The organism is Nocardia sp. NPDC050435, from assembly GCF_040655395.1.
GTDB lineage: Bacteria > Actinomycetota > Actinomycetes > Mycobacteriales > Mycobacteriaceae > Nocardia.
Genome location: NZ_JBFAJW010000004.1, coordinates 736075 through 778119, shown reverse-complemented (window position 1 = coordinate 778119; position 42045 = coordinate 736075). Strand labels below are relative to the sequence as shown.

Here is a 42045-nt window from a genome sequence, read left to right as displayed (position 1 = left end):
ACGAAGTTCTCCGAGGCGATCATCTCGAGGGTGTCGCGTTCGCGGGCGAGCTCGCCGGCCATCGCGGCGGCCAGCTCCGGATCGAGCTCACCGAGAGATTGGGTATTGACAGAGGCGGTCGTCTGCGTCACGACGCCGAGTGTATTGGCCTGGTCCGCGTTGTCGGGCACGGGGCTCTACCTCCCTGATCCGGGCGCGGGGGTAGCCCTCGCCCATGGCCGGCACCCAGGCGCGCGGTGCGGGCGGTGTTGCTTCCCGGTGGTTACCTCCACCTCGAGAGCGCCAGTCGCGGTTTGCCCAGCTTATCGGGGGCGGTGCGGGCGGTGTCGGCTGGGCCCTCTGGGTCACCTCCACCTCGAGAGCGCCAGTCGCGGTTTGCTCAGCGCAGCAGAGGCCCGAGGGTGGCCCGCACATCGTCCAGCGGGCGCACCGATTTGGTGGCGCGGGATTGGACGATCGCGCCCTCCATGGCGCTGAGCACCAGGCTCGCGAGCGGTCGCGCTCGCTCCGCAGGCACGCCGTAGCCGGTCAGCGCGTCGGCCAGGCGGGTGTTCCATTCGCCGAAGACCACTCCGGCGGCGGCCTGCACGCCGGGCTCCGCTTCGGCGAGCGCGGCACTGACCACCGGGCAGCCGGCGGCGAAATCGCTGGTGCGCAGGGCCTTCTTCCACCAGCCGACCAATCCGGCGAGCCAGTCCTCGGGCGATCCGGTGGCGGTCACCCGGTCGAAGACCGCGGACATGCGCTCGCCGGCGACGCGGGTGGCCTCGGCCACGAGTTCGGCCTTGCCGGCAGGGAAGTGCTGGTACAGCGAGTTGCGGGAGGCGTTGCTGCGTTCGAGCAGTGCGGACAGGCCGGCCCCGGGCACGCCCTGCTCGCGCACCAGCTCGATGGCGCTCTCGATCAACCGGGTACGCGGGCCCGCGGTCATGGGCTCTCCTTGCCTTCGTGAACCGATCGGTCCATACTCCCATCATGTCATGTGGACCGATCGGTTCACAGAGAGGATGGAGCCCCGATGACCACCGCCGAGATCGATTACTCGAAGCTGTCCGGCCTCGAACTCCTGCGCACCGCCATGACCATGGAGAACCGCCCCCGCTTCATCGGCGACCTGCTCGGCATGCAGGTCGAGGAACTCGAACACGGGCGCGTGGTCTTCGCTCTGGAGACCCGCCCGGATTTCGCCAACCCGCTCGGCAGCACCCACGGCGGCATCTGCGCCACCCTGCTCGACTCGGTGATGGGCTGCGCCGTGCACACCACCCTGGAAGCGGGCGTGGGCTACACCACCCTCGAACTGAAGGTGAACTACATCCGCGGCGTGCCCACCGACGGCCGCCGGCTCACCGCCACCGGCAGCACCATCCACGTCGGCCGCACCACCGCCACGGCCGAGGGCCGCGTGCTCGACGACCAGGGCCGCCTGGTCGCGCACGCGACCACCACCTGCGTCATCTTCCGGTGAGCCATCGATCCTGCTGCCCCAGCTTTTGGGGGCGCGGACAGCGGTAACGAAACGGGGTGTGACCAGCGGTGCACCGGATGGAAGTCACTCCGTTCGACGAAGGAAAACCGATGCTGAATCTGGTCGCCGTGCCCACCAACCCGCTCGACGGACTGCTGCGCGTGCTCTCGCAGCTGGTGTGCACCATCTCCTCCGGCGGGAACTGCGCCGTCATCCAGTAGCGCAGGCGCAGTCGAAGGTCCGGCATCGCGACGGTGCCGGGCCTTCGCTCACTGCCGCCGGATCGCGCCCGGGGTGAGCGGCTCGTCGAGCAGGCGGCGGAACCGATCCGCGCGTTCGCCGGCGTCGCCCGCGCGATCCAGCCAGCCGCCGAGCAGCCGGTAGCCCTCCACGTAGGTGCTGATGTAGGCCCGCCACAGCGGCGAGGACAGGAAGCGCAGCGACTGCCGCGCCCGATCCGGCGTGGCCAGCGACCACCGCTGCAGGAACTCCGCCACCTCGGTCTCGTCGCGATGCCGATCGTGCAGCAGCAGCGCCGCGTCCTGCCGCACCCCGAGCAACTTGGCCGAGGCGGTGGACAGGCGCTCGGCGCGTTCGCCGTCGAACCGCAACCCCAGATCGGCGTAGATCTCCTGCGCCCATTTCCCCCAGCCCGGCCCGACGATCGAGCGCAGCGCCAGATCCGCGAGCCCCTCGGCCATCAGGCACTGCGGGGTGTTGACCAGGAACAGCGTCTGCTCGGCCTGGCCCGCCGCGACCAGGCCCGCCTCCTTGCGGCAGTGCTCGGTGTGGTGTCCGGGGTAGGACTCGTGCGCGATCAGGCTGGGCAACATCGCCATGTGCTGCTTGAGATCGGAGTTGATCGCGACCCGGGAGTGATAGTTGCCCAGGTAGTAGTTGAATCCGGACCACGGCTTGTCCCCGACGACCTCGTAGGTGACGTGCTCGTGGTCGGGCAGCGGGTAGCGTTCGCGGACCAGCTCGCGCAGCGCCGAGGAGAACGCCTCGACGCAGACCTGCAGGCGCGCGGGCGGGATCTCGTCCCGGAACCGATGGGCGGCCACCCGCTCGGCCAGCGGCCCGGGGCCGGGCAGTACCTCCTCCATCAGCCGGTGCGCTTCGCGGTAGTCCTCGGTGTCGCCCGGCGCGATCTCGACGTCGAAGTAGTCGCGCACCTCCTCGACGAAGCCGATGTCGTCGCCGGCGAACTTGCGGGCCGAGGTCGCCAGCGCGCGCAGGTGCACGTCCAGGAACTCGGTGCGCTCGGGCGCCAGGCCCGCGTCGGGTAGTTCGGCGCGCAGCGCGACGGCGCGACGCGCCAGGGCGCGTGGGTCGGGCGCGGGCGCGTTCTGGACCTCGCGGCGCAACTCCGGGGCACCGGTGTAGGCATCGACGAAGCCCTCTTCGAGCTGATCGAAAGCCAGGCCGAGCCGCAGATAATCGGTGACGAGGGGATGCGCTTCCATGGACGTCAACCCTAGTGGCTGACAGCCCGGACCACCTGCGGTTACCAATGGGTAGCGGTACCCCCCGTTTCACACACTCGTGCGGCAGAGGACAATTCGTCCATGCGGCGACAGCTAGACCGGAACTCACAGCGGTGTCCCGGCACCTGTGCGTGTTATTCGGAGCGGGCCCGGGGGATGGCAGCCGCCGCAGCGGGCGAGGCGGGTTAATACAGTGGCGAAGATGAGCGAGCCGAGTCCGTACGTGGAGTTCGATCGAAGCCAGTGGCGAACACTGCGCAAATCGACTCCCCTGGTGCTCACCGAGGAAGAACTGATCGGCCTGCGCGGTCTGGGCGAGCAGATCGACCTCGAGGAGGTCGCGGAGGTCTACCTGCCGCTCGCTCGTCTCATCCATCTCCAGGTGGCTGCCCGGCAGCGGCTGTTCGCCGCGACCGCCACCTTCCTCGGGGAGAAGCACCCGGACCAGCAGGTCCCGTTCGTGATCGGCGTCGCGGGCAGCGTGGCCGTCGGCAAGTCCACCACCGCGCGTGTGCTGCAGGCGCTGCTGGCCCGCTGGGAGCACCACCCCCGGGTCGACCTGGTCACCACCGACGGATTTCTCTACCCGACAGCGGAATTGACCCGGCGCGGGATCATGCATCGCAAGGGTTTCCCGGAGAGCTACGACCGCCGCAAGCTGCTGCGCTTCGTCACCGAGGTGAAATCCGGGGCGGCCGAGGTCTGTGCGCCGATGTACTCGCACATCTCCTACAACATCGTGCCGGACAAGTTCCACTGCGTGCACCAGCCCGACATCCTCATCGTCGAGGGCCTGAACGTGCTGCAGACGGGGCCGCGCCTGATGGTGTCGGACCTGTTCGATTTCTCCATCTACGTCGACGCCCGCATCGAGGACATCGAGAACTGGTACGTGCAGCGGTTTCTCGCGCTGCGCGAGACCGGCTTCGCCGATCCCAGGGCGCATTTCCACCACTACGCGAATTTCACCGACGAGCAGGCGACCGCCGCGGCGAAGGAGATCTGGAACTCCACCAACCGCCCCAACCTGGTGGAGAACATCCTGCCGACCCGCCCGCGCGCCACGTTGGTGCTGCGCAAGGACGCCGATCACAGCATCAATCGGATCCGGCTGCGCAAGCTCTGAACACGCAGAAGGCCCCGCACCCGAAGGTGCGGAGCCTTACCAAGCTGAGTTGAAATCAGATGGCGCGGACGTCCTGGGCCTGCGGCCCCTTCTGTCCCTGGCCGACCTCGAACTCCACGCGCTGGCCTTCTTCAAGGGACTTGAATCCCGAGCCGGACACCGCCGAGTAATGAACGAAGACGTCAGGACCGCCACCGTCTTGCGCGATGAAGCCGAAGCCCTTCTCGCTGTTGAACCACTTCACACTGCCTTGAGCCATTTGGTATTCATTCTTTTCTGTAGATGAGCCGGACAGATCACTTCAATGAGCCCGTACTCACTCGTCCACGATGTCACGGATCCGGCGGGAAAGCGAACGGTGTGAGCCAAAGCTCCCTTTTCATCCCACGATTCTCAGGAGGCTCACAGTTTCCAGGCCGCATCCAGGCGCGCGGCGACGTCGATGTCGCGCGCCGCGGCGATGTGCGGCTTGCGGATCTCCTGCGCGATGTAGCGCGCGACGAAGCGGCGGATCTCGTGATCGACGCTGGCCAGGATCCGAAGCAGCTGTGCGCGAACGGTTTCGGCTTCCACACTGATCCGGACATCGCTGGGCCGGGGTTCGGCGATATCGATGACGATCCGCAGCGGATCGGCGGTGCGGGCGGTCAGATGCAGGTGCAGGGTGCCCGCCACGTCGAAATTGTGGCGGTCGACGGTCAGGTCGATCAGCAGGTCGACGCCGAGCGGGATGACGAGCTCGAAAGTGATGATCTCGTCGAGATAGCGGGTGAGGCGGGGTTCGCCCAGCTGGACCTCGGCGCTGACCTTGGCCAGTCGGCCCGGCCCGACCCCGATCGGGCCGAAATCGAAGGCGGCGCCGGTCAATTGACCGAAGGCGGCGAGAATCCGGGCTTCGGAGACCGCGTACTCCAGGAAGCGGCGGCCGAAATCCTCGTAACTGATGTAAGGCACCGTTTCGTCCACGATTCGGAAGTTACGCGACTCCGGGACGGCGGAACGGAGAAACGATGGAACCCGGGGTACCGGTTAAACCCCGAACCGCCGATGCCGGGCCGCGTAGTCGCGTAGCGCCCGCAGGAAGTCGACCCGGCGGAACTCCGGCCAGTACGCCTCGGTGAACCAGATCTCGGAGTAGGCGCTCTGCCAGAGCAGGAATCCGGACAGGCGCTGCTCGCCCGAGGTCCGGATGACCAGATCCGGATCCGGCTGGCCGGAGGTGTAGAGGTGCTGGCCGATCGCGTTCACCGTGATCGACTGGACCAGATCCTCGCCGTGCTCGCCGGCCGCGATCTCCTGGCGCACCAGTTTTCGGACCGCGTCGGTGATCTCTTGCCGGCCGCCGTAGCCGACTGCCACGTTGACGTGCACGCCGTCGCGCCCGTCCGTGCGTTCGGCGGCGGTGCGCAGCCGCTTGGCGATCAGTTCCGGGAACCCGTCGAGCGTGCCGACGATGCGCACGCTCCAATTCTGTTCCGGCGCCGAGAGTTCCTCGACGACATCGGTGATGACCTCGAAGAGCGTCTCCAGCTCTTCGGGATCGCGCTGCAGGTTCTCGGTGGAAAGGAGGTAGACGGTGACCATCTCGATGCCGACCTCGGCACACCAGCCCACCAATTCGGCGATCTTCAGCGCGCCGACCCGGTGGCCGTGACTCACGTCGGTGAAACCGTTTTCCCGGGCCCAGCGGCGATTACCGTCGCACATGACGGCGACGTGTCTGGGATGTTGTTTGCCGGCCAGCTGTTTGGACAGCCGGGCCTCGTAGATGCGATAGGGCAGGCCACGCACCCGACTCGGAAACTCCACGGCGTCCAACCCTACGCCCCACCGGGCCGATCCCGGCAACGACGGCGTGCACTGGCCACCGCAATGAACCTACGGTACCGTAGGTTACTCACCAGTCCACTAGGAGATCGCTCGTGTCCGAAGCAGGCAACGCCACCGAACTCGCGCAATCCGGCGAAACTCTGGTGGACGCACTGGTCAAACCCCGCATGCGCGGGTGGATCCACACCTGGGCCGTCGGCATCGCGTTCATCGCGTGCGCGGTGCTGGTGAGCAAAGCCGCCACCATCTCGGCGACCGCGGGGTGGTCGACGCTGGTCTACGGCGTCACCGTCTGCCTGCTGTTCGGGGTCAGCGCGGTCTACCACCGGGTGACCTGGCCGACCGTCGAGAAGCGCATCCAGATGAAGCGCGCGGACCACTCGATGATCTTCCTCTTCATCGCCGGCAGCTACACGCCCTTCGCTCTACTCGGCCTGCCCGGCCGGACCGGGAAGATCCTGCTCGCGGTGGTGTGGGCGGGCGCGCTGGCCGGCGTCGCGCTCAAACTGCTCTGGCCGACGGCGCCGCGCTGGGTCGGGGTGCCGCTGTATCTCCTGCTGGGCTGGGCCATCGTTCCGGTCGCGGGCCAGCTGCACACCGAGATCGGCATCGCGCCGCTGATCCTGCTGCTGATCGGCGGCCTGATCTACAGCGCCGGCGCGATCCTCTACGCCACCAAGTGGCCGAACCCGTGGCCGGCGGTCTTCGGGCACCACGAGTTCTTCCACGCCGCGACGGTGCTCGCGGCGCTGACCCACTACATCGCGATCTGGATGGTCGTTCTGCGCTGAAAGTTCGGTGTCCGAGCACCTGACGTCGGTCCCGCGCAATAAAGTCGGCACGGAACTCCGACTAGCGGACGGCAGACGATGGCAGAGCGAGACGTGGACGGCGCGGACACCGATGACGGTGCGTCCGGCGAGGCCGTCGTGCACCTCGCTCCACCGGCCAACCGATTCCGGCGGGTGATCGCCTGGCTGGTGCTCTGGGCGCTGCGGGCGCGCTGGGGCCTGGCCGCGGTGGTGATCACCGCCAATCTCAGTGGCCTGGCCGTCATCGTCACCCAGCTCTGGCTCAGCAACTTCTTCGACAAGCTGGGCGAGAGCTGGCTGCGCACGATGGCCTGGGTCTCGATCTATCCCACGATCGGGTTCCTGCTGGGCGTCGGGCTGGCCATCCGGGACCGCAACGTCTATTTCGGCTGGTTCGACCAGGCCCGCAAGCCGACGCCGGAGGAGGCGCGGCGGCTGCTGCGGCTGCCGCTGGCCATCACGCTGCGCGCACTGGCGATCTGGATACCCGGCGTGATCGTGGCCGCGGCGGTGTTCACCCACGCCACCGCCTACGACGATCGCGGCGTGGTGGCGGCGCTGTTCATCATCGGCGCGCTGGAATCGGCGGGCATCACCTTCCTGGTGGTGGACCGGCTGATCCGGCCCACCATCCCGATCCTGGCGCGGGTGCTCGGCGCGACCATGCACTGGAGTTCGTCGGTGCTGGTGCGGGTGGTGCTCAGCTGGGCGGTCGCCGGGGCGCTGCCGCTGATGATGCTGATCGTGGTGCTGGCCGATCCGGCGTCCTCGGCGCAGGATCGCGTGCGCACCGCCATCTACCTGTCCTCGGTCGGCCTGGTCATCGGGGCGCTCGCGACCGCCCTGCTCGCGCTGGCGGTCGCCTCCCCGATCCGGATGCTGCGCCAGGCGCTGGACCGGATCACCAAGGGCGAGTTGAACGTCCGGGTGCCGATCGGCAGCACCAGCGAGATCGGCCGGCTGGAGCACTCGGTCAACGAGCTGGCCGCGAATCTGCGCGAACGGCAGCGGATGCGCGACCTGTTCGGCCGGCACGTCGGCGCCGAGGTGGCCGAGCGGGCGCTGGCCGAGCACAGCGTCGAACTCGCGGGCGACGTGCGCGAGGTGTCGGCGCTGTTCGTCGATGTGACCGGTTCCGTCGCGCTGGCCACCGGGCTGACCCCGCAGGAGTTCGTGGCCAAGCTGAACCGGCTGCTCGCCATCGTCGTGGCGGCGACCGAGGAGAACAGCGGGCTGGTCAACAAGTTCGAGGGCGACGCGGCGCTGTGCATCTTCGGCGCGCCGATCGCACTGGACGACAACGCCACTCCCGCTTTGCGCGCGGCCCGGCGGATCCGGGACGAGGTGCTCGCCGGCGGCGAACTCGACATCGGGATCGGGGTCGCGCGCGGGCAGGTCTTCGCCGGTGACATCGGGTCCGATACCCGCCTGGAGTACACCGTCATCGGCGACGCGGTGAACGAGGCGGCCCGCCTGACCACCGAGGCCAAACGGGCGCCGCGCCGAATCCTGGTGAGCAGCAACGTCGTCGACGCCGCCGCGGCGGCCGAGCAAGCCAAATGGCAGCACTACCAACGGATTCACCTGCGCGGGCGGACCGAGCCGACCTCCTCGTGGACCGACGTCGACTACTCGGACCGCATCGTCGAGACCGGGGACACGGCCGAGCTCCTGATCGTCGGCGAAACCGGCGCCACCGTCGAGATCTCCGGGAATCCGTAGGCTCAGCGCCAGGGCAGCCGCACCGGCTCGGCCGGAAGGTCGTCGCGCAGCAGGCGTTCCAGCAGTGTGGCCAAGCCCAGCGGGAAGACGCGGTCGGGTGTTTCGCGCAGCTCCGGCAGCGGCCACCAGCGGTGCCCGGACAGGGCGTCGCGCTCGACCTCCTGGTGACCGGAGATGTCGACTTCGAAGGCGGCGGCGCGCAGGAAGAAGTAGGAGTCGGTGGCGTCGTAGTCGGTGCCGTCGTCGGCGGTCCACGGCCCGGCGCTGACCGCGACGACCGGGCTCAGGCGAGCCGGGTCGGCGCGATAACCGGTCTCCTCGAACAGTTCTCGCACAGCACCGGCCGCCGGCGTCTCCCCCGGGTCCAGACCACCGCCGGGGGTCAGCCAGCCCGTCACCTCCTCGAACGGGAGCGGCGGCCGGAACCGGAAGAGCAGGACGCGATCCTCGGGGTCGACGAGAATGATCCGGGCCGTGGCGCGCGGGATACCCATGGGGTGATCCTATGGCCGGTGATCACCGCCCGGACAGCGCGCGCCGCAGGTCCTCGGGGTCGGTCACCGGCAGATCGCAGACGGTGCCGCGACAGACGTAGGCCGCGGGCTGTCCGCCGACTACCGGCCTTTCAGCGAGCAGCGGGACCGAATCGGCTGCGGCGGTGATGATCACCGTGCCGCCGGGGGCCGTGCTGCGTGCCGTCGCGGCCAATCGGCTTGCCGCGCCGGGGTTGTCGGGAGCGGCGGCGATCGCGACCTGGAGCGGGCCGTGCAGTGCGGCTTCGGCGACGGTCAGCCACTGCCCGGCCGAGCGCGGGGCGCGGGCCAGGACGACAGCGGCGCGACCGAGGGTCTGGTCGGCCAATTCCCGGTAGCGCACCGCCTGTTCCGGCGCACTGAGCGCCGACGCGGTGAGCAGCGCCTCCGCCAGGGTGGACGCGCCCGCGGGTGTCGCGCCGTCGATCGGGTCGCGCGGGCGGGTGACGAGGACCTCGGCGTCGTCGGCGGTGTCGAACCAGCTGCCGGGTGTGTCCGGATCGGCGAAATGCTGGATCGCCTTGTCCAGCACGGCTTGTGCGTGGTCGAGCCAGTCCGGCGCGCCGGTCACCTGGTGCAGGGCGAGCAGACCGGTGACCAGCCAGGCGTAGTCCTCCAGCACGCCCGGAGCGGAGCCGACCGCGCCACCGAGCGAGGCGCGGCGGACGCGGCCGTCCACCACGTGCTCGGCCAGCAGGAAGCGTGCGCAGTCCGCGGCGGTGGTGATCCAATCCTCTTGCCGCAGAATCGCTCCCGCCTCGGCGAGGGCGGTGATCGCGATGCCGTTCCAGGCGGTGACCACCTTATCGTCGCGGGCGGGCTGGGGCCGGCGATCGCGGGCGCGCACCAGGGCGGCCCGGATCCGATCGAAGCGCTCCCGATCGTCGGGATCGCGGTAGCGCGTGAGCACCGAGGTGCCCTGCTCGAAATTGCCCGCGGTGGTCACGCCCAGAAGTTCCGCGGCCCAGGCGCCGTCGATGGGTCCCAGTTCGCCGATCAACTCCGCGGGCGTCCACACGTAGGTCGCGCCTTCGACGCCGGGCCCGTCCGGTTCGAGGTGGGTGTCGGCGTCCAGCGCGGACGCGAAGCCGCCCTGCTCGGTGCCGAGATCGTCCAGCAGGAACTGCACGATCTCCCGGGTGACCCGCTCGGCCAGGTCGGCCTCTGCGGCGCGGCGCGCCAAATGCGCGTACCCGCGCAGCAATTGGGCGTTGTCGTAGAGCATCTTCTCGAAATGCGGCACCACCCAGGCAGCGTCGACCGAGTACCGCGCGAAACCGCCGCGCAGCTGGTCGTAGATGCCGCCGCGGGCCATCGCCTCGGCGGTCCGCGTCACCCCACCCAGCACCTCCGGATCGCCCGTGCGTTCCGCACTGCGCAGCAACCCGATCAGCAGCGCCGACGGCGGAAACTTCGGTGCCGCACCGAATCCGCCGTGCTCCCGGTCCTCGTCGCGCAGCACCGCCGCCACCGCGTGATCGAGCAGTTCGGCCGTCACCGCGAGATCGGCGTCCGGCAGCCCCGCCGCCTGCGCCCGCAACGCCTCCGCCACCTGCCCCGACGCCTTGTGCACCTCGTCCCGCCGATTCCGCCAGGTATCGGCCACCGCCTCCAGCAACTGCGTGAACGACGGCATCCCACCACGCGGCACCTTCGGGTAGTACGTCCCGCAATAGAACGGCTCCCCCGCCGGCGTGAGGAAACACGTCATCGGCCACCCACCCTGCCCGGTCATCGCCACGGTGGCATTCATATACACCGCGTCCAGATCCGGCCGCTCCTCCCGATCCACCTTGACGCACACGAAGTTCTCGTTCATCACCGCCGCGGTAGCCGCGTCCTCGAACGACTCGTGCGCCATCACATGGCACCAGTGACAACTCGCGTACCCGATCGACAGCAGGATCGGCACATCCCGCTCGGCCGCCTCGGCCAGCGCCGCGGCGTCCCACTCCCGCCAATCCACCGGGTTGTTCGCATGCTGACGCAGGTAAGGCGAGGTCGCACCGGCCAATCGGTTCATTGCTCCAGCCTCGCACATCTCGCCATTTCGAGGAGACGGACACTGTGAGTCCCAACCGCTATGGCGATGAACTCGATAGCCTGGCCGGATGGTCCCCGTACCGTATTGGGCCTGGCATATCGCCAGTTCGGAGTTGGAAACTGTGCTGCCCAGGCGCTGGGCACACACGCAGGGAGTAGCTAAGGCGGCCGTAGCCCTCGCTGCCCGGCTCCACTGTGAAACAGAACTGCTGACTGCAGCCGCCGTTCTGCATGACGTCGGGTATGCGCCGAGGCTGGCCGCAACCGGCTTTCACCCCTTGGACGGTGCCCGCTTCCTTCGTGATCAACATCAGATCGATGAACGAGTAGTGTGCTTGGTCGCGAATCACACATGTGCGCTGCTCGAGGCCCAGGAAAGAGGTCTACAAGAGCAACTGACCTCCGAATTTCCCGCGCTCGACCATCCGGTGCTGACCGACGCGCTTATCTACTGCGACATGACGACCACGCCGGACGGAATGCCGACCGGGCCCGATAGGCGTATTGGAGAGATCCTGAGTCGCTATGGCCCCGATTCCGTTGTCGGCAGGTTTATTCGACGCGCAGAGCCGGAAATCCTCGCCGCAGTCGGTCGGATCGAGGCTACGCTGTCAACCGCTCAGCCGAGGTAAGGATAGTTACCGGACAGGTAGTCGCCGATCTGCTGACGCATGCTCGGATGGATATCCAGGCCATCCAGTTCGGCGGGATTTGCGAATATGACGCCGTCCGCTTCGTCGTTGATGGTGGGTTCTCCGGCGACCGGGCGGCCGATATAGCAGTTCTCGTACTGCTGGCGGATCTCTCCGTCGGTGTAGGCGACGATATGGTTGGGGTTGCTGTACACACCGAGAAAGCCGGTGATCTCGGCCGTTATCCCTGTCTCCTCTTTACACTCTCGGATCGCGCACTCGGCGGCCGTTTCGCCCATGTCCATCGCCCCGCCTGGCAAGGCCCATTGTCCGGTGTCGCGTCGGCGCTGGAGCAGGATTGCTCCGGACTCGTCGGTGACCAACAGATTGCATGCCACCACAAGCGAGTTCGGTTTGGGTGCCTTCGGGTCGTTGTAGTACTCGATCCTGCCCATGATCGGCCTCTCGTTCGTCAGGGTGTCCAGGGCTGCGCGTCAGCCCAGATCGCGTCGAAGCTTTCGGTGTAGCTGTCGAACCAGCCGGCTTCATCAACACGCCTGAGCTGAAACACTGGATTCGCGCTCGCGGGCTGTCCCCATATGTGCGGGTTGACCAGAAGGTTCTCGTCGTAGCGGAACAGCGAGTTGTACAGGGTTGTGTCGTGTAATCGAATCTCGCATCTCTCCGTTGCCAACAGCGACCGGTAGTAGGTCAGCGAGGCGCGGACCTTTGCCGCAAGGGTGTCGCCAATGCCCTCTTCATGCCCTCTGGTCACCACGGCCTGCCCGCAAGGGTTCCCGAAGCAGAGACGCACCCGAGCACCGCAGGCTGCTCGTTCGGCGAGCATCCGCACCACCTGGGGATTCGTCTGAACGAAGAACGTTCCCGAGAAGATCAACACATCGATCTGCTCGGTAGCGTCGCGCAGCAGTGACAACCACACTTCCCGAGGTACTTCAGCGCGATTGGGGTAGGTAGCAACCAGTTCCGCGTTCCTCGGAACCGGCGGAGTCTCCGGCACCGGCGGCCACAGGAAGTCCTCCTCGACGCGGAGGTGATGAGCGACATGGTGACGATGCTTCGGGTGCGGCACTCGCCCACCGAGCCACCGACCGACCGTCTTCGGGTCAACCCCGCACACCTCAGCCAGCCGCTCGGGCCGGACGCCTCGTTGCAGCAACACGCTCTGAAGACGGTCGTTCACAACTCCATGGAAGCCGACGCACTCAGCATCGGCAAGGCGATCACGAAGGGACGCCGGAAACGTCCCAGGACGTCTATCCGGCCGCCTCAAACGCGGTTACGCGGTCCCGTCCTGCCCGGACACGATGGCTGTCCACCCACAGAACTCAAGGGGGACAGCGTGATTGAACAGACCATCGGCATCCGCAAGATCAGGATGCTGTACCTACAGTTGCTCTACCGCTGCAACTACACTTGCCGCCACTGCTTCCACGGCGAACGATTGAAGGCACCGGATGCCTTCACCGCCGAACAGGCCTGCAACCTCATGCGGCTGATGCAGCAGCAGCACGACACCGAAGCCGTGACCCTCCTCGGTGGTGAGCCCTTCCTCTACAAAGAACTGGGCCACGTCGTCCGGTACGCGAAGCACACGCTCGGCCTGGCGGTCGACATCTGCACCAACGGCTACCGCATCGGCCCCCGCCTGCGGGACATTGCTCCGTGCGTCGATCTGCTCCGGGTCTCTCTGGAAGGGATCGGCAATACCAACGACCTCATTCGTCGGGCGGGCAGCTACACCGCCGCGCTCGAAACACTCACCCTTGCCCGTGATTTGGGTGTTCGAACTGGGGCGACCCTGACCGTGAACCGGTACAACATCGGCGAAGTGGTCGACTTGGCTCACATACTGGAAGCTCATGGCGTCACACAGCTGAAGCTGCACCAGCTACGCCCAGTCGGCAACGCCGCCCATTACCCCGAGATGCAGGTGACCGACCCGGCCGCGTATTCGACCCTGCGTAAGCAGATTCGGACAGCGGATCTCGGAATCGAGGTGATCCTGGACGACGACCTGTCCGGGGGCGCCGCCCCGGCGTGCGCCACGCCCTCGAACCGGCACGAAATCGACCGCATCGAATCGGACCCCCGCGGGGCGCTGACGATGTCGTGCAAGGCCGTGGGCAAGGATTCGCATGCGTTCTGGTACGACAAGGAAGCAGACCGGATCATTCATCGACCAGCAGCAAATGACGAAGTAGCACTGGGTATTCCGGATGTGGTGTACCGCCATGCCTAGACACCTGTTCGAGGCAATCGAAGGCTTGCCCGGCACTGGCAAATCGACGATCGCGCCGATGCTCGCCCACGCCCGTCAAGCGGTCCTCGTCCCCACCGTCCCGCCATTCTTCCAACCACTGCGCCGCGAGCTGGACGGCTACGAGAACGTGAACGCACGGATGTGCTTCTACCTGTCGGCACTCTTCACTGCCGTCGACCAGATCCGCCGCTACCTCGATGCAGGTATCCCCGTCGTTGTCGAAAGCTACTTCGCCCGCTGCTTGACCACCCACCGGGTATTCGGAGCCGACGTCGACGTGATCCTCCCGCGCAACCTGCCCCAACCCGTCATCTACCAACTCGTGTGCGAACCGCACGAACGACGAAAGCGCATCGCCGCACGAGCCAAACCAACCACCCGCTGGGACACCCTCAGCGAGCAGAACGCCGATCGCCTAGCCGGCGCCTACCTCCAGTTCCCCGTCCACCAGATCGAGACCAGCGGCCGTAGACCCGACCACGTGGTGCAAGCGATCCTGGACCTGAACGTGATCGGAGTCGACCGTGCCTACCGCTAGCCTCTGGGAACGCACCCTGACGTTCTTTCCTCAGTTCCTGCGAGCGCTCGAGGAACACTGTGAACCTGGTGCAACTGTCACAGTCATCGGCGCCAGCGACGGCAAGTTCGTCCTGCCGCTGGCTAAGGCAGGCTACGACGTGATCGCAGTCGAGCAAGATCCGATCGCGCTGAATGGGGGCGAGGTACTGCTACCCGTTTCCGGCATCGGATACGCACCGGGCTTGGTAGAACGGCTGGAAGTAGCCAACCTCCGCAACCAAGTCCGTATCGTTTGCTCAGACTTCCTCGAAGTCGCTCCCCCATACGTTGCCGCCGACGCCGTCTGGACTAGCTGTTCATGGCACTACAGCGCCAACCACAGACGCCCGCTGAGCGAATTCGTCAGGCGCATGCAACAACTCGTGCGGCCGGGAGGCGTCTTTGGGGCAGAGTTCATGATGCCGGTCGAATTACGACACCAAGCCATCGAGCACTACACCACGCCCGACCGACTCACCCCGTTCTTCGGTCCTCCCTGGAACGTGCTAGTGACGTTGCAGACCAACACGTTCACCGAACAAGCCCACGTGGGCCAATTGCAGGACCACACACACCGCATGGGCTTGCTGATCGCCCATCGACTGCCGAACTGAGAGGCGGACACAACAGCGATGAAGCACGAGTATGAGGCCAAGTTCTTGGGAGTGGATGTCGAGGCCCTGCGGTCGAAACTAACCGATCTCGGTGCCATTCGGAACTTCCCGCAAACCTTGCTCACCCGCAAGATATTCGAGAACGACGCATTGGCACGCGGAGCATGGGTGCGGCTCCGCAACGAGGGCACCCACTCGACCCTCACCCTGAAGCAGGTCACCGACGCCACGTCCATCAACGGCACCACCGAGATCGAGACCACGGTGGGTGATCTGCAAGCCATGGCAGAAATCTTGCTCAAGCTCGGTCTGCACCAGGTCAGGTACCAAGAGAACTACCGCGAAGAGTGGCAGCTGGACGAGGTCGTATTCGACTTGGACACCTGGCCTGGCCTGCCGACCTTCCTCGAGATCGAAGGCCCGAGCGAGACCTCCGTACGCAACGCGGCATCGCGGGTGGGGCTCGATTACACGGACGCACGATTCGGCAGCGTCGATGAGGTATACAAGACCGAAGCCGGGCGTGACATCCTCAGCGAGCCCACTCTACTTTTTAACGATTCATTGGCGGATTGACCGGCCTCAGCACGGCATACGAAATGGGCGCTACGGCTGAGGCGCACACGCATTCATGTCGCCGTCAATGGGCGATCGACAAAGCCTCGATGTCAGCGCACAAGTCTACTGCTGACATCGAGGATTCTGCGGCGCGAACGTACTGCAATACGACCCACGGTGAGAGCATGACCCCAACCCACGCCGGTGCCGAGCATGCTGCGGTTTGGTGGTCCGGTGCGGAAGATGAGGACGGCGCCGCAGAGGTGTTCAGGCCGACCGTTGATGGCCGCGGTGGGCCGTTGGACCGCCGCAGCAACATTGATCTCAACGCCAGCCGTGTAGGCCCAGTAGCCGCAGCTGGCGACTAGTGGAGAGTGCACCGTTGTTCTGTGTGCGCCGCTGGACCTTGCACCACTGCCCGAGCCGATAGCCCGTCTGGTCGACGTATGACTGAGGCACGCGAGCATGACCGTTCTCTGCAACGAAAACCGTCAGTCGCGCGAAACCCTTCTCCCACTGATCAGCAATCGGGTCCCAGGACCACATCGGCAAAGCCCTGAGCCGCTCCACCCGTTCAGCGGCGAGAGCATCCTTGGCAAATGCCACTCGCTGCGTGCTTACCCAACGCCCGAGGCTATAGCCCGTCCGGTCGACATATGACTGAGGCACGCGAGCATGACCGTTCTCTGCAACGAAAACCGTCAGTCGCGCGAAACCCTCCTCCCACTGATCAGCAATCGGGTCCCAGGACCACATCGGCAAAGCCCTGAGCCGCTCCACCCGTTCAGCGGCGAGAGCATCCTTGGCAAATGCGATTCGTTGTACCCCAACCCACTGCCCCAATCGGTAACTGCCGACGTTGTGCGACTTTGGAACTCGGGCGTGCCCATGCTCTTGTACGTACGCTACGAGCAAGCGAAAACCTTCCTCCCACTGGTCGGCATAGGGATCGAAGGTCCAGCCAGGTAAGGCCTTCAGCCGCGAAATCTTATCCGCCGTAAGAGATCCTGATGCGAATTTGTCACGTTGTTTGGCAACCCAATTCCCTAGGCGGTGGCCGTCGACGATGTACGGCTTCGGGACACACGCATGCCCGAATTCGTCGACGTATGCCTTGACCCGATCAAACCACTCCTCCCACCGGTCCGCGGGATTCCAGCCAGGCAGGGCTTGAAGCCGTTCTGCCCTTTCATTGGCGAGGACTCCTTTGGTGAGGTTTTGGCGCTGATTGGTAACCCACATTCCGAGCCGATGGCCTTCGATCGTGAATGTCTGCGGAACGCGCGCATGCCCGTATTCGCGGGTAAATGTCGTGAGCAACTGGAAGAATCTTTCCCATTGGTCAGAATCTGGGTTCCAGGACCAACCAGGCAGGACCCGGAGTCGGTCGACTCGATCCTGGTCGAGTTCATCTCTTGCGTATTTGCTGCGCTGGGCTTGGACCCAGCCTCCAAGACGGCACCCTTCGACGCTGTAAGATGTTGGGACGCAAGCGTCCCCGTGTTCCTCGATGTATGCCAGGAGTCGCTCGAATTTCACTTCCCACTGCTCGGCGCGGGGATCCCAGGTCCAACCAGCGAGGGCAACTAGCCGTACCTCTCGCTCAGGCAGACCGCGGTTTTCGGCATGATTGACGCGTTGCATCGTTACCCACGCGCCAAGTCGGAATCCGTCAATAACGTATGACTGCGGCACGCTCGCGTGCCCGTGCTGGTCGACGAAGGACACCAGCCGGGTGAATCCTTCTTCCCACTGAGCCGTGAGAGCGTCCCATGTCCAGTTGGGCACGTCGTCCAGGCGTTGTTTGCGCACGACATCCAACTGCCCTTTGCCGTGCTTGTGTCGCTGGGTAGCGACCCAAGAGCCGATGGCATGGCCATCGATCTTGTGGGTTGCTGGTATGAGCGCGTGCCCCTCCTGCTTGATGAACTGCTCGAGCAGACCAAGCCAGAACTCCCATGTGGCGGTGGTTTGTTCTACGAGACGCACATCGAACGCGTCAGCGAAATCGTGGGAGACGGTTGCAGGCAGATCGAGGACGATCTTGCCAGGAAGCTGGATGGAGCCTTCACCACCTTTGATGCCGAATTCGCGTCGAAGTTGATCGAGCGTCTCACCGAGACTGTCATCGTGGGCGCGAAGCGCTTGGATGACCTCCCAGACCGGTTTGAAGCTGGAGTCGTTGAGTGCGGTTTCGGGATTTTGGTCGGTGTCGACGAACACAGGGATGACGATGGTGCCAGTGGCCTTGTCGGTCGCAAGCCGGATGGCACGCCCGACTGCTTGCACTATGTCGACCTCGGATCGTCGGGGGTCGATGAACGCGACACCGTCGAGGGCCGGCACGTCGACGCCTTCAGTGAGGCAGCGTGCGTTTGTCAGCAGCGCACGGTCACATTCGTGAAGCCTGGCCAGGTGTTGGAGCAGAACGTGGCGTTTGCCGGTAGGCATTTCGCCGGAAGTGTGCTCAGCCCACAGTTTTCCTGACGGCCGATGATTCGGAGGCATCCAGTCGATCACCGCCGGCAATTCGGCAGCGAATGCTCGAGCTCGATTAACCCGCGAGTGGAAACTAATGGTGCGGCGCAAGTCGTAGCGATGCATGGCCTTAGCTAGACCAATCTGGCCGGCAAGCGTACGGGCGTCAGTGACCTTCTGCCCGTCAGTAGTAACGAGCCGGCGCTGTTCGGCCCAGTCACGGTAGGTTGCGTCGTCGACGCCAACGATGACAACGCGATAGTCGGTCAAGAATTTACGAGAAATTGCCTCGGCGAAACTGAGTCGGTGAAATACCGGCCCGAACTTGGAATGGTCGTCCATGGAAGCGATTTCGAAGTCAGCTTCCTTGGCCTCATCGACGACACGACCGGTGAAGAAGCGGGGGGTGGCGGTCACGAACAAGCGGCGGCGAGCTTCGATGAACTCGTTGTTGAGGATCGCGCCGAACTCCGAAGAGGTACGTCCAGCACAGCGATGTGCCTCATCGGCTATGACCAGGTCGAACGCTGGCACGCCCCCGAGGCCGAATGCGGCCGATATCTGTGGTGACGACTGGTACGTGGCGAACACGACCCGACGCCCCGAACTTCGGAGGAACGATGCGATCTCCGCGGGAGCGGTTCTGACGGGCCGGCCCAGATCGCTTGTAGTTGCAGTGATTGAGTCTCGGTCAACAACTGTTTTATCCGAGCACACTGCCAAGGGGACGAATCCCGTTGAGCTGTTAGCACTCCACTCGCGGAGTGTTTGCGCCAACAACGACAACGACGGCACCAGTACCAGGGTTCGCTCGGCGCCGAGTTCGTCGTTGATGTACAGACCAGTGAGGGTCTTGCCGGTACCGCACGCCATGATCAACTGCCCCCGACTGTTACCACTGTCGAAACCTCTCACCACCGCCTCAACCGCCGCCCGTTGATACGGGCGAGGTTGCTTGGGGACGACCGGTCGAGCGTGCAGATGGGATGGGGACTCTGGCCAGTCGATTTGGGATGCCTCAAGATCACCCCGGAGCAGGACAGCCGCTTGTTTTTCCTGGTCTGCGAGTGTGCGTTTGGCGGTGGCTCCGATCTGGTCAGTTGTCGCGATGAGCAGGCGAAACGAGAAGACTGAACGTGCGGACTCGGAGAGAAAGGTATCGACGTCACGTTTTGTGATCGAGGTGGTTTCCGCGTATGCCTTGGCTTGGATCGCCCACAGATTGCCATTGAGATCCGCAGCAACCAGATCTATTCCGGCGTCGCTGCCCCACTTGCCAGGCCAGTCGTTCCATAGCCACACCTCCCGAATGTCATGGGTGTATGCGGGATCGTGGGTCAGGAACCACTTGCAAATTCGCTCGAACTGGCCGCCTCTGCGAACGCTGTCGTCGGGGTCCAGTTGATCCAAGAGCTCCGTCAGTGTTGCCATACAACGGCTTCCTTACATCGACAGTCGAGCGGAAGAAGCGACGCTTCGCCCGAAGCGCAGGCGGCAAGCATCCCGGACCAGTATGTCCCCATAGCAACAGCCGCAGTGCTGTGGCGCGATGCTTCCAGCAGCTGCGCGGGACTAGTCAGTTACCTCATTATCGCTCCGACAGTCAGGCGCGCTACATGAACTTTCTGATCTCCAAAGAGCAGACGACAGTCACGAATATCCTTAGGCGACCGCATGAACGGGAGCGCAAGTTCGGCGATTCTGTCGGTCATCGCTGGGCCTGGCCCCCTGGGCCAACGTCCAAGCAAGAGCCTCATAAGGATCATGCCTAAGCGTCCGGAAGGTAGCGGGCTCGGCTTCCACCGTCGCTAGAATCTGCCCGCGGGTGCCTGCCTGGTCGCGTCGCATCCAGTATGGACATCCATTCAGCATCGCGAAGTCTGTTGTGCCACAAGCTTGATGACCACGTAGAAGAGCGAGGAATGTTGGGAGCCCGTCGGAGACAGATGGAAGAGAAGGGGCGCCGGAAACCCAAAGGTGGAACCTGCCGAATCTCCCTCTACAGAATCAAGAGCGGCGCGCATACGCGCGCCGCACGGGGTGCCCGCCCTCCCGCTCCGCTCCCGGGCCGGCACCCCGGCGGCAGAACCAGGATAGGAATCCAACCGTCCACAGCCACAACCCAGTCCGGTATCAAGCGGAGACACATACTTCCACTACTGCTAACACCCGGGCTTGAGGACTGCCGCGCCCTTCGGGCTTGCCGTGGGAGTCAGTAGCACTTCTAGGCTGGGCTCGCCATACCGCTTCCGCCACCGCCACCACCCCCACCACCGATCGCAATAACCCTGACTTCCTTCGTGTCGCTCCGGCGACTCCAGAGGAACGATCCAGGCACTACAAATGCGTCTATATCAAGGAGCGAGCCGTCCCCTCCGACCTGGAAAATCAGCATTGCGCCAGCGGCGCCCGAACCACCAACTCCGCCGTTGAGCAGGCCGGTACCACCCCCGCCCCCTCCCGCACCGAACCATCCGCCATTTCCGCCAGCACCACCACTGAACTGGTCTATGGAATCTTCAGCAGGCGTGACGACAGCCTCCAGCTCAATTTGGATGGTCTGCTGATAGCTTTCGCAGAGTCGCAGCCATTGAGAGTGGGCGGAGACATCGCCCTGAAGCGAAGCCTCAACAGTTTGCAAAATTCTACCCATTAAAAAGAATGTGTGGTCAGGGTATCTGCGGCAATACTTTCCACCTTCCACTGCTAACAGTGCGATCATTTGAGCATGAATTTCCGCGATCGACGCGTCGATTTCCACCCTGCCGAGATGCAGAACTTGCAACCGATACCGCCGAGCATGATTTAACGGAGTCGGGATCACGGATACGCCGAACCACCTTCCCCGCCACTCCCCATGCCTGCGCCGCCTCCGCCTCCACCTCCAAATATCCCCCCAGTCCCACCTTTCCCACCAACGGCGTTGATGGTGATCGTGAATGGTGGGGTGGCTATATCTGAGCGATCGAGTGCTCCAGATGACCAACGCCGATCGAGCTCAGCCATCAACTCGTCGCGGTATTTCTCAATTTCCTTACGAGTCAAGTTTTTCGACTGTCTAGTAGTCGAATCGAATTCATCGTGGTGATCGAAGCAAAGAAATACCAGGTCAGCCATGGACGTCTTGCTCGAATCTTGTCCGAGATGTGCCAGTTGCCCCTTTTTACGACTGAGATCTCGGTCAAGGCCAAAACAAACGGCACATCGGCGGCGGCTTTCTGCGAGTATACGGGCCTGCGTCTCTGGCGGGATAGGCTCACGGGTCACATCGATACCAGACCTTCAATATTTAGGCGTAAGTTTCAGTGTCGAGTTAGAGGAAGTCCATTTTCAGGATATCAGGTCCTTCGAAAGGATAGGAGAATCCGCCGCATGGACCAATGCATCGATGACAGCTAATAGTCCCACCCATAGGCCTGCCGTCAAGTATTTTTGTAACCGTCTCCTCATCCATTTGCACACCAGCAAGTCGAGCAAGCGGATCGCGCGGGAAGCGCACCATGCTGACTTCGTTCAACTCAACATCGCGATGAAGCACACCGGGGTAGCAGTCCACTGAATCCCCTACGGCGTGATTGCACGATGTTCTACCGCACGCGGTACAAGTGCCGTCCTCTTTGCGATCTGCAATGACCGTATACAGTTCATCGAGCTGATGCTCGCACAAATCAATCTCCTCAGAGCATATCGAGCAGCAGCGAACCGTATTCATTCCTGCCGATAGACCGACACGCAGATGCATCAATTGAAGGGCGCAGACGTCCCAGTACTCCCCGTCCTTATGCTCGGCAGTGCACCCAAAGATTTGACCTACAAGTTCACCAGATCTGTGCGCCTGAATGTGAGCCATCTCCGCCAGATCCGGCCGATTGGATAATTCGTCAAAGAAGTTGAATGCCGAAATTGCAGCACTCAGAGATTGCCGGGCATGCTTTTCTATCTCAGATCGACCATGATAACTCTGGACTTTTCGCCTTACAGGTTCCCATGACCGATTAACGACCGGACTCACGCGAGCGCATGCCCTCGGTGGATTCTGGCGATAGAAATCGTGGCCGGGAATTTCCTCAAGGCGACCCGAGAGGCAAGTAATCAGATCCAAGAGTGCCTTACCGTATTGCTGATAGGAACGCAAAATAGCGGCGCACCCATCGGCCAAGAGCGCGTTAGCCCTTCGCTGGCCTGCAGCGGGGAGTATTGGGACGCCGGTTCGAATTATCACGCCACGGACGCCCATTCGCCTACTCAACGTCCGACTCTCGGCCGAGTTCCCCCGCTCCGCTTGTGTCCACCAAGCCCAGCAAGACTCTTTCAACTTCTTCGACAGTTCCGGTAATCTCAATCCCGCGCACTTCAGAGGAGCCAGAATTCAAAAAAGCCACTCGCAGAGTAATCGGCTGCTGCGCTACGTTCTCAGTAGGAGCCATCCCGAGCCGGGCCCGCACCCGAACTGCCGCAGCAGAAACACAGGCCTTTGCAACGTCGTAGATAAGCGGAGTTAGAATCGCGAGACCAATAAATGTCGTGACGCCATCTATTCCATATTCGCTCAAATATCTTCTTTGAGTTGATGGCAGAGAGAAATCGGCGTCTGGCAGCTGACGTTGGATTAATTTCAGTGTCCCTGCCACTTCCTCTCGGTAATAGGCCATCTCGGTCTCAAGATCAAGCCGATCGGGAAGTAGTGCCAGTTTGGTACCCGAACCGGTCAGATGGTCCAAATTCCAAAGACGTGGTTCAGGAACCCATTCTTTTACCACAGCGCCACTCTTCGACATGAATGCAGCATCTCCTCGTCACGGAACACAGCTAATACCAGGCGCAGACCCGGTCATCCTACCTCGGAGTGTGTTCCTGGGCGGCCTGTGCCGGTCACGAGCCCGGCTTTCACTAGCGGTTCTACGCCACACTGACGTGCAGCTTCGGCAGCCGAGGCCCCGCCGACTAATTCTCAGTTCCGGCGGCCCCGGGCCCTATTCCGCCGTCTTCCATACCGGCTTGAAGCTGTCCAGCGAACGCTTCTGCGTCCCCTTGCCGACCGGGTAGATCACGACAGCCGCCAGCTCCGCGAATAGGATCGATCGCTTCTGCTGAAGGTCGTAGCCGCCCTCTTCGACGGGTTTGTGCCAACGTTCTCGGCGTTGGGCGGCGGTTTCGACCGGCACCGTGTTGGCCTTCTGGAACGCGGCGCGCTCCCGGCGGAGCCTGTTCACCGCCTCATCGAGACCCGGCAGCATCCGATAGAACCGCTCGTCATCGATCACGCCGAGATTCCACCGCGCCTCGAAGTCGCCGCGCCGACGCAATGCGGCCTCGAGTTCGGATTCCTTGTCCCACTTTAGTTCCGAGACGACCTCCGGGCGCTCCTCCAACGCCAGCAAGACGAGCTCGGCGATTTTCTCGTCTATCCATTCGCCAGCGATGGAGACGCCACCGCATCCGCCATTGGTTACCGGACGGCAGCCATACCGGTACTTGGCGCGCCCCTTGTCGTTCTTCCGGCCGGACATCACGCAGTTGCAGCGAGGCCCGTCCTCCATCAGATTCCCGCACCGATACAAGCCGCTCCCCAGATACACCCGAGACACAACACCTTTCGGAAGTTTGTTCTTGCCGATCCGGTTCCGAGGGCGATACCGCTCAGCTACCTTCTCCCACTCAGCCAGCGTGATGATGGCTTCCCACTGGCCTAGCTTCAGCTCACCGTGCTCATCCCGGTAGACGTCGTTGTTCTCGCCGAGGATTCGGAGCCCTGCGTTGCGCGGGTTCGAGACGATCTGTTTGACGGTCTGGTCCCGCCACGGCCCGCCCTTAGCAGTTGGTATCCCCGACTCCTGGAAGATCTTCGTGATGGTGCCCCAGGACTGCCCGGCGATGCACGCTGCGACCGCCTTACGAATGACTGCGGCTTCCTCCGGAACTACCTGGATCTCACCAGGTTTCGCCTCCACCGGCTCGTACCCGAAGACCCGGCCACCGGTGTGGGCGATACCCCTGCGCGCTTGCCCCTCATGCCACCTCCGGGTCCGGCTACGCCGTTTCCTGTTCTCCCCCATAGCAATTGCGACACCGAACAGGCCAATGATCTCGGAGTTCTCCGAGTACAGATCCTGGGTGCCATAGTCGTCGGCGAACACGCGATCAGGGGCCGCCCGGAAAGCCTCAATGAAGTACTGCACTGGGCAGGGAGCTTGTAGATACGGTCCTCGTCCACCGCGACCACGCCGTGAATCGGGTAGCCCTCCGGGGTTACACCCTTGTGCAGGTGGGTCAACATCATCTCGAAGTCGGGCCGGAAAGCATCCTTCGAGGCCGAGAGGTCGTTGTCGGTGTAGTACCGAACGATCACCAGGTTCTCGCGCCGAGCAGTGCTGTGGTTCGTGCTGTGCTGGTTGGTTACGCCCTTGGCGGTCTTGCTCGTCCCCCTCTTGCCGGAGAGGTCTGAGATCCGGGCATAGGCCACGACGCAGACCGCACCGGACTCGGCCAGCTCGGCCGGACTTGGAAGATTCGCGGGCGCACCCCGCATCTCCATATCCAGCTTGGCGAGCACAGCACCATCGACGGCCGAGGCATTTTCATCAGGTCGCATCGAATCTCCCCAGGTAGCAACACCTTTCGGAGACTACGGTACTTAGTAACTCACATGGCACCAGTGACAACTCGCGTACCCGATTGACAGCAGGATCGGCACATCCCGCTCGGCCGCCTCGGCCAAAGCAGCGGCATCCCACTCCCGCCAATGAACTGGATTATCGGCATGCTGACGTAGGTAGGGAGAGGTCGCAGCGCCCAGTTGGTTCACGCTTCCAGCCTGCCATACCAGGGTGCAGGCAAACCTGGTCCATGCTCGCACCCGCGTCCGGCGACAACTCGGATTTATCGTTGCGTTAGTCCGAGTTATGGAGTTAAATCGGACTAAAGTCGTGGCTTTTCCGGGTTAGGAGGCGTCTGTGTCGACAACGTGGCCCGCGCACACCCGGGAGCGGCGAGCGTGGCAGCAGACGCATCGCGGCGGCACCCGGGACGATCGAATGCTGCGGGAGATCGAGGTGTCCCTGCCACCAAAGATCGCCGGACAGGCGGTTGACATCGATGCTGCGCTGTCGACCGAATTGGAGACGGCGGTTCGGGAGATCGCGGTGTTGGACGCCGCGCATGGGGACCAACTCGAGGCGTTGGGGCTACTGCTACTGCGCACCGAGTCGGTGGCGTCGTCGAAGATCGAAGCCATCGACGCCGATCTCGACGATTACGCTCGCGCGCTACACGGCATTCGGAGCAACCCTTCGGCGGTGGCGATGGCCGCCGCAACGGACGCGCTGGATGCACTGATCGGCTCCGCCTCCCGAGAGCGGCGGGTCACCATACCGAATTTCCTTGCCGCGCATCGCATTCTCATGGCCGACGACAAGTACGAACACATGCATGCGGGGCGCTTCCGAGACATGCAGAACTGGATCGGCGGCAGCGACCATTCGCCGCGTGGTTCGCTCTATATTCCGCCCCCACCGGACACCGTGGCCGACTACATGGCCGATCTGGAGACGTTCGTCAACCGGAGCGATCTGTCGGCGCTCGCGCAAGCGGCGGTCGCCCACGCGCAGTTCGAGTCCATCCATCCGTTCACCGATGGCAACGGCCGGATCGGGCGGGCGCTCATCAACAGTGTGCTGCGGTTGCGTGGCGTGACCACGCTGGTGGTGGTTCCGCTCGCGTCGGCACTGGTAGCCCGGCGCGACCGCTATTTCGAGCTGCTCACGCTCTACCGGACGGGTGACGTGCGGCCGCTCATCTCGGATTTCGCGCGCTGTGCGGCGATCGCGGCGGCGCAGTCGCGAACGACAGCCGAGCGACTGCGCGACGAGATCCCTCGCGAGTGGCGCGACCTGCTCGGCGGCGTGCGCGCCGGCAGCGCCGCCGCTGCTTTACTCGGACAGCTGCCTGCCCATCCGATCCTGTCCGCCGAGGAGGCGGAAGCCCTGACAAACGCTTCTCGCAGCAGTGTTTTCGCGGCAATCGATCGCCTGGCCGAAGCCGGCGTACTACGGCCGCTCACCGACCGGAAACGCAACCAGATCTGGGGCGCCGGGGCAGTCCTCGACGAACTCGACGACCTCGGTGTCCGGATCGCCGAGGCGGCTCGCCCAATGTGATCCTGTCGCGACTTCATCTGGGTTAACCACGGGCCACACCCTCTGTGTCCAAACGGCGAGCACGACACCCATCGTCAGCCGAGGAGTCCGTCGGGTTGCGTCACATCTTCGCAGGTAGCAACACCTCTCGAAGACTATGGTCAGCGCAAATCACCTGACATCCCGATGCCAATTCGCGTGCCCGATCGACAGCAGGATCGGCACATCCCACTCGGCCAGCACCGCGGCGTCCCACTCCCCCGATCCACCGGGTTGTTCGCATGCCGACGCAAAGCCAGTTGCTTAGTACAAGTAAGTAAATTATAGTTGTGTATTGCAACAACCATCTGGTGCTTGGAGTCGATCGTGGCCGTGTCCGCCGATACCGCTGAGGACCTGATCAGAGAGCTCTACCTGGTCGGCCGGGCGATGCGTCTCGCGCTGCATCATCCGGAGGAAGGCGAACTTCTTCCGGGCGGGGCCGCGGTGCTCGGGATTCTCGAGGCCAAGGGGCCGAGCAGGCAGGGCGATCTGGCGGCACAGCTGTGCATCAGCCAGTCGGTGCTGAGCCGGCAGGTCGCCGAGTTGGTCGGATCGGGCTTCATCAGCCGGCACGCCGACCCCAGCGACGGCCGCGCCAACGTCATCCGGGTGACCGAGGAGGGTCTCGACCTGCTGCATCGCGTCCGGCTTTCGCGGGCGCACGGGCTGCAGGCCGCCCTCGCGGAATGGAGCGAGGACGAAGCCGAGCAGGCGTGCGTGACCGTCCAGAAGCTGAAGAACGCGCTGACCGCACAGGCGCACCACGGCAAGCCACCGGCCGGGTCCGGGAGAGAGTCAGGAACGAATGTCTAGTTCAGTCGAGGCGGTGACGCCGCGCGATCCCTACGCGATGTCGCACCGCGAAGTGTTGGAAGCCATGACCGGCTTGCTGGCCGCGCTGTTCACAGCCCTGCTCAGCACCACGATCGTCGCGACCGCGCTGCCGACCATCATCGGCGACCTGGAGGGTTCGCAAACCGCGTACGCCTGGGTGATCACGACGGCGCTGCTGGCCAACGCCGCGTCCACACCGATCTGGGGCAAGTTCGCGGATCTGTTCAACAAGAAGCTGCTGGTGCAGACGGCGATCGTCATCTTCGTCGTCGGCTCGATCATCGCCGGATTCGCGCACAATGTGCCGGTTCTGCTGGTGGCGCGCACTATTCAGGGCGTCGGCATGGGCGGTCTGACCGCGCTCACCGTCGCGATCATCGGTTCCATCGTCGCGCCGCGCGAACGCGGGCGGTACTCCGGCTACATGGGCGCCGTCATGGCGGTCTCGATGTCGGGCGGCCCGATCCTGGGCGGCGTCATCGTCGACAGCCCGCTCGGCTGGCGCTGGACCTTCTTCGTCTGTGTGCCGCTCGCGGTGATCGCGCTGGTGCTGCTGCAGCGCACCCTGCGCCTGCCCACCGAACCCAAGCAGGGCGTCTCGATCGACTGGCTCGGCGCCACGCTGCTGACCGCCGGCGTCTCCATCCTGCTCATCTGGGTGTCGTTCGCGGGCAAGGCCGGCCACTACGCCTGGTTCTCCTGGACCTCGGCGATCTACGTCGGGGCGGGTGTGCTGCTGCTGCTCGCCACGCTGTGGGTCGAATCCCGCGCCAAGTCGCCGATCATTCCGCTGCCGATCATCACCGAACGCACCACCGGTCTGGCGATCATCGCCTCGATCGCGGTCGGCGTCGGCATGTTCGGCGCGACCACCTTCCTCGGCCAGTACTTCCAGACCGCGCGCGGCTACTCCCCCACCACCGCGGGCATCCTGACCATTCCGATGGTCGCGGGCATGCTCATCGGCTCGGTCGGTTCCGGTCAGTTGATCACGCGGTTCGGCAAGTGGAAGGGTTTCGTCGTCACCGGCGGCGCCCTCCTGGTGGTCGGCTTCGCACTGCTCTCGACCATCGATCACGCGACCAACCTGTGGCTGGTCGGGCTGTTCATCACCACCGTCGGTCTCGGCGTCGGCATGATGATGCAGAACCTGGTGCTGGCCGTGCAGAACACCGTCAGCGTGCACAACATCGGTTCGGCCTCGAGCAGCGTCGCCTTCTTCCGCACCTTCGGCGGCGCGATCGGCGTCTCGGTGCTCGGCTCGATCCTGGCCACCCGGGTGGGCGATCTCTCGGCCGCGGGGTTCGCCCGAATCGGCGTGCAGCCCAGCGCCTCCGGCGGCAGCAACCTGAACATCGCCGCCCTGCCCGAACCGATCGCCACCATCGTGCGCGCGGCCTACGGCGACGCGACCGGCCGGATCTTCCTCATCGCCGCCGGAGCCGCCGTCGTCGCCCTGCTGGCGACCACCCTGCTGCCGAACCGTCCGCTGCGGCGCACGATCGACATCGATCCGGCGCTGGATCCGATGGTCGCGAGCGAGCCGGGGACAGCCCAGCCCGTCGCCACCGGCCAGCCGGTGCGCTGACTCCGGTAATTCCCCTGCCCGACAGAGTCGTTCAGTCGGCCGGGGCGGAATCCACGGCCAGCGTCGAAGGCGGTCCGTCCCGGACCACGCGCCGGGCGAGCTGCCCCAGGGCCAGGCCCTGGGACGCGGCGTGGGTGCGCAGCAGTACCAGCGCCGCGTCGATCGTGCACCGTTGTTGCGCGGCCACGATCCCGGCGGCCAGATCGACGGCGCTGGGGTATTCGGCTTCGTCGAAGATTCCGCCGGCCGGTGTGCCATCGGGATCGCGGGTGCCACCGAGCAGCACGGTGTGGGCGAGAACGTCGGCGAGAGTGCCTGCGCTCCGGACGATCTCGGCCGCCGGCCGGGGTTGCTCGCAGTAACCGCAGAGCGCGCCGAGGCGGCTGCGGCCCGCCGCGAGCGGCACCGCGACGACGGATCGGATCCGGTACTCGGCGACGGCTCGGCCGAAGCGCGGCCAGCGATCGGCCAGACCTTCGCCCTCGACCAGCACGGATTCCGCGCCGTCGGCGATCTCACCGGCCGGCCCCTCGCCGAGGGACGCCTCGAGCTCGAGCGCGGCCCGCGCGCGCGAATCCGAGGCGGCGGAGAGCAGTTCCTGCCTGCGGCCGTCGAACAGGGTGAGGGCGAGGCTGTCGACGCACAGGTCTGCGGCGACCGTGGCCATGAAGACCGGCCGCGTTTTCCGCGCGCCGCCGGCGGACCACTTCTGCAGGCCCAGGGCATAGCGGCGATGGAGGCGAGCGCACGTGCGGTGGCGCTGCTCGATCTCGCGATGCAGCAGGGCCATGCGCCGTCGAAACGGCTGCATCGTCTCCGGCGGCCGGTGCTCGCGCTCTTCGTGGACGGCGGCCACCGCGGCGGCCCGGGCGGCACGATCCATTTCGGCGGCGTACTGACGCCAGGCTCGCTCGATATCGCTGTGAGCGTCCGGGATCGACGGCACGGATCGATGATAACGCCGAGTTTGTCGCTACCGGATCGCTCGGCGACGCACGGTAGCGATCGATGCGATTTCGATTCGGTTCAGGGTTCCAGGTCGACTACTCCCGCGCCGGTCGCGATGTCGAGCGGCACCGACACCTGATCGTGGGCGATGAGCCACTCGCCGTCGATCTCGCGCAGGCCGAAGGTGACTCGGACCCACATGCCCGGGACCTGCGGCCCGCCTTGCAGCTTGCCGCTGAGGCGGCCGAAGCCGTGGGCGAAGGCGACGTCGCCGCCGATCGTCGCGTTCAGGTCGCGGATCTCGTAGTCCACGGTCTCGAAGAACGTGAATACCTTGTCCCAGTTCGCGAGTTTGGCCGCCAGGCCGACGTGCTGGAGCGGGGCCTCCACGTCGAAGGACACCACATCGGGGGTGTACAGCCGGGCGACGGCGGCGCGGTCGCGGGCGCGCAGCCCGTCGATCAACTGGTCGATCCGGTGCCGAATCATCGTGTCGTCGGTGGTCATCGGGGCTCCTCAGGAGGTGACGAGGGTCGTCGCGGACCGCAGCGGCGCGAGCGCGGTGCTCCACGCGAGCAGTTGATCCAGGGTCTTGGCCAGCGCGACGGCGTGGTGCTCGCCGGGCACGAAGGTGGTGTGATTCTCGAAATCGGTGACCACCGAGACGGCGACCTGGTAGCCGACATCGGCCAGGCCCAGCGCGCTGCAGACCGAGCGCAGCTGCACCACCGCGCGGGCGCCCCCGCCCGCGCCGTAGGAGACGAAACCCACGGCCTTGTCGTTCCACTGTTCGAAGAGGTGGTCGAGGGCGTTCTTCAGGACGCCGGGGATGCCGCCGTTGTACTCCGGGGTCACGATGACGAAGCCGTCGAACGGAGCGATCCGCTCGGCCCAGGCTCGGGTGTGCGCGTGCTCGGACGGGCCGAACATCGGCGGCACGGCCTCGTCCAGGTGCGGCAGGGGGTGCGCGCGCAGGTCGATCAGGTCGAATTCGGCGTCGCCGCGCCGCGCGGCCGCGTCGAGGACCCAGCGGGCCACCTGCTCGCCGCGGCGGCCGGGCCGGGTACTGCCGAGAATGATGCCGATTCTGGTCATATCGGGAACTCCTGGTGTGCTGACGGTGTCTCCCCTTCCGACGACGCAGTCCGCCGGAATGTCAGGCCACCTCACAAAATCGGCGGCCACGTCGTCGGATTCGGTGAGGCGCGAATCGAAGGAGCCGATCATGACCGACCCGCAGCTGCCCGCGGTGCTCAGCGAACGCCGTCAACTCGTCAACCTCGCCTACCGGCTGCTCGGCTCGCTGGCCGAAGCCGAGGACGTGGTGCAGGAGACCTACGCGCGCTGGTACGCGCTCACCGAGCGGCAGCGGCGGGAGGTGGCCGCGCCCGGCGCGTGGCTCACCACGGTCGCGGGCCGGATCTGCCTCGACCTGCTCGGCTCGGCCCGCGCCCGGCGGGAACAGTATGTGGGCGAATGGATTCCGGAACCGGTGCCCGGCCGGTCGGCGTGGGTCGACGGCCCCGCGCCCGCCGACCCGGCCGACCGGGTCACCCTGGACGAGTCGATCAGCATGGCGTTCCTGGTCGTGCTGGAGTCGATGACGCCCGCCGAACGGGTGGCCTTCGTCCTGCACGATGTGTTCCGCTACTCCTTCGCCGAGGTCGCCGAGATCGTGGGGCGCACCCCCGCGGCCTGCCGTCAGCTCGCCTCCAGCGCGCGCCGCCGCGTCGACACCGCGCGGGTCGTGCCGAATCCCCGGCATGCCGAGGTCGTCCGGGATTTCAAAAAAGCTTGGGAGACAGGCGATATCGAGGCCCTGATCGGTCTGCTCGACCCGGGGGCGACGGCCACCGCCGACGGTGGCGGCCGGGCGGCGACCTTCCCCGAGCCGATCCACGGCGGCGAGCAAATCGCCCACACCCTGGCCCGGGTGGCCGCCCACGTCGGCACGCTGCACCTGCTGGAGCGCACCGTGAACGGCCAGCCCGGCCTGGTCGCCGAGGACGGCGGCCGGATCGTCTCGGTCTACGCCTTCGACATCGTCGGGGATCGGATCACGCGGGTCTGGGTGATCCGGAATCCCGAGAAGCTGCGGGCCTGGAGCTGACCCCGGTGCGATCGAACAGGATCAGCGGGACGGCGGCCAGCGCGAGCACCGCGCCGACCACGCAGACCGCGGTCAGCGCCGCGCCGCGGTCGAGGAACACGGCCGCCAGCATCGGTGTGAGGCTGATGCCGAGCTGGAAGGCCGAGACCGTCGTGGCCCCGGCCAGGGTCGGCGCCTGCGCGGCGAGAGCGAAGACCCGGCCGTACTGCGCGGGGTTCAGCACGAAAGCCGCTGCGCCGAGCAAGAATACGACCGGCAGCACCACCCAGATCCGGGTCATGGCGACTGCGAGCAGCACCGACAGCGCCGCGATCCCCAGTGCTCCGGTCAGCAGCGCCAGGTGCGGCCGGCGATCGGAGATCCGGCCGCCGACGGAGAGCCCGGCGAAGGCGCCGATCCCGAACAGCGACAGGACCGCCGGGATCCACACTTCGTCGAGCGCGGTCACCTCGGTGAGCAGCGCGGCCAGATAGTTGAACGTGATCATGTAGGCCGCGGTGGTCAGGATCGTGATCCCGAAGATGTTCCACAGCCGCGGCTTTCGCATGGTGGCCAGTTCACGCCGCACACTCGGACGGACCGTCTCCGTGGTCGTGGCGGGCAGGGCCAGCACACAGCCGGCCAGCCCGGCCAGTGTCAGGAGCACCACCGCCCAGAATCCGCCGCGCCACTGGGTGACGTGCCCGAGCAGCGTGCCGAACGGACCGCCCACCACCATGGCGACGCTGAGTCCGCTGACCACCACCCCGGACGCTCGCGCGGTGCGCTCCGGCGGCACCAGGCTCACGGCGGTCACCGCCGCGACCGCGAAGAACCCAGCGTAGGCGAGTCCGGAAACGAAGCGGCTCACCAGCAGCACCGGGTAGTCGCCGAGCAACCCGGCGGCAACGCTGACCGCGAACACCGCCTGGGTGGCGACGAGCGCGGTCCGGCGCGGCCACCGCAGGCTGAGTACCGCGAACGGCGGGCCGCCCAGCACGACGCCCAGCGCGAACGCGGTGATCAACATGCCCGCGGACGAGAGCGTGACCCCCAGATCGGCGGCCACCTGCGGCAGCACCCCGGCCAGCAGGAATTCGGCGCTGCCCATCGCGAACAGGCAGAAACTCAGCAGATAGACCCCGCCGGGCAGCCGGGTGCGCCGGACCTCCGGCGTCGTGACATTCGTTGTCGTATCCATAACGGATCACCTCCGCGTCGAAGCATCCGAGCTGCTCGCGATTTCGGCCAAAAACGTTGCCGTTTCGGGGAATCGACGCGGTCGCGGGCCTGTTCAGGTCCGGGCGAGCTGCCGGACGGAGAACCGGTAGTCGGCCTGCCGCAGCAGTTCGTCCGGGTCGTCGACGGGCGGATAGATGAAGCGCTCGTTGACGTTGCGCTTGCGCTCCTTGGCAGCGGCTCCGGTCGCGACGACCCGGCGTTCCCAGCCGGTGGTGAACACGGCGTCGGTCGCGCCGAGATCCAGGCAGGTGACATACGGCTCGGCCACGAAGGGCACGGGCGCGCGGCCGAGCAGATCGGCGGCGGCGTTGTGACCGGCGTAGCGGCCCAGTTGCAGGGCGTGCTGGCAGCACGGGAGGACGCGGGTGTCCGCGGCGTCGGGAGTCGCGGCGGTGTCGCCGGCGGCGTACACGGCCGGGGCGGCGGGCACGCGCAGGTAGGCGTCGACCGCGAGGCGGCCCAGGTGATCCCGGCTGCCGGGCAGGGCGGTGGTGAGCGGCCCCGCCTGCACGCCTGCGGTCCAGACGACGGTGGCGGCGGGCACGTGGCTGCCGTCGGACAGGGTGACGCCGTCCCCGTCGACCGCGGTGACCCGCACGCCGAGTCGTTGTTCCACACCGAGTTTCGCCAGGACCGCCTCGATGTGCGGGCGCGGACCGGGGCCGAGTTCCGGTCCGACCACCTCGGCCTGCTCCACCAGCACGACGCGCACACGCCGATCCCCGGCGACGGCCCGCATCCGGGTGACGAGTTCGGTGGCGATCTCCAAGCCGGTGAAACCCGCGCCGACCACCACCGCGGTGCACGCGCCGGGCCCGGCCGGCAACCGGTGCAGGTGTGCGTCCAGCGCTGTCGCGGTGGGCAAGGTGTCCACGTCGTGCATCAGCTCGGCGCCCGGGAAGTTCGGGCGCACGAGCCGACTGCCGGTAGCCAGAATCATTCTGTCGTAAGTCAATTCGAACTCACGACCATCTGAACCGACAGCGCGGACCCTACCCTGCGCGGCATCGACGGCGTCGACGGTCGCGGCGACGCGCCGCACGCCGATGGGCCCCAGCACCCGATCCAGCGGCACCCGCATCCGCTCCGGCTCGGCCTGGTACAGACGAGGGCGGATCACCAGATCGGGCCCCGGCGCGACCAGGGTCACCGACACCTCGCGGTCGCCCACCAGCCGCTGGGCCGCAGCTGCCGCCCAGACCCCCGCGAATCCGCCACCCACCACCAAGATCTCGGACATTACGCACTCCCTTTCCCTATCAGGGATATTTTCTATCCCCATTTATGGCGAACAATGATCGCTGGCCGCACAGCAACGACTACCGCAGGCCCGCGAACCCCTGCCGGGTACGGTGCGCCGAACTGGCGGGCGCAGCCGCGACCAGATCGGCGATGGTCTGCCCGGCCAGCTCCCGCCGCCAGGCCAGCTCGGCGCGCCGCATCGCCATCGCGATCCCGCACGGCCGGCTGAACTTGTCGGCGGCACTCGCGCCACTGGCCCCACGCTGCCGAATCTCGGTGCAGCGGAAAGGATCCACACCACCCTCCAGGGCCGTGACGACATCGAGCAGGGTGATCCGCTCCGGGGGCCGCGCCAGTGCGAGCCCGCCACGCACGCCCGGCGTGGAGTTGAGAATGCCCGCCCGCACCAGCGCTTGCAGCCGCTTCTTCAAGTACTCGACGGGCAGGTCGAACCAGGCCGCCAGCCGCGCGATCGGCACCGGCCCTTCGTCCCGCAGCCAGGCCAGCGTGACACAGCAGTGCAGACCCCATTCGACGCCCTCACCCATCTTCATAACAGGGATGTTAGATGTCCTGGTTAGGGCGTGACAAGCGCGGGGTACCTCCGGCTCCGCACGCGGGTACGGCTCACCAGCGATGTTTGCGGCGGATCGCGTTGCGGCGAACCGGTTTCGGGCCCGCGGCCTGTTCGCTCGCCAGGGCCAGCATGGCCAGCCCGGCGTCGCGGGTGAGCATGTCCAGATCCTCGACCACGCCCGTGACCGCCGCGCGGGCCGCGCGCATGTCCTGCGGTGACGCGTCGGCCCGATCGAAGATCGCCTCGAGCCGGTGCAACCGCAGACCGACGTCGAACAGGTGCCGGACCAGCCGATCGCTGGTCGCGGCGAAAAGCGCCGCGCCGTCGCTGAGATCGCGCGCCGGGTCGATTGGGGGCAGCAGCGGCCGCGGGGCGCCGGACGGCGGCTCCGCCGCCTCGCCGACGTCGCCCGACCCGGCCAGCAGGGCGGCCACCATCGCCTGACCGATCGGATCGAAGGCCGTGCCGCAACCCTCGCCGAGGCAGCGCGCGATCGCCGCTCCGGCACAGTCGGCGTAGAGCCGCAGGATGCGCAACTCCTCGTCGGTCGGCCGCCGCGCGTCCCGGAAATGGGTGGACACCATGCCCACCACCCGGCCGGCGTAATCCAGCAGCGGGGTGCACTGCACCCCGCGGAAGCCCGCCGCGGCGGCGATATCGCGGTGCGGGGCGAAAGCCGGATCCGCGGCGACGTCGGGCACCACCAACTGCCCGCTCACCGCCGCGCGGCCGCAGACGGAACCGGTGTCGTGCACCACCGCGAAGTACTCCAGGAACTCGGCCTCGAAGCCGAATTCGGTGGTGAGCCACAGGGTTCCGGTCGCCGGGTCGCGCAGTTGGACATCGCCGAAATCCGCGCCCGTGAGCTCCAGCGCGGCCTCGAGGATCCGCGGCAGCAGCGCGCTCAGGGTGGACACACCGGTCAGTCGCGCGGTGGCGCGGTGCAGCCGGTTCATCGCCCGGGGATTCGCCAGCGCGAAACCCAGCGCCGCACCGAAATACTCGGCTCGCTGCGGCAGTGCCGAGGGATCGGTCGCGCCGACCGGCCCGGGATGACGGTAGGCCGCTTCGATCTGGGCCACCGCTCCGGCCGGGTCCCACCGTGGACCCATGAACTCACCCCACTCTGGTCAGGGATGCTCGCTCGATGGCCGACAGTGTACGCCCGGGTGCGATCGCCCGGTAGGCGGAATGGCCAGGTCACGGCCGTTTCAGAACTGTGCCCGGTGGCCCGATCGGGCTCAAAATGGTTGCCGCCGTAGGTAACCCGCGTTCGAAAATCAGAGCGATTCTAATCCTGTCCCGGCACTGTCGGACAGCGTAAATCTTGTGGACGGTTCCGAAATCCGGACGAGTGACGCCGACAGTCGAATCGCGGCGTCACTGCTGTGGGGCGCAGGGGAGTGACCGAATGTGCGGCAACTGACCGATCCGAAGTCGACGACCGCGCCACGCCGCGACGTCGTCGCCATCGCCTGCGGCGCGGTGATCGTCGCGCAGATGGCGACCACGATCTATCTGCCGAGCATGCCGGCGCTGGGCGCCGACATCGCGGCGAGCGAGAGCACCTTGCAGCTGTCGGTGGCCGTCTTCGTGGTGTTCGCCGCCCTGCCCGTGGTCGCGTGGGGCCGGGTCGCGGAACGATTCGGCCGGGTGCCCGCCTTCGTGGCCGCCGGGCTGTGCTTCGTCCTCGCCAGCGCGGGGCTGGCGCTGATCCAGAACGCGCCGGAGCTGTTGTCGCTGCGCGTGATTCAGGCCATCGGCGCGGGTGGTATCGCGGTCATCGGGCGGATGATGATCAAGGATCTGTTCACCGGCGCCGAGCTGGCGCGGCAACTCGCCCTGCTGTCCATGGCCTTCGTCGTCGCGCTCGGCGGCGGCCAGGTGATCGGCGGGATCGTCACCTCCACCCTCGGCTGGCGCTACGGATTCGTCGTCTTGGCCGTGCTGGCCGCCGTGCCGGTGGCGCTCGCCCTGCGGATCAGGCTGCCGCGACCGGAACGGACCGCGCGCTCCGGCGGCACCGCGCGCCGGCTGCTGGGCGACCGCGTGTTCCTGGCCGCGGCGGTGGCGGGCGGTATCGGCTTCGCCGTCATCGTGATGATCCAGCAAAAGTCAGCGTTCATCTTCGCGGACGGATTCCGGTTGGCCCCCTGGGTATTCGGCCTGTTCGGCGTGCTCTACGGCGCCGCCTACCTGGCCGGGGCGACCTATGTCCGGCGGGCGGTGAGCCGCCTGGGCGCCCGGGCCATGATGCGTCAGGGCGCGTGGATCATGCTCGCGGGCTGTCTGCTCATCACCGCGGTCTGGGTCTTCGATCTACCCCGCGCGTTCGCGCTGCCGATCTTCTTGATCGGCTATGTGACAACGACATTCGGGCAGGCCACCCTGTTCCCCAACAGCGCCGCGCACGCCGTGAGCCACCTCGTCGCCGGTGGCGCGATGGCCGTCTCGTGGTGCGCGCTGATCCAGCAGGGCCTCGCGGGCATCGCCTCGCTGGCCGGGCCCGCGCTCACCGGGCTGCTCGCCTGGTCACTCGCCATCACCGTGCTCGCCGCCGTCAACGTCGTCGTCGTGGCAGCCCCCTCGCCCACAAGAGAATAAGCGAACAAAGGAACAACCGAAATGGTCACCCACCAATTCGCCAATATTCGCCGGCAGTTGCAGCTGAGCAACACTTTCTGGGACGACAGCACCGCCCACGGGCTGGTCGATATAGTCGCGGCGGATATGCGCGACGGAAAAGTGCACGACCGTGACGGTCGCACGATCGTCAATTTCTCGTCGTATTCCTACCTCGGGCTGGACAGCGACCCGCGCATCATCGCGGGCGCGCACCGGGGCCTGGACGAAACCGCGACGATCAATTCCTCTATCTCCCGCATGCGCATTCGGCTGGCCCTGCTGGAGGAGGCCGAGCAGCGCCTGTCACAGACCTTCGGGGCGCAGGCCGTGACCGTCTCCTCCTGCGCGGCGGCGGCCTGGGCGACGCTGCCGCTGCTGGCCTCCGGGGAACTCACCGACGGGCACCCGCCCCTGGTGGTCTTCGACAAGAACGCGCACTTCTGCCTGAACGCGATGAAGCCGCTGGTCGCCGACGAGACCGAGCTGGTCACCATCGAGCACAACGATATCGCCACGCTGGAAGAGCTGTGCCGCAAGCACTCCCACGTCGCCTACATCGCCGACGGCGTCTACAGCACCGGCGGCGGCGCACCGCTGGCCGAATTGCACCGGCTTCAGGACGAATACGGTCTCTTCCTCTATTTCGACGAGGCGCACGGCATTTCGACCCTCGGCCGGAACGGGCGCGGTTATGTCCTGGGCGCCTACGACGGCTGGCGGGATCGGACGCTGATCATCGCCTCGCTCAACAAGGGCTTCGGCGCCAGCGGCGGCGTGATCTTCTACGGTCCGCCCGGCGACGAATCACGCAAACCCACACTGCTGCGCACGAGCGGACCGCTGATGTGGTCGCAGCGGATCAACACCGCGGGCCTGGGCGCCATCATCGCGGCCTGCGATCTGCACGACGACGGCACCGTCGACCGGCTGCAAACCGAACTGCGCGAACGGGTCCGGCTGTTCGACTCCCTGGTCGACACCGAGCTCGGCGGTGACGGGCTGCCGATCCGCTTCGTCAGCATCGGGCGCGAGGACACCACCGTCGCCGTCGCCAAGGACATGCTCGACGCCGGCTTCTACACCTCCCCCATCTTCTTCCCGATCATCCGGCGCGGCAGCGCGGGCCTGCGCCTGATGCTGCGCGCCGACCTGGAGCCGGCCACCATCGACCGATTCGCCGACACCCTGCGCGGGAGCCTGGCGGCGCACAGCGAGCGAGCGGAGCAGCCGGCATGACCCTCGCCATCGAACGCAACACCGGGTTCGAAGCCCAGCGCCAGCTGCTGCGCGACCGCAGCGCCGAGGTCGTCGCCCCGCGCCGGCGGGCCGGCGACGCGAAACTGCCGGTGCGCGAACGCGTCGACCGGATCCTGGATCCGGGCACCCCGTTCCTGGAGATCGGCCGCTTGGCCGCGCACGAGGTGTACGACACCGACCTGCCCGCCGCAGCGCTCGTCGTCGGGATCGGCGCCATCCACGGGCGGCCCTGCATGGTGTTCGCCAACGACCCGCACGTCAAGGGCGGCACCTACTATCCGCTGACCATCAAGAAGCAGCTGCGCGGACAGAAGCTGGCCCGCGAATACCGCCTGCCCTGTGTGTATCTCGCCGATTCGGGCGGCATCTACCTGCCGTTGCAGGAGGAGATCTTCCCGGACGAGGAACACCTCGGGAAGATGTTCCGCAATATCGCGGAGATGTCGGCGCTGGGCCTGCCGCAGATCTCGGCCGTGCTCGGGATCTGCACCGCGGGCGGCGCCTACATACCCGCGATGAGCGACGAGACCGTGATGGTCAAGGACCTGAGCACCGTCTTCCTGGGCGGACCGCAGCTGGTCGAGGCGGCCACCGGCATCAAGGTCGACGCCCAGACCCTGGGCGGTGCGGACCTGCACGTCCGCCAGACCGCGGTGGCCGATCACCTGGCCGCCAACGAGGAGGAGGCGCTGGCGATGGTGCGCGAGATCGTCGCGCGCACACCCGGCGACCGGGTGCACCCGCCGAGTTTCGAAGCCCTGGAACCGGCCGACGACCCGGCCCGGCTGCCCGCGCTGATCCCGGCCACCACCAAGAAGGAGATGGACGTCCGCGCGATCCTGCGCTGCGTCGTCGACGCCGCGTCCTGGACCGAGTACCGCAAGGACTACGGCATCACCATCGTGTGCGCCACCGCGCGCATCGCCGGCTACGAGGTCGGGATCATCGCCAACCAGGGCGTGATCTTCCCCGACAGCGCGCTCAAGGCCACCACCTTCATCCAGATCTGCAACCAGCGCCGCATCCCACTGTTGTTCGTGCACAACGTGAGTGGGTTCATGGTCGGCGAACAGTACGAACGCGAAGGCGTGGCCAAGCACGGCGCGAAGATGGTCAACGCCGTCTCCTGCGCCACCGTGCCGAAGATCTCGCTGGTGATCGGCGGCAGCTTCGGCGCCGCCAACTTCGCGATGTCGGGGCGCTCGATGGGCGGCCAGTTCATGGCGATGTGGCCCAACGCGCGCTCCACCGGCGTCGGCGGCGAGCAGGCGGCCGCGGTGATGGCGATCCTGAAGCGGGACCGGCTGCGCCGCGAGGGCAAGGAGTTGAGCGCCGCCGAGGAGGCCGCGATCAAACAGCCGATCATCGACAGCTTCGAACGCCAGTCGCTGCCGGCCTACATCGCCGCGCGCATGTGGATCGACGCCGTCATCGAGCCCGAGGACACGCGCGGCTGGCTCGCGCAGTGCCTGTCCCTGGCCCACGAGCGCTGGGACCGGCCGGAACCCGCGCCCGCGACCTTCGGAGTGCTGCGACTGTGATCACCAAACTTCTGATCGCCAATCGCGGCGAGATCGCCGCCCGGATCGCGCGGACCAGCGACCGCCTCGGCATCGACTACGTCACCGTGAGCGTCGAGGAGGACCGGGAGCTGACCTATCACGCGGGCGCCCGGGCCACCGTCCGCCTGCCCGCTGGCGGCTACCTCGATGCCGCGGCGCTGATCCGCGCCGCGCTCGACACCGGTTGCGACGCGGTGCATCCCGGCTACGGATTCCTGTCGGAGAACGCGGAGTTCGCCCGCCGGGTGCGCGCCGCCGGACTGGTGTTCGTCGGGCCCAGCTCGCGTGTCATCGAGTCGATGGCCGACAAGGCCTCGGCCCGGCAGGTGATGGCCGCGGCCGGGGTGCCGGTGCTGCCCGGAACTCCCACGGCCACCGCCGATCTCGACGCGCTGAGCGCGGCGGCGGCCGGCATCGGCTACCCGCTCATCGTCAAACCCGCCGGCGGTGGCGGCGGCAAGGGCATGTCGGTGGTGTACGCGGCCGCCGACCTGCGCGAGTCGCTGGCCTCGGCGACCCGCACCGCGAGCGCCGCCTTCGCCGACGGGCGACTGCACCTGGAACGCTACGTCGAGCGCGCGCGGCACATCGAGGTGCAGGTCTTCGGCGACGAATTCGGCAATGTCGTCCATGTTTTCGACCGGGACTGCTCGCTGCAGCGGCGGCACCAGAAGGTGATCGAGGAGGCCCCGGCTCCGCGCATCCCCGAGGACACCCGCGCGGCGATGTTCGAGGCCGCGGTGCGCGGCGCCCGCGCCCTGCACTACACCGGGGCGGGCACCTTCGAATTCCTTCTGGTGGGAACGGAATTCTTCTTCATCGAGATGAACACCCGGCTCCAGGTCGAGCACACCGTGACCGAGGAGATCACCGGTATCGACTTGGTGGAGTGGCAGTTACGGGTCGCCGCGGGCGAAGCGCTGCCCGCCGCGCAGGACGAGATCACCGCCACCGGAGCCTCGGTTCAGGTCCGGATGTACGCCGAGGACCCGTTCCGGTCCTTCCTGCCGTGCCCGGGCGAACTCAAGGTGACGCGGTGGCCCGAGCTCCGGATCGAGCGCGCGTTCACCCGGCGGCTGCACGTCACCGGCGGATTCGATCCGATGATCGCCAAGCTCGTCGCCACCGGCGCCACCCGGTCCGCCGCCCTGGCGGCCGCCCGGGCGGCGTGTGCGCAGGTGCGCTGGAACGGCATCTCCACCAATCTCGGCTTCGTCGCACAGGTGCTCGGCGCCCCGGAAGTCGTTGCGGTCGAGCACGATACGGCCTACCTCGACCGGATCGACCCGAGCACCGAGTTCGGCGACCCGGACCGGCTCAGCGCCCTGGCCGTCGCCGCCACCACGAGCGCGCCCGACCGCGCGACCCCCTGGTCGGCCGGCGCACCGGTCGGCGACCGCATCTGGCTGGACACGGCCGGGCACGACCTCGGCAGCATCGACTTCGCGGTCGACGGGCGGCCGTTCACCGTGCGGGTCAGTGGCTACGACGGTCCGGCCGCGCTGCTGCGCACCGATCCCGCCGAGCCGGGCGTGCCCGGTGTGCGCACCGAGGCCGGCGAGGTGTCGATCGACGGGACGCCCGCGCGGGTGCGGCGTTCCGGCGCGGGCTGGGTGTGCCAGGTGGCCGGTGTCGTCCGGGAAGTCCGCTACGTCGAGTACCGCACCCTCGGGGCGAGCGAGACCGATCCCGAGATCCGCTCCCCCATGCCGGGCACGCTCGTGCGCCTGCACGTCGAATCCGGCGACCGGGTCGAAAA

The 42045-nt window shown here is 66.3% G+C and carries 40 protein-coding genes and 3 pseudogenes (1 of these 43 only partly in view); 18 read left to right on the top strand and 25 right to left on the bottom strand.

What is annotated here, in order from left to right; translation table 11 throughout:
- Both AB0I43_RS15930 and AB0I43_RS15925 read right to left on the bottom strand, forming a co-directional pair.
- Positions 1-131, bottom strand: a pseudogene (locus AB0I43_RS15930) (serine hydroxymethyltransferase); the annotation flags it as partial.
- A 248-nt stretch (positions 132-379) separates the two neighbouring features.
- Positions 380-931, bottom strand: a complete 552-nt coding sequence (locus AB0I43_RS15925; RefSeq protein ID WP_357432277.1) for a TetR/AcrR family transcriptional regulator — start codon at positions 929-931, stop codon at positions 380-382.
- Positions 932-1018: 87 nt separating this feature from the next.
- Between AB0I43_RS15925 and AB0I43_RS15920 the strand changes: the two genes are divergently transcribed.
- Together AB0I43_RS15920 and AB0I43_RS15915 are read left to right on the top strand one after the other, a co-directional pair.
- The gene (locus AB0I43_RS15920) at positions 1019-1468 is read left to right on the top strand and encodes a PaaI family thioesterase (RefSeq protein WP_356973159.1); all 450 of its coding nucleotides are present in this window, start codon (positions 1019-1021) and stop codon (positions 1466-1468) included.
- A gap of 77 nt (positions 1469-1545) precedes the next feature.
- Positions 1546-1689 carry a hypothetical protein gene (locus AB0I43_RS15915; protein WP_356973160.1) on the top strand — a complete coding sequence of 48 codons (144 nt, stop codon included), beginning with the start codon at positions 1546-1548 and terminating at the stop codon, positions 1687-1689.
- A 48-nt stretch (positions 1690-1737) separates the two neighbouring features.
- Here the strand turns inward: AB0I43_RS15915 and AB0I43_RS15910 are convergent, their stop codons facing one another.
- Entirely contained in the window at positions 1738-2934 is a 1197-nt protein-coding gene (locus AB0I43_RS15910; RefSeq protein ID WP_356973161.1) for a DUF885 domain-containing protein, read from the bottom strand.
- Positions 2935-3148: 214 nt separating this feature from the next.
- On the opposite strand from AB0I43_RS15910, the gene coaA reads away from it, so the two are divergent.
- The gene (coaA, locus tag AB0I43_RS15905; RefSeq protein ID WP_356973162.1) at positions 3149-4081 is read left to right on the top strand and encodes a type I pantothenate kinase; all 933 of its coding nucleotides are present in this window, start codon (positions 3149-3151) and stop codon (positions 4079-4081) included.
- Between the two features lie 55 nt (positions 4082-4136).
- Here the strand turns inward: coaA and AB0I43_RS15900 are convergent, their stop codons facing one another.
- The 3 genes from AB0I43_RS15900 to AB0I43_RS15890 all read right to left on the bottom strand — a co-directional run bounded on the left by AB0I43_RS15900 (position 4137) and on the right by AB0I43_RS15890 (position 5899).
- A complete protein-coding gene (locus AB0I43_RS15900; protein ID WP_067523410.1) occupies positions 4137-4340 on the bottom strand; it encodes a cold-shock protein in 204 nt (67 codons plus the stop codon).
- A gap of 143 nt (positions 4341-4483) precedes the next feature.
- On the bottom strand, positions 4484-5050 hold the full coding sequence (locus AB0I43_RS15895) for a hypothetical protein (RefSeq protein WP_356973702.1): 567 nt from the start codon (positions 5048-5050) through the stop codon (positions 4484-4486).
- Positions 5051-5110: 60 nt separating this feature from the next.
- Positions 5111-5899, bottom strand: a complete 789-nt coding sequence (locus AB0I43_RS15890) for an isoprenyl transferase (protein ID WP_245365896.1) — start codon at positions 5897-5899, stop codon at positions 5111-5113.
- Positions 5900-6078: 179 nt separating this feature from the next.
- Here AB0I43_RS15890 and AB0I43_RS15885 point away from each other — a divergent pair, with 179 nt between their 5' ends.
- Both AB0I43_RS15885 and AB0I43_RS15880 read left to right on the top strand, forming a co-directional pair.
- The gene (locus tag AB0I43_RS15885; protein ID WP_357432295.1) at positions 6079-6702 is read left to right on the top strand and encodes a hemolysin III family protein; all 624 of its coding nucleotides are present in this window, start codon (positions 6079-6081) and stop codon (positions 6700-6702) included.
- 78 nt (positions 6703-6780) lie between these two features.
- Positions 6781-8445 carry an adenylate/guanylate cyclase domain-containing protein gene (locus AB0I43_RS15880; RefSeq protein ID WP_356973164.1) on the top strand — a complete coding sequence of 555 codons (1665 nt, stop codon included), beginning with the start codon at positions 6781-6783 and terminating at the stop codon, positions 8443-8445.
- A gap of 2 nt (positions 8446-8447) precedes the next feature.
- Here the strand turns inward: AB0I43_RS15880 and AB0I43_RS15875 are convergent, their stop codons facing one another.
- The gene (locus AB0I43_RS15875; protein WP_357432275.1) at positions 8448-8939 is read right to left on the bottom strand and encodes an NUDIX domain-containing protein; all 492 of its coding nucleotides are present in this window, start codon (positions 8937-8939) and stop codon (positions 8448-8450) included.
- A 22-nt stretch (positions 8940-8961) separates the two neighbouring features.
- Entirely contained in the window at positions 8962-11001 is a 2040-nt protein-coding gene (locus AB0I43_RS15870; RefSeq protein ID WP_357432273.1) for a thioredoxin domain-containing protein, read from the bottom strand.
- A gap of 88 nt (positions 11002-11089) precedes the next feature.
- Here AB0I43_RS15870 and AB0I43_RS15865 point away from each other — a divergent pair, with 88 nt between their 5' ends.
- Positions 11090-11653 (top strand): HD domain-containing protein, encoded by a 564-nt coding sequence (locus AB0I43_RS15865; RefSeq protein ID WP_357432271.1) that lies wholly within the window; start codon positions 11090-11092, stop codon positions 11651-11653.
- Here AB0I43_RS15865 and AB0I43_RS15860 read toward each other — a convergent pair.
- Both AB0I43_RS15860 and AB0I43_RS15855 read right to left on the bottom strand, forming a co-directional pair.
- Positions 11641-12108 (bottom strand): NUDIX domain-containing protein, encoded by a 468-nt coding sequence (locus AB0I43_RS15860; protein WP_357432270.1) that lies wholly within the window; start codon positions 12106-12108, stop codon positions 11641-11643. The two genes, AB0I43_RS15865 and AB0I43_RS15860, sit on opposite strands and share 13 nt — an antisense overlap.
- A gap of 17 nt (positions 12109-12125) precedes the next feature.
- Complete coding sequence (locus tag AB0I43_RS15855) at positions 12126-12857, bottom strand: DUF5919 domain-containing protein (protein WP_357432268.1); 732 nt, start codon at positions 12855-12857, stop codon at positions 12126-12128.
- A 159-nt stretch (positions 12858-13016) separates the two neighbouring features.
- Here AB0I43_RS15855 and AB0I43_RS15850 point away from each other — a divergent pair, with 159 nt between their 5' ends.
- The 4 genes from AB0I43_RS15850 to AB0I43_RS15835 are packed head-to-tail and all read left to right on the top strand — an operon-like array spanning position 13017 to position 15685.
- Positions 13017-13916 carry a radical SAM protein gene (locus AB0I43_RS15850; RefSeq protein WP_357432266.1) on the top strand — a complete coding sequence of 300 codons (900 nt, stop codon included), beginning with the start codon at positions 13017-13019 and terminating at the stop codon, positions 13914-13916.
- Positions 13909-14475 carry a hypothetical protein gene (locus tag AB0I43_RS15845; RefSeq protein WP_357432264.1) on the top strand — a complete coding sequence of 189 codons (567 nt, stop codon included), beginning with the start codon at positions 13909-13911 and terminating at the stop codon, positions 14473-14475. The genes AB0I43_RS15850 and AB0I43_RS15845 overlap by 8 nt, the downstream gene beginning before the upstream one ends.
- Entirely contained in the window at positions 14462-15109 is a 648-nt protein-coding gene (locus AB0I43_RS15840; RefSeq protein WP_357432262.1) for a class I SAM-dependent methyltransferase, read from the top strand. The genes AB0I43_RS15845 and AB0I43_RS15840 overlap by 14 nt, the downstream gene beginning before the upstream one ends.
- 18 nt (positions 15110-15127) lie before the next feature.
- On the top strand, positions 15128-15685 hold the full coding sequence (locus tag AB0I43_RS15835) for a class IV adenylate cyclase (protein WP_357432260.1): 558 nt from the start codon (positions 15128-15130) through the stop codon (positions 15683-15685).
- Between the two features lie 306 nt (positions 15686-15991).
- Here AB0I43_RS15835 and AB0I43_RS15830 read toward each other — a convergent pair whose 3' ends face one another.
- The 8 genes and pseudogenes from AB0I43_RS15830 to AB0I43_RS15795 form a co-directional block, all read right to left on the bottom strand.
- Positions 15992-19576 carry a Helicase associated domain protein gene (locus tag AB0I43_RS15830; protein ID WP_357432258.1) on the bottom strand — a complete coding sequence of 1195 codons (3585 nt, stop codon included), beginning with the start codon at positions 19574-19576 and terminating at the stop codon, positions 15992-15994.
- A 793-nt stretch (positions 19577-20369) separates the two neighbouring features.
- Positions 20370-20969, bottom strand: coding sequence for a hypothetical protein (locus AB0I43_RS15825; RefSeq protein WP_357432256.1), 600 nt, complete (start codon positions 20967-20969; stop codon positions 20370-20372).
- Positions 20966-21262: a hypothetical protein gene (locus tag AB0I43_RS15820; protein ID WP_357432254.1), complete on the bottom strand. Its 297-nt coding sequence runs from the start codon at positions 21260-21262 to the stop codon at positions 20966-20968. The genes AB0I43_RS15825 and AB0I43_RS15820 overlap by 4 nt, the downstream gene beginning before the upstream one ends.
- A gap of 196 nt (positions 21263-21458) precedes the next feature.
- A complete protein-coding gene (locus AB0I43_RS15815; protein WP_357432252.1) occupies positions 21459-22247 on the bottom strand; it encodes a hypothetical protein in 789 nt (262 codons plus the stop codon).
- Positions 22248-22386: 139 nt separating this feature from the next.
- The gene (locus AB0I43_RS15810) at positions 22387-22923 is read right to left on the bottom strand and encodes a hypothetical protein (protein ID WP_357432250.1); all 537 of its coding nucleotides are present in this window, start codon (positions 22921-22923) and stop codon (positions 22387-22389) included.
- 195 nt (positions 22924-23118) lie between these two features.
- The gene (locus AB0I43_RS15805) at positions 23119-24324 is read right to left on the bottom strand and encodes a recombinase family protein (protein WP_357432248.1); all 1206 of its coding nucleotides are present in this window, start codon (positions 24322-24324) and stop codon (positions 23119-23121) included.
- Between the two features lie 83 nt (positions 24325-24407).
- Positions 24408-24674: pseudogene (locus AB0I43_RS15800) on the bottom strand (hypothetical protein); the annotation flags it as partial.
- A gap of 114 nt (positions 24675-24788) precedes the next feature.
- Positions 24789-24950, bottom strand: a pseudogene (locus AB0I43_RS15795) (DUF255 domain-containing protein); the annotation flags it as partial.
- A gap of 148 nt (positions 24951-25098) precedes the next feature.
- Here AB0I43_RS15795 and AB0I43_RS15790 point away from each other — a divergent pair.
- From AB0I43_RS15790 to AB0I43_RS15780, 3 genes are all read left to right on the top strand, one after another.
- A complete protein-coding gene (locus AB0I43_RS15790) occupies positions 25099-26301 on the top strand; it encodes a Fic family protein (protein ID WP_357432246.1) in 1203 nt (400 codons plus the stop codon).
- 333 nt (positions 26302-26634) lie between these two features.
- On the top strand, positions 26635-27135 hold the full coding sequence (locus AB0I43_RS15785; RefSeq protein ID WP_357432244.1) for a MarR family winged helix-turn-helix transcriptional regulator: 501 nt from the start codon (positions 26635-26637) through the stop codon (positions 27133-27135).
- Complete coding sequence (locus AB0I43_RS15780) at positions 27128-28744, top strand: MDR family MFS transporter (protein WP_357432242.1); 1617 nt, start codon at positions 27128-27130, stop codon at positions 28742-28744. Before AB0I43_RS15785 ends, AB0I43_RS15780 begins: the two co-directional genes overlap by 8 nt.
- A gap of 31 nt (positions 28745-28775) precedes the next feature.
- Here AB0I43_RS15780 and AB0I43_RS15775 read toward each other — a convergent pair whose 3' ends face one another.
- The 3 genes from AB0I43_RS15775 to AB0I43_RS15765 all read right to left on the bottom strand — a co-directional run bounded on the left by AB0I43_RS15775 (position 28776) and on the right by AB0I43_RS15765 (position 30787).
- On the bottom strand, positions 28776-29690 hold the full coding sequence (locus tag AB0I43_RS15775; RefSeq protein ID WP_357432240.1) for a GAF and ANTAR domain-containing protein: 915 nt from the start codon (positions 29688-29690) through the stop codon (positions 28776-28778).
- An 80-nt stretch (positions 29691-29770) separates the two neighbouring features.
- On the bottom strand, positions 29771-30199 hold the full coding sequence (locus AB0I43_RS15770) for a nuclear transport factor 2 family protein (RefSeq protein WP_357432238.1): 429 nt from the start codon (positions 30197-30199) through the stop codon (positions 29771-29773).
- A 9-nt stretch (positions 30200-30208) separates the two neighbouring features.
- Positions 30209-30787 carry an NAD(P)H-dependent oxidoreductase gene (locus AB0I43_RS15765; RefSeq protein ID WP_357432236.1) on the bottom strand — a complete coding sequence of 193 codons (579 nt, stop codon included), beginning with the start codon at positions 30785-30787 and terminating at the stop codon, positions 30209-30211.
- A 130-nt stretch (positions 30788-30917) separates the two neighbouring features.
- On the opposite strand from AB0I43_RS15765, the gene sigJ reads away from it, so the two are divergent.
- Positions 30918-31802: an RNA polymerase sigma factor SigJ gene (gene sigJ / locus AB0I43_RS15760; protein WP_357432234.1), complete on the top strand. Its 885-nt coding sequence runs from the start codon at positions 30918-30920 to the stop codon at positions 31800-31802.
- On the opposite strand, the gene AB0I43_RS15755 is transcribed toward sigJ, so the two are convergent.
- From AB0I43_RS15755 to AB0I43_RS15740, 4 genes are all read right to left on the bottom strand, one after another.
- A complete protein-coding gene (locus AB0I43_RS15755; protein WP_357432232.1) occupies positions 31750-32982 on the bottom strand; it encodes an MFS transporter in 1233 nt (410 codons plus the stop codon). The two genes, sigJ and AB0I43_RS15755, sit on opposite strands and share 53 nt — an antisense overlap.
- A gap of 93 nt (positions 32983-33075) precedes the next feature.
- Complete coding sequence (locus AB0I43_RS15750; protein ID WP_357432230.1) at positions 33076-34263, bottom strand: FAD-dependent oxidoreductase; 1188 nt, start codon at positions 34261-34263, stop codon at positions 33076-33078.
- 79 nt (positions 34264-34342) lie between these two features.
- Positions 34343-34819, bottom strand: coding sequence for an Rrf2 family transcriptional regulator (locus AB0I43_RS15745; protein ID WP_357432228.1), 477 nt, complete (start codon positions 34817-34819; stop codon positions 34343-34345).
- Positions 34820-34892: 73 nt separating this feature from the next.
- Positions 34893-35954, bottom strand: a complete 1062-nt coding sequence (locus AB0I43_RS15740) for a GAF domain-containing protein (RefSeq protein WP_356973461.1) — start codon at positions 35952-35954, stop codon at positions 34893-34895.
- Positions 35955-36255: 301 nt separating this feature from the next.
- On the opposite strand from AB0I43_RS15740, the gene AB0I43_RS15735 reads away from it, so the two are divergent.
- The 4 genes in view from AB0I43_RS15735 to AB0I43_RS15720 are tightly spaced (at most 21 nt apart) and all read left to right on the top strand, a layout consistent with a single transcriptional unit that may run on beyond the window.
- Complete coding sequence (locus AB0I43_RS15735) at positions 36256-37446, top strand: MFS transporter (protein ID WP_357432226.1); 1191 nt, start codon at positions 36256-36258, stop codon at positions 37444-37446.
- A 21-nt stretch (positions 37447-37467) separates the two neighbouring features.
- On the top strand, positions 37468-38703 hold the full coding sequence (locus tag AB0I43_RS15730; RefSeq protein ID WP_357432224.1) for an aminotransferase class I/II-fold pyridoxal phosphate-dependent enzyme: 1236 nt from the start codon (positions 37468-37470) through the stop codon (positions 38701-38703).
- A complete protein-coding gene (locus AB0I43_RS15725) occupies positions 38700-40265 on the top strand; it encodes a carboxyl transferase domain-containing protein (protein ID WP_356973458.1) in 1566 nt (521 codons plus the stop codon). The genes AB0I43_RS15730 and AB0I43_RS15725 overlap by 4 nt, the downstream gene beginning before the upstream one ends.
- Positions 40262-42045, top strand: partial view of a biotin carboxylase N-terminal domain-containing protein gene (locus AB0I43_RS15720; RefSeq protein ID WP_357432222.1) — the 5' portion only. Its footprint extends 154 nt past the window's final position; only the first 1784 of its 1938 coding nucleotides appear in the window; its start codon is at positions 40262-40264; the stop codon falls past the right edge of the window. Before AB0I43_RS15725 ends, AB0I43_RS15720 begins: the two co-directional genes overlap by 4 nt.

Coding starts and splice junctions, on each gene's coding strand:
- AB0I43_RS15925 (WP_357432277.1), bottom strand. CDS start 931: ATGACCGCGGGCCCGCGTACCCGGTTGATCGAGAGCGCCATCGAGCTG.
- AB0I43_RS15920 (WP_356973159.1), top strand. CDS start 1,019: ATGACCACCGCCGAGATCGATTACTCGAAGCTGTCCGGCCTCGAACTC.
- AB0I43_RS15915 (WP_356973160.1), top strand. CDS start 1,546: ATGGAAGTCACTCCGTTCGACGAAGGAAAACCGATGCTGAATCTGGTC.
- AB0I43_RS15910 (WP_356973161.1), bottom strand. CDS start 2,934: ATGGAAGCGCATCCCCTCGTCACCGATTATCTGCGGCTCGGCCTGGCT.
- AB0I43_RS15900 (WP_067523410.1), bottom strand. CDS start 4,340: ATGGCTCAAGGCAGTGTGAAGTGGTTCAACAGCGAGAAGGGCTTCGGC.
- AB0I43_RS15885 (WP_357432295.1), top strand. CDS start 6,079: ATGCGCGGGTGGATCCACACCTGGGCCGTCGGCATCGCGTTCATCGCG.
- AB0I43_RS15880 (WP_356973164.1), top strand. CDS start 6,781: ATGGCAGAGCGAGACGTGGACGGCGCGGACACCGATGACGGTGCGTCC.
- AB0I43_RS15875 (WP_357432275.1), bottom strand. CDS start 8,939: ATGGGTATCCCGCGCGCCACGGCCCGGATCATTCTCGTCGACCCCGAG.
- AB0I43_RS15870 (WP_357432273.1), bottom strand. CDS start 11,001: ATGAACCGATTGGCCGGTGCGACCTCGCCTTACCTGCGTCAGCATGCG.
- AB0I43_RS15865 (WP_357432271.1), top strand. CDS start 11,090: ATGGTCCCCGTACCGTATTGGGCCTGGCATATCGCCAGTTCGGAGTTG.
- AB0I43_RS15860 (WP_357432270.1), bottom strand. CDS start 12,108: ATGGGCAGGATCGAGTACTACAACGACCCGAAGGCACCCAAACCGAAC.
- AB0I43_RS15845 (WP_357432264.1), top strand. CDS start 13,909: ATGCCTAGACACCTGTTCGAGGCAATCGAAGGCTTGCCCGGCACTGGC.
- AB0I43_RS15835 (WP_357432260.1), top strand. CDS start 15,128: ATGAAGCACGAGTATGAGGCCAAGTTCTTGGGAGTGGATGTCGAGGCC.
- AB0I43_RS15830 (WP_357432258.1), bottom strand. CDS start 19,576: ATGGCAACACTGACGGAGCTCTTGGATCAACTGGACCCCGACGACAGC.
- AB0I43_RS15820 (WP_357432254.1), bottom strand. CDS start 21,262: ATGGCTGACCTGGTATTTCTTTGCTTCGATCACCACGATGAATTCGAT.
- AB0I43_RS15810 (WP_357432250.1), bottom strand. CDS start 22,923: ATGTCGAAGAGTGGCGCTGTGGTAAAAGAATGGGTTCCTGAACCACGT.
- AB0I43_RS15780 (WP_357432242.1), top strand. CDS start 27,128: ATGTCTAGTTCAGTCGAGGCGGTGACGCCGCGCGATCCCTACGCGATG.
- AB0I43_RS15770 (WP_357432238.1), bottom strand. CDS start 30,199: ATGACCACCGACGACACGATGATTCGGCACCGGATCGACCAGTTGATC.
- AB0I43_RS15765 (WP_357432236.1), bottom strand. CDS start 30,787: ATGACCAGAATCGGCATCATTCTCGGCAGTACCCGGCCCGGCCGCCGC.
- sigJ (WP_357432234.1), top strand. CDS start 30,918: ATGACCGACCCGCAGCTGCCCGCGGTGCTCAGCGAACGCCGTCAACTC.
- AB0I43_RS15755 (WP_357432232.1), bottom strand. CDS start 32,982: ATGGATACGACAACGAATGTCACGACGCCGGAGGTCCGGCGCACCCGG.
- AB0I43_RS15750 (WP_357432230.1), bottom strand. CDS start 34,263: ATGTCCGAGATCTTGGTGGTGGGTGGCGGATTCGCGGGGGTCTGGGCG.
- AB0I43_RS15745 (WP_357432228.1), bottom strand. CDS start 34,819: ATGAAGATGGGTGAGGGCGTCGAATGGGGTCTGCACTGCTGTGTCACG.
- AB0I43_RS15740 (WP_356973461.1), bottom strand. CDS start 35,954: ATGGGTCCACGGTGGGACCCGGCCGGAGCGGTGGCCCAGATCGAAGCG.
- AB0I43_RS15730 (WP_357432224.1), top strand. CDS start 37,468: ATGGTCACCCACCAATTCGCCAATATTCGCCGGCAGTTGCAGCTGAGC.
- AB0I43_RS15725 (WP_356973458.1), top strand. CDS start 38,700: ATGACCCTCGCCATCGAACGCAACACCGGGTTCGAAGCCCAGCGCCAG.